Here is a 56724-nt window from a genome sequence, read left to right on the forward strand (position 1 = left end):
CATGTGCGTGAGCAGCGCATAGCTGGCGATGTTGAAGGGCACGCCCAGAAACAAATCGGCGCTGCGCTGATAGAGCTGGCACGAGAGCCGCCCATCGGCCACATAGAACTGGAAGAAGGCATGGCAAGGCATCAGCGCCATCTGGTCCAGCTCGGCCACGTTCCAGGCGCTGACGATGATGCGGCGCGAATCGGGGTTGTGTTTCAGCGTCTCGATCACCTGGGCGATCTGGTCGATGTGGCGGCCATCGGGCGTGGGCCAGCTGCGCCACTGCACGCCATAGACCGGGCCGAGATCGCCCGTTTGCGGATCGGCCCACTCATCCCAAATCGTCACGCCGCGCTCTTGCAGCCAGCGCGCATTGCCATCGCCGCGCAAAAACCACAGCAGCTCGTAGATGATGGATTTGAGGTGGACTTTTTTGGTCGTCACCAGCGGAAAGCCCTGCGACAGATCAAAGCGCATCTGGTAGCCGAACACGCTGCGCGTGCCCGTGCCCGTGCGGTCGGCCTTGGGCGTGCCGTGCTCGAACACGTGGCGCAGCAGGGTTTCGTATTGGTCGGAGGGCGGGGGCGTTGGCATGGCAAGCGGGCAGTGTGCGGCTGGCGGTTGGGCTGGCCTCAGGCGGCCGCATCGGGCAGCAAGGCGTGGGGGTTGAGCAGGTTGAGCGGGTCCAGCGCGGTTTTGATGGCGCGCATCATGCCCAGGGCCACGGGGTCTTTGTAGCGGGCCAGGTCGTGGCGCTTGAGGCGGCCCACGCCGTGCTCGGCGGAGAAGGAGCCGTCAAACGCCGCCACGCAGTCGTAAATGGCGGCTTCGGCCTGGCGCTGGCAGGTATCGACAAACTGGCGCGGATCGGCCCCTTCGGGCGCTTGCACGTTGAAGTGCAGGTTGCCGTCGCCCAGGTGGCCGAAGTTGATGACGCGCGCGCCGGGCAGCGCCTGCTGCAAGGCCTCTTTGGCGCGCTGCACGAAGGCAGGGATGCTGGAGGTGGGCACGGAGATGTCGTGCTTGAGGTGCAGGCCCTCGGCCGCCTGGGCCAGGGTGATGTGCTCGCGGATGTCCCACATGCGCTGGGCTTGCTCCAGGCTTTGCGCCACGGCGCCGTCGGTCAGCAGCTCGGCTTCGAAGGCCGCTTCGAGCAGCCCCTCCAGGCGCGCGCGGGCGCGGTCTTCGCTTTCGTCGTCGGAGTATTCCAGCAGCACGAAGGCCTGGCCTGCGGCCACATCAATGGGCATGCGCATGTGCGGCATGTGTTTTTCCACCAGGCGCAGGGCATCGCTCTCCATGGTTTCAAAGCCGGTCAGGCCCGAGTGCAGATGCTGCTGCGCCAGCGCCAGCAGGCCCACGGCGCTCTGCAGCGAATCCACGGCCAGCCAGGCGCAGCACACGGCGGCGGGTTGGGGGTAGAGCTTCATGGTGGCGGCGGTGATGATGCCCAGCGTGCCCTCGCTGCCGATCATCAAATGGCGCAGGTCGTAGCCGGTGTTGTTCTTGCGCAGGCCCGAGAGGCCGTGCCAGATCTGGCCATCGGCGGTCACCACCTCCAGCCCCAGGCACAGCTCGCGCGTGTTGCCGTAGCGCACCACCTGCGTGCCGCCCGCGTTGGCCGCCAGGTTGCCGCCGATGACGCAGCTGCCCTCGGCCGCCAGGCTCAAGGGGAACAGCAGGCCCTGGGCGGCGGCGGCCTCTTGCACGTTTTGCAGGATGCAGCCGGCATCCACCGTGATGGAGAGGTTGTGCCGGTCGATGGCGCGCACGCTGTTCATGCGGCGCAGGCTGAGCACCACTTGCATGCCGGAGTCGTCGGGCGTGCTGCCCAGCACCAGCCCGGTGTTGCCGCCCTGCGGCACGATGGACACGCCCAGCCCTGCCTTTTTGGCCGCCGCGCAGGCTTGCACGACGGCGGCGACTTGCTCGGTATTGGCGGGCGAGACCACCGCCAGCGCGCGGCCCTGGGCCAGTTGGCGCCAGTCTTGCTCCCAGGCGCTGAGATCGCCGCCCTGCCGGGCATGTTCGGCCCCGACGATGGCCTGAAGTTGCGAAAGCAGGGTGTCGGCAGTAGTGGTCATGGCATCAGAAGGCAAAAACAAAGCCCGCTATTATCCGCGCCCCTTATGCCCTGCGCAGGGCAGCATGCCAGTGCCATTGGGCGCTTGCGGGCCTGTCGCGCCACGAATTTGAGCAGGCGATCAAGACACGCTCAATGGCGTGCTCAGGGCGTGCTCAGTGCCTGCGCCACGGCCTGCATGGCCTCGGCCAGCGCGGCCACGGGGTCGGGGGCGCTTTCGCTGAGCACCACCAGTTGCGCGCCGCTGGCGGCGATGGCCTGGGCCACAGCGTCGTCAGGCGCGGCGTGGGCCAGCACGGCGCGCGGTTTCCCGCGCGCCAGGGCTTCGGCCAAGGCCTTGGGCAGCGCGTCGTCTTTTTCCGGGGCTTGCCAGGGCACGGCCTCCAGTTGCAAGGCGGTGGCCAGGGCCTGCATGCGGGGCGAGAGCAGCAGCACGGAAACGTCGCTGGCCTGGGCCAGGGCGCGGCTGGCCTGGGCTTCGGCCTGTTGCAGGCGTTGCTGGATGGCGGCCAGATTGGCCTGCAGGCGCGGCGCGGCCTCGGGCGCCAGGCGCGCCAGCGCATCGGCCATGAGCGTGGCCATGCGGGCCAGGTTGGCGCTGTCTTGCCAGGGCGGGTTGTGCAGCACGCTGGCGGCGGCATGGCCGGGGGCGTCGCCCTGGTCGCCCTGGCGGGCGGGCAGGGTTACGCCGGGCAGGTCGCCTTCGATGGGGTGGGCCACGTCGATTTCCACGATGCGGATGTTGGCGCGCCGTGCCAGCGGGTAGAGCTGGTCGTCGGGCCAGATGGAGCGCAGCGTGAGCGCGGCGTGAGCCTGCGCGGCGGCGGCCAGGAGTTCGTCTTGCCCGCGCCCGGCCAGGTAAGCGGGCAGGCGGTTGGCGGGCAGGCGCGCGGGGGCCATGCGCAGCAGCTCGATGCCGCTGCCTTGCAGCAGTTGCTGGGCCAGGCCGTGCACCACGGGGTGGGCGGCCAGCACGCGCAGCGGGGCGGCGGCAGGCGCTGTAGCAGGCGTTGTGGCAGGGCTGGCGCTTGGGGCTGTGGCGGATGCGTTGGCGGGGGCGCTGGCTGGAGCGCTGACTGCCGGGCTGGCGGCCGAGTGGGTGGCCAAGGCAGGCGTTGCGAGCAGGGCCGAGGCCAGGGCGGCCAGCGTGGTCAGGGCAAGCAAGCGGGGGCGCGTCTGGGGCATGGCAGGTCTCATGACGGATCTTTCAGGCAGGCGGTGGGGGCGTGGTACAAGAGGCAGCGGGCGATGGGCAGCGGGGCGCTACACGGCCGGCTGCGCCACGCGCAGGCGCAGCAGCACGGCCAGCGCGAACAGCGTGCCGGCGCAGAGGATGATGGCGGCGCCGGAGGGCACGGGGATGTCCAGCGCCACGGGCACGGCAATGCCCACCAGGGTGCAGGCGCTGGCAAAAGCCACGGTCAGCCAGAAGAAGCTGCGCATGGAGTGCGCCAGCAGCCGGGCGGCAGCGGCGGGGATGACCAGCAGCGCGCCCACGAGGATGGCGCCGATGACTTTGACGGCGGCCACGGTGACCAGCGTGACCAGCATCACGAACAGGTAGTCCAGCCACTGCACGGGCAGCTTGCGCGCCTGCGCCAGCGGGGCGTGAAAGCTCGCCAGCATGGCCTGGTTGTAGCTGCGGTGCAGCGCGGCCAGCGTGAGAGCGGTGATGGCCAGCAGCACGCTCAGATCGCGTCCATCGACGGTGAGCACGGAGCCGAACAGCACGTTTTCCAGAATGTGGATGTTGATGCGCGCGGCCAGCAACAGCAGCAGGCTGGAGCCCAGCGCCAGCGAGACGGCCAGGAACACGCCGATCAGCGTGTCGGGCGAGAGGCCGGTGCGCCCGCGCAGGTAGTTCAGCAGCAGGCCGAACAGGATGCAAAAACCGAACAGGCTGCCGTAGGGGTTGGCGGGCGGCTCGCCCAGCATGATGCCGATGGCGATGCCGGTCAGCGCGGCGTGGCCCACGGCTTCGGAGAAGAAGGCAAAGCGTTTGACGACCACCAGCGTGCCCAGGCCGCCCAGCAGCGGCCCCAGCAGCAGGCCGGCCAGCAGCGCGTTGACGACGAAGCCGTATTGCAGCATGGCGGGCAGCCAGCCGGCGGCCACGCCCGATTGCAGGGCCTGGTGCACGGTGTCGAGCAAGTGGGGCGCGTTCATGCGGCCAGCTCCTCGGCGGGGGGATGTGCGGGCGCGCGGGCGGCGCTGTGCGTAGCCGTTTCGGCGTCGGTGTCGGTGTTGCCATCGGCCTGCGCGCTGGCCGGGCCGCGGCGGGCGAACAACTGCAGCACCACTTCGGCATCGTGCAGCGCGGCGGGCGGGCGGCTCCAGAGCAGGCGGCCCTGGCGCAGCGCGGTGACGTGATCGGCCAGGCGGCGCACGGCGCCCAGGTCGTGCTCCACCCACAGCACGGTGGCGCGCGCCTGCCGCCAGGCGGCCAGAAGGCTTTCGAACACGGCAATGCCCGCCTGGTCGAGCGCGGCCATGGGCTCGTCCAGCAGCACCAGTTGCGCCGGCGGCACCAGGCTCTGCGCCAGCAGCACGCGCTGGCGCTCGCCGCCGGAGAGGTCGCCCATGCGGCGGCTGGCCTTGTGCGCCATGCCCACCTGGGCTAGCGCAGCGGCGATGCGCTCGCGCACGCTGCGGCGGATGCCCCAGTACAGCGGGCGCGTTTGCAGCATGCAGGCCATGAAGTCCTGCACCGTCATGGGCAGGGTGCGGTCGCACTCGATGGCCTGCGGCACATAGGCCAGCACGCCGGGCGCGGCGCCGGGCCAGTGCAGGGTGACGCTGCCCTCATGCGGCATCAGGCCCAGCACGGTCTTGATGAGGCTGCTCTTGCCGCAGCCGTTGGGGCCCACCAGCGCGTGCACCTGGCCGGGCTGCACCTGCCAGTCGATGCCTTGCAGGATGCGCGTGGCGCCCAGTTGCAGGCCCACGCCTTGCAGCCGCACGGCCGGGCCGGCGGCTGGGGGCACGGGGGCCGTCATCGGGGCCCTCAAGGGAGCGTTCATGCGCGCGGCCCCCGCGATTCTTGAATGGCGCGCACCACGGTGTTCAGGTTGTGGGCCATGTCCTGCTCAAACTTGCCCGCCGTGTAGGGGCCGTGCGAGATGTGCGTGAGCGGGTAGACGCGCACGCCGGTCTCGCGCACCAGGGTCTGCACGAAGCCGCCGGGGTTGTCCTGCTCGGCAAACAGCACGCGGATGTTTTGCGCGCGCATGCGCTCGACCATGCTTTTGAGCTGGGCGGCGCTGGGCTCCATGCCGTGCGCAGGCTCGACCACGGCGCTGACCTCCAGGCCAAATTCGCGCAGCAGATAGTCGTAGGCGCCGTGCACGGTGGCCACGCGAAAGCTGGCATCGGGCGCCTGCGTGACCTGGGCCAGCGCATCGGCGCGCAGCTTGCGCAGGCGGCGGTTGTAGGCGCGGGCGTTGTCTGAGAAGAAGGCCGCGTGCGCGGGGGCGAGCTTGCCCAGCTCGCGCGCGATGGTGCTGACCTGGATCATCGACGCGCTGATGGAGATGAAGGTGTGCGGGTTCACCGCCCGGCCCTGCGGCGTGCCCAGCGCCATGGTGGACAGCAGCGGCACGTCGGCATTGGCGTTGATGGTGGGCAGTTGGGGCTTGTCGCTGGCGGCGATCATGCGCTTGGCGAAGTCGTCGTGGCCGATGGCGTTGAGCACCACCACGTCCATCTGGCCAATGCGCTTGATGTCCTCGGCGCGCGGCTCGTAGGCGTGCGGGTTGAAGCCCGCGTCGATCAGCGGCAGCACCTGGGCGCGATCGCCCACGATGTGGCTGACGAAGCTGAAATACGGGTGCAGCGTGATGCCCACGCGCATGGGCTGATCCGCACGGGCGGCGCGGGCAGGCAGACAGGCGCTGGCGGCCAGCGCAGCCAGGCTGGCGGCGGCGCGGCGGCGGGTGATGGCAGGCGCACCAGCCCGTGGCGTACGAGCAAGGAGGTGAGGGGGCAAAGCGTTCATGCCTGTATCAGAGCAAGAGGAGTGAAAGGGAAGATCGACGCTGGATTGCCTCTGGGGCGGCGACTCAATGGCCGCGTGCGCTGGACTGCGCCGATTGCGGCTGCCCATGCAAATGCGCGTGCAGGTGCGCGGCCACCTGTTGCCAGCCTTGCTCGATCAGGCTGGCATCGTCCAGCCCGGCGGGGGTGAGCGCAGCAGGCGCTGGATGGGCAGGCAGAGCGTGCAGCCACACATCGACCACGTTGGCGTCAGCTTCGGCCCCGGCTGAGGGCAGGCGCCAAAGCCAGGCGCGCGCCGCCGCGTGGCTGGCCGCACTGGCGTTGTGGGCAGCGACAGGCACGCCCAGATAGGCATAGCGGCCCTGGCTGTGCAGCAGCGCCCACTGGCGCGGGCCGCGCTGCTGGGCCGCCAAATCATTGGCAAAGGGCGCCCAGCCTTCACCCGCCCAATGCGCGGGCTCGGGCGGGGGCAGCGCAGCGCCTGCGGCCAGCCATTCATCCAGTACGGCCTGCAAATCGGTGTAAGCGCCCTGTTCGGCGGCGGAGAGATCCAGCGCCAGATCCACCCGGTGGGCCTGCAAGGCCGTGTGGCCGGGGCCGTGCCGGTGGTGCCACAGCACCACCAGGGCGCTGCACGCCACCACCAAGGCGGCGGTGGCCAGCACCCAGCGCGCCTCCTGGCGCGCATTGGCTGGCGGCACCTGCTGCAAGCAGCCGCCGGGCAGCACCGCGCAGGCCTCAGCGGATGTCATCCTGATCGACTTCCAGCGTATGGCCTTCACCGCCTTCAAAGCGCACATAGAAATCCTGCTTGGGGCGCTCAAAGCGCACGCGCGATTGGGCATCCAGCGCGCCCTTCCACAGCGGCTTGTCCTCGTAGGAGAGCACGGAGATTTCCACACCCTTGGCATCGCTGCCGTCGGAGAAGCCGCCCTCGCACTGCACGTGCGTGCTGCCATCGGGCTGGCACTTCAGGCGCGGCGCATGGGCCAGCGCCGATGCTGAGCCCAGCAGCAAGGCCAGCGAAAGGCCCCAGGCCAATGGGCGCAGCGGGCCTGGATGAAAAGCGGTGGTGAACATGGTGTGAATGTCCTTGAAAGGAAGCAAATGGCCCGCGCCAGCGCAAACCGATGGAATTTTTCAGGCATCATTATGAATGAAATCAATTCTCATCTGCGACTTTGAAAGAAAGGATTCAGCATGATTCGCACCACTTGGCATCGTTTGCCCCTGGCTACACTGGCGCTGGCTGGGGCCGGGCTGCTGGCCGGCACAGCACATGCGCATGGCACCTGGCTGGCCCATATCCATGGCCAGAGCACCATCATGTACGGCCACGACGCGACGGATACCGATGCGTATGACCCGGCCAAGGTGATCGATGCTCGCGCCCACAAAAACGGCAATGCCGTGGAGGCCAAGGTCGTGCCGCACGAGCAGCGCTACGCCACGCTGGAGGCCGACAAGCCCGGCGTGCTGGGCTATACGCTGCGCAGCGGCTTCTGGCACAAGGGGGCGGACGGCAAGTGGCACAACCAGCCGCGCAGCGCCGCCGCCGATCCGGCCAAGGTGGAGAAAGCCATGCTGGGGCTGATGTACTCGGTCAGCTACCAAAACGCGCGCGAGCCAGTCAAGGCCTTGGGCTATGCGCTGGAGATCGTGCCGGCCGTCAACCCTGCCAAGCTGGAGGAGGGCGACAAGCTGAGCGTGCAGGTGCTTTATGAAGGCAAGCCGCTGGCTGGCGCCAAGGTCAGCGTCGATTTCTTCGACCACGATGCCGATGAAGTCACGACCGACGCCGAAGGCCGCGCCGAGCTGAAGGTGGCGCGCGAAGGCTTCAACGTGCTGGCCGTGGAGCACAGCGTGGCGCACACCAACAAGAGCGAGGCCGATACAGTGAGCATGATGTCCTCGCTGACGTTTGAGTCCAAGCACGATCACGACCACTGATCGGGCCTGGCGACAACGCCCGCCCCCCCAAACAACAGGCCCGCCTGCAGCATTGCAGGCGGGCCTGTTGTTTGGGTGATGGCGCTCAGCGCCCGGGCTGCTCAACCAGCGGCAATTGGCGCAGGTAATCGCGGAAGAACGCGCCCACCTGCGGGTGCTGCAAGGCCATTTCCACCGTGGCCTGCAAAAAGCCTTCCTTGCTGCCGCAGTCGTAGCGCTTGCCGTCGTAGGCCAGCGCATGCACGGGCTGGTGTTGCAGCAGCTGCGCGATGGCGTCGGTGAGCTGAATCTCGCCGCCCACGCCCTTGGGCAGCCTGCGGATTTCATCGAAGATCGCGCCCGAGAGGATGTAGCGCCCGGCCACGGCCAAGCGTGACGGGGCCTGCTCGGGCTGGGGCTTTTCGACGATGCGCTCGACGCGGGTGGTCTGCCCATCGAGCGCCGTGCCAGCCACAATGCCGTAGCGCGAGACCTGGTCCTCGGGCACCTGCTGCACCGCCAGGACCGAGGCGCCGCTGCGCTGGTAGGCCTGCACCATCTGCATCAGCACATTGGGGCCGCCGTTGCTGCCGGTCATCAAGTCGTCGGCCAGCAGCACGGCAAAAGGCTCCTGGCCCACCAGCGGTTCAGCGCACAGCACGGCATGGCCCAGGCCCAGCGCGCGGGGCTGGCGCACATAGGTGCACACCATGTCGCTGGGCTGCACGCTGCGCACCAGCTCCAGCAAGGCGGTCTTGCCAGCGGCCTCCAACTCGCTTTCCAGCTCATAGGCGGTATCGAAATGGTCTTCGATGGCGCGCTTGCTGCGGCCGGTGACAAACACCATGTGGCGGATGCCTGCGGCGTAGGCCTCCTCGACCGCGTACTGGATGATGGGCTTGTCCACCACGTTGAGCATTTCCTTGGGGGCGGCCTTGGTGGCAGGCAGAAAGCGCGTGCCCAACCCGGCAACGGGGAAGACGGCCTTGCGGATGGGAGGAAACTGGTTCATGGCAATCACAGAAAACGGGCAGGCTGCTCAGGCCAGCGGCAGCGCGCAGCCGCGGCAAAAGCACAAAGAAACACAAAGAACAAAGACAAAGCCCCCGCAGGGGCTTGTGCACGAAATGGGTTTGGGCTTTCAGTACACGCCCTCAAAACGGCAGCTTGGGCATGCCACCGCCGCCCAGCAAGCCTTTGACGCCGCCGAGCTTTTTCATCATCTTGAGCATGCCGCTGCCCTTCATTTTTTTCATCATACCTTGCATCTGCTCGAACTCCTTGAGCAGGCGGTTGACCTCCTGCACCTGCACGCCAGCGCCTGCGGCGATGCGCTTCTTGCGCTGGGCCTTGATGAGATCAGGGCGGCGGCGCTCTTGCGGCGTCATGCTGCAGATGATGCCTTCCTTGCGGCGCACGTCCTTTTCGACGCGCGCCATGTCCACCTGCCCGGCCTTGTCGGCCAGCTCGCCGGGCAGCTTTTCGATCAGCGAGGACAGGCCGCCCATTTGCTTCATCTGCCGCAGTTGCATCAAAAAGTCGTTCAGGTCAAAGCCATCGCCGCTCTTGACCTTCTCGGCCAGTTTTTGCGCAGCCTGCATGTCCACGCCGGCCGAGACCTGCTCGACCAGCGCCACGATGTCGCCCATGCCGAGGATGCGCCCGGCATGGCGCTGGGCGTCAAACAGCTCGATGCCGTCGATCTTCTCGCTCACGCCAGCGAACTTGATGGGCGCGCCGGTGATGTGCTTGACCGACAGCGCCGCGCCGCCGCGCGAGTCGCCATCGAGTTTGGTCAGCACGATGCCCGTCAGCGGCAACGCCTCGCTGAAGGCCTTGGCGGTATTCACCGCGTCCTGACCCTGCATGGCATCGACGACGAACAGCGTCTCAGCTGGCTGCAGCGCCGCATGCAGGCCTTTGATTTCCTCCATCAACACCTCGTCGATGGCCAGGCGCCCGGCGGTATCGACGATCAGCACATCGAAGTAATGCTTCTTGGCATAGTCCAGCGCAGCTCGGGCGATGTCCAGCGGCTTTTGCTCGGGCGAGCTGGGGAACCATTCAGCCCCCGCCTGGGCCGTGACGGTCTTGAGCTGCTCGATGGCCGCCGGGCGGTACACGTCGCCCGAGACGGTCAGCACCTTTTTCTTCATGCGCTCGCGCAGTAGCCGCGCGATTTTGGCCGTAGTGGTGGTCTTGCCCGCGCCCTGCAAGCCGGCCATCAGGATGACCGCTGGCGGCTGCACGTTCAGCCGCAGCTCGGCCTGGCCCTCGCCCATGGTGGCGGCCAACTCTTGGTTGACGATGCCCACCAGCGCCTGGCCAGGCTTGAGCGAGCCCACGACTTCCTGGCCCAGGGCCTTTTCCTTGACGCGGGCAATGAAGTCGCGCACCACGGGCAGGGCCACGTCCGCCTCCAGCAGCGCCATGCGCACTTCGCGCAGCATGTCCTGCACATTGGCCTCGGTGATGCGGGCCTGGCCGCGCATCTCCTTGACGAGGCGCGAGAGCTTGTCATTCAGGGCAGATGCCATGGTCGAGATTCTCCATAGGAAAAGCCCGGCAGCAGCGACCGGGCTGGGCGGCCAACATGCCGCAGGGCCAAAACGCCCGTGGCGATGCCATGTGCGGATGGCATCGCCACGGGCCGCGCAAGCAGCGCAGTACACTTTGCACATGATTGTACCCAGCGCACCTGCAGGCCCCCCCATGGCCTTGGCCATCGCCGCAGCCACGGCTTATTTGTTGACTGCGGCCTTGGCCTTGCGCGGCAGCCAGGGCCATCCGCCGCGCCTGGCGCTGCTGGCTGCCTGGCTGCTGCATTTGCTGGTCATCGCGCTGGGGTTTCTACAGCACGGCCTGCATTTCGGCTTTGGCCCGGCGCTTTCCGTCACGGGTTGGCTGGTGCTGACGGTGTATGCGATCGAATACCAAGTCCTGCCGCGCCTGCCTGCGCAGCGCTGGCTGATGGTGATGGGTGCGCTGTCGGTGCTGATCGGAGCGCTGTTCCCTGGGCAGGCGCTCAATGAGAAGACCAGCCCTTGGATGGCCGTACACCTGGCCCTGGGCATTGCCTCGTATGGCCTGTTTGCTGCGGCCGTGGCGCATGGCTGGCTGATGCGCCGCGCTGAAAAGCGCATGCGCACGGCCAGCAGCGCCCTGGACGGCCAGCACGACACCGAACTGCCGCTGCTGGCGCTGGAGCGCCTGACCTTTCGCTTCGCCCAGGCGGGGTTTGCGCTGCTGACGGCCACGTTTATCGCCGGATTCTTCTTTGGCGAGCAAGTCAATGGCAGTGCCTGGGCCTGGCGCCACAAGGAAGTCTTCGCCGCGCTGGCCTGGCTGACCTTTGCCGCGCTGCTGTGGGCGCGCTGGCGCCAAGGGCTGCGCGGCAAAAAGGCCGTGCGCCTGCTCAACGCCGGGGCTGTGCTGCTCCTGCTGGCCTACGTGGGCTCGCGCTTCGTGCTGGAAGTGCTGCTGCAGCGCTAGAGCGTGTTATGCACTTTTCGCCCTCCCCCCGCGAGAGCACCCAGCCACACAGGCAACACTGATCGGTTTTCTCATGCTGCAAAAACTCTTTCTCACAAGCCTGGTGCTGGTGGTGGCTGTACTGGTCTGGGCGCGGCTGCGGCGCAGCCGCATGACAGAAGCGCGGGCTCGGCCAGCCCTGCCACCTGAACCAGTCGCCATGGTGCCCTGCCAGATTTGCGGCGCGCAGGTGGATCAGCGCCTGGCCACCCCCAGCGGGCAAGGCCGCCATTTGTGCCGCGAGCACCGCCACCTGGCCCGGCAGTTGCAGCGGGGGAGCTGAGCATGGGTTTCTGGCGCGCAGCCTTGGGGCTGTCCCGCTCTGCCGAGGCCGCACCCGGCCCTTTCCAGCGCCTGTGGCGCGGCTTTCTGACCGCGCGGATGATGCTGGCGCTGGCGCTGCTGTTTCTGCTGGGCACCGAGCGCCTGATTACCAATCAGATCAACAACGCCACGCTGTGGCTGTGCGTCGGCTATTTGCTCTTGGCGGCGCTGACGCGCTGGCTGCTGGGCCCATGCCAGCCACGCCGCGCACCGGCCCTGCACTGGCTGTTCACACTGGCTGTGGACGTAGTGTTCTGCGGCCTGCTGCTGTACTGGCACGGAGGCAACGATGTCAGCCTTCTGCCGCTGCTGGGCCTGCCCGTGCTGATGGCGGCGGCACTGGGCAATTTCGTTGTGCTGATCTCCACCGTACTGGGGGTCTTTGCCGTGCTGGCCTGGCCGCTGCTGTGGCCCGGCGATGCGGCCACCAGCCCACAGCTCATCTTGCAGGCTTTGCTCTCGGGCTTGGGCTTTTTCATGCTGGGCCTGCTGGTTTACCAGATGGCCTCGCGCCTGTTGGGCGAGGAGCAGGAGGGGCGCAAGAGCCGCGAGGCCGCGCTGCGCCAGAGCCAGGTCAACGCGCTGGTCATCAGCAACCTGGAGGATGGCGTACTGGTCATTGACCAGGCCATGGTGGTGCATTCGAGCAACCCGGCCGCGCTGGACATCCTGGGCCTGCCGCCTGACAGCCGCATGCCGCTGGATCTGAATCAGCAGCCCGTCTGGCGCCCGCTGGTGGCCATGGCCAAGGTCACGATGCGGCGCCAGGCGCCACAAGTGGCCGATTTGAGCCTGCTGCCGCCCGGCGCCAGCCCGGTGGGCATCCACGCCCGCTCCTGGATCACCCAAAGCCTGCCGCCCAGGAGGGGCGCACATGCCACACCCAGCGCCCATTGCGTGATGTTCCTGCGCGATCTGCGCAAGGTTGAGGCCCAGGTGCGTACAGAGAAGCTCGCCTCCATGGGGCGCATGTCGGCCGCCGTGGCCCATGAGATCCGCAACCCGCTCAGCGCCATCATCCAAGCCAACACCTTATTGGCCGAGGATCTGCAAGACCCTGGCGCACAGCGCCTGACCGAGATGATTCGCCAAAATGCCGAGCGCCTGCGCCGCATTGCCGAGGACATTCTGGACGTGGCGCGCGTGCAGCGCCAAGCCAGCGCCGCCGACCATGCCGAGGTGTTGGCACTGGACGAATGGGTGCGCGAGTGCGTATACGACTGGCAGCGCCACGAACCGCAGCGCCGTCAGCTGCAGCTTCAACTGGCCGCTGGCGCAGCCCATGTGGCCTTCGGCCGCGACCATTTGCGCCGCATCCTCGTCAACCTGCTGGACAACGCGCTGCGCTACATGGGCCCGCACGCCGACTCATTGCAGGTCTTCACGCAGCTGGGCGCCAACGGCCAGGCCATGCTCACGGTCTGGAGCGACGGCGCGCCGCTGGAAAAATCCGTGCAGCAGCATTTGTTCGAGCCTTTTTTCTCGTCGGAAAGCCGCTCCTCGGGCCTGGGCCTTTTCCTGTGCCAGGAGCTGTGCGAGCGCCACGGCGCCAGCATCGGCTACCAGCGCATCGAGCGCCCCACGGCCGAACGCGGCGAGGTGGCCGGCAACGCCTTTGTCGTGCTGTTCAAGCGTCCGCTCAAGGCCCACAGCGGCAGCACTTCGGCCCTCAACGAGCTGGTTGTTTGAGCGCTGGGCAGCGGGCCATGCGCCAGCAGCCCGGCACTTGGGGCTGCCGGCGCTTTTCTTGTGTAAGCTAGCGCGTTTGGCACGCCAACCTCTTCTGTGCGGCGTGCGCCCTCCCCCTTCTCTCACGCCATTTCCCACACTCAGCGAGATTTGCCATGTTCAAGAAACTGATGCTCGGCTCCACCATCGGCCTGGCTTGCCTGATTGGCCTGAGCCCTGCCGCCGCGCAGGATGCCAAGGCCAGCAGCGCACAAGACTGGCCCAGCAAGCCCATCCGCATGATCGTCCCCTTCCCGCCCGGCGGCGGCACCGACATCCTGGCGCGCCTGGTGTCGAGCAAGCTCACCGAAGCCAAGGGCTGGAACATCGTGGCCGACAACAAGCCCGGCGTGGGCGGCACACTGGGCATTGGCGAGGCGGTCAAGGCCCCGGCCGAAGGCTATGACTTTGTGCTTGGCCAGAAGGACAACCTGGTCATCGGCCCCTGGCTCTACAAAAACTTGGGTTGGAATCCGGTCAAAGATCTCACGCCCATCGCCCACGTGGCCTATTCGCCGGTGCTGATTTCCACCAGCGTGGACTCGCCTTTCAAGAGCCTGGCCGATGTGGTGGCTGCTGCCAAGGCCAAACCGGGCACCGTCACCTACGGCTCGCCCGGCAACGGCACCTCCATCCACCTGGCTGGCCACTTGTTCGAGGGCGCCGCAGGCATTGACCTGGTGCATGTGCCCTACAAGGGCTCCAACCCCGCGCTGGTGGACGTGATCGCCGGCAATGTGCAGCTGCTGGTGTCCTCCGTGCCCTCGGCCATGGCGCAAATCAAGGCCGGCAAGCTGCGTCCGCTGGCCGTGACCTCAGCCGCGCGCAGCTCCTCCCTGCCGGATGTGCCCACCGTGGCCGAATCGGGCATCGAAGGCGTGGCACAGTTCGACGTCAGCACCTGGTATGGCGTGATGGCCCCTGCGGCCGTGCCCGCCCCCGTGGCCGATGCCATGCACGAGGCCGTCAATGCCCTGCTGGATAACGACGAGGTGCGCCAGTCCATCCAGAAGCAAGGGGCAGAACCCAAGACCATGAGCCGCGCCGATTTCGGCGCCTTCCTCAAGCAGGACTACGAGACATGGAAGGGTGTTGTCGAGGATTCGGGCGTCAAGCTCGATTGAGCGCCTTGATTGGACGACGGACATCGAAAGGAGCGCCACAGGCGCTCCTTTTCTTTGGGCACAACACACCACAGCTTGTGTCAGTCAGCGCCCACCAGAGCGGGGGCTCGGAACCTGTTCAAAATCTCAGTGCACGGGCAAGAGATTTCAAACAGGCTTTCAAGCCCGCAGGCGTTCGCCGGCCTTGTCCAGCCACAGCTGCAGGCTCTGGTACAGCTCTCCCTGACTGAAGGAGCAGCTGTCCTCGGTAAACATCGCACTGGCCTCCAGCCGGTTGAGCAAGTCGCGCAGCACGGCGCCAAACTGAGCAGGCAATGCGCCCAGCAAATCAGACTGCGCCAGCGCCCATTGGCTGAAATCCCCCGCCTGCTGCGGCTGCTGGCGCAATTGCTGTAGGCGCTGCTGCATCTGGTTCAGGCATTGCAGCGCTGGCTCAAGGGAAGAAGTCATCGGTGCTCTCTCGGTAAAAGGCAGTTGCTGGCCTGCCTGCGAGCCAGCGCCAGACCGGCGCAGGCCGCCCGATTGTCCGCCCCCGCCAGGCGCTGGGCATCCAGGTTTTCACTGATCTTGGTGCCATCGGGCTGTACAGGCCATGCTTTATCCCTAAAATAGAACGACCGTGCTTTTTTCTACCCAGCCATGACCAGTGTGCGCCCCCGTAGTGCTTCTGCCGCCATCTCCCACAAAGGGCAGCAAACCCGTCAGACGATTCTGGACGCGGCCTTGCGCTTGGTGGCCCAGGTCGGGCTGGAGGGGCTGTCGATCGGCGCGCTGGCCGAGCTGGCTGGCATGAGCAAGTCCGGCGTGTTTGCCCACTTCGGCTCGCGCGAAGAGCTGCAGATTGCCGTCATCGAGCAATACCACCAAGGCTTTGCGCAGGCCGTTTTCCAGCCTGCGCTGGAGCAATCGCATGGCCTGCCACGGCTGCGGCGCATGGTGCAGCTGTGGATGCAGCACACCGTCTCCGGCGTGGATTCGGGGGTGTTCATCAGCGGCGCAGTCGATTTCGACGACCGCCCAGGCCCTGTCTGCCAAGCCCTGCAGCACTCGGTGCGCCGCTGGATGGACGCACTGCAGCGCGCCGTGGCGCAAAGCCAAGCGGCTGGGCATTTGAACCCTGACGCACCGCCCGCCCAACTGGTGTTTGAGATCCATGCGCTGGTGCTGGCGTTGCATTACGAAGTGCGCTTTTTGCGCAACCCCACAGCGCTGGACTATGCCCAGCACGGCTTTGAGCGCCTGATTGCCGCGTATGCACCGGCGCTGCATCAGCCCCCTTGAGGGGGCGCACCCGGCCATTGGCCCAGTCTTCGTTCGCCTTTGTTTTACCCATCCCCCCTCTTGACTGAAGGAGCACCCCATGAGCCTGCGATACACCCCGCCCCTGCGCGACATGCACTTTGTGCTGCACGAAATGTTCGGCGCCATCGACACCCTGAACGCCTTGCCGCGCTACGCCTCGCTGGACAAAGACACCTTCAACGCCGTGCTTGAAGAGGCCGGCAAATTCGCCGCTGAAGTGGTGCTGCCCACCAATGCCCCGGGCGATGCGCAGGGCTGCCAGTTCGACGCCGCCAATCACAGCGTCAAGACGCCCGAAGGCTTTCAAAGCGCCTACCGCCAGTACGTCGAGGCCGGCTGGCCCTCGCTGGCCTGCGAGCCCGAATACGGCGGCCAGGGCCTGCCCTTCGTGCTCAACCAGTGCGTGTACGAAATGCTCAACAGCGCCAACCAGGCCTGGACCATGTATCCCGGTCTGTCGCACGGCGCTTATGAGGCGCTGCTGGCGCACGGCAGCGACACGCTCAAGCAGCGCTTTCTGCCACCGCTGACCAGCGGCCAGTGGACCGGCACCATGTGCCTGACCGAGCCGCACTGCGGCACCGACCTGGGCCTGCTGCGCACCAAGGCCGAGCCCCAGGCCGACGGCAGCTACCTGCTGACCGGCAACAAAATCTTCATCAGCGCCGGCGAACACGACCTGGCCGAGAACATCGTGCACCTGGTGCTGGCGCGCCTGCCCGATGCGCCGCAGGGCAGCAAGGGCATCAGCCTGTTCGTGGTTTCCAAGTACCTGGTCGGCGAGGACGGCCAGCTTGGCGAGCGCAACCGCATCTTCTGCACCGGCATCGAGCACAAGATGGGCATCCACGGCAACGCCACCGCGCAGCTGCAGCTCGACGGCGCCGTGGGCCACCTGGTGGGCGAGCCGCACAAGGGCCTGGCCGCCATGTTCGTGATGATGAACGCCGCCCGCCTGGGCGTGGGCAACCAGTCGCTGGGCCTGACCGAAATCGCCTACCAGAACGCCCTGGCCTACGCCAAGGAGCGCCTGCAAATGCGCAGCCTCAGCGGCCCCAAGGCGCCCGAGCAGCCCGCCGACCCCATCATCGTGCATCCGGACGTGCGCCACCAGCTGCTCACCGCCAAGGCCTATGCCGAAGGCGCGCGCATGCTGGGCAGCTACTGCGGCCTGCTGCTCGATCAGGCCCACCACCACCCCGACGAGCAGCAGCGCGCCTCGGCCAATGCCCAACTGGCGCTGCTGACCCCGGTCGTCAAGGCCTTCATCACCGACAACGGCATGGCCGCCACCATCGGCTGCCAGCAAGTCTTCGGTGGCCACGGCTATATCCGCGAGACCGGCATGGAGCAACTGGTGCGCGATGCGCGCATCAACCTGATCTACGAAGGCACCAACGCCGTGCAGGCGCTGGATCTGCTGGGCCGCAAGGTCATGGGCGACCAGGGCCGCGCGCTGACCGCGCTGGGCAAGCAAATCGCTGCCTGGGCCGCCGAGCACCGCAGCGAGGCCAAGCTGGCCCAGTTCCTGCTGCCGCTGCATGAGCTGGGCGAGCGCCTGACCGAGCTGACCCAGGCCATCGGCGCGCGCGCGCAGCGCAACCCGGACGAAATCGGCGCCGTGGCCGTGGACTACCTGCGCATCGTCGGCCACATGGCCTTCGGCTGGCTGTGGGCGCGCGCCGCCCAGGTCGCGCTGGCCGCCCAGGCGCGCGGCCAGACCGACCCCATCTACGCCGCCAAGCTGGAGACCGCGCGCTTTTACTTCGCACGCCTGATGCCCGAAGTCGAAACCGCACTGCGCCGCGCGCAAAACAATGCGCAAAGCCTGATGCAGACCACGCACGCCCTGGCCTGATATTGACCTGATTGGCCTGATGCGCCAGCCCCCGCAGCCAGTGGCCACCATGGCGCTGGCTGCGGCCACCGCGGCAAGCGCCGCCACCACACAAGGGACATGCCATGCACCCATTCGACCAGGCCATCGCGCTGCAAGCCGGCGCCGATGACAGCTTCACCGGCCACACCAGCGAGGCCTACCGCAACATGATCGGCCCCTTCGGCGGCATCACCGCCGCGGTGCTGCTCAACGCCGCGCTGCAGCACCCCCAATGCCTGGGCCAGCCCACGGCCATGACCATCAACTTCGCTGGCCCCGTGCCCGACGGCCCATTCCGCATTCAGGCCCGGCCCGTGCGCACCAACCGCTCCACCCAACACTGGCAGATCGAGCAATGGGTCGATGACGCCGAATCGGGCCAGCCCATCATTGCCACTACGGCCAGCCTGGTCACCGCCGTGCGCCGCCCCACCTGGTCGGCCAGCGATGTGCCCGCCCCCGTGCAAGGCGGCCCCGATCCGGCGCAAGAGCCCATCGTCGTCACCAGCTTCACCCCCTGGCTGCGTCAGTACGCCCTGGTGCCGCTGCAAGGCCCCATCCCCAGCGAATGGGACGGCAGCGAAAACAACGACAGCCTGACCAGCTTCTGGGTACGCAAAAGCACGCCGCGCGCGCTGGATTTCTGCGCCCTGGCGGCCGTCTGCGACGTGTTCTACCCACGCATCTGGCGCCGCCGCGCCAAGCAAGTGCCCGCCGGCACCGTCTCCATGACCGTGTACTTCCACGCCGACGCCCAGACTTTGGCGCAAAGCGGCGATGATTACGTGCTGGCCCAGGCCACCGGCCAGGAGTTTCGCAACAATTTTGCCGACCAGAGCGGCCACATCTGGAACAGTGCCGGCCAGCTGCTGGCCAGCACCCACCAAATTGCCTACTACAAGGAGTAAGCCCATGTCCGAAGCCATCCTGCGCCACAACGAAAACGGCGTACTGACCCTTACGCTGTCGCGTCTGGAGAAGAAAAACGCCTTCACCCAGGCCATGTACGCCGAGTTGGCCGAGGCGCTGCAAACTGCCGCGCAGGACGATGCCGTGCGCGTGGCGGTCATCCAAGGGCACGAGAGCGTCTTCAGCGCCGGCAACGACATTGAGGACTTCCAGCGCGCAGCCATGCAGCCAGCCTGCGACGACACCGAACGCCCCGTCTTCCGCTTCCTGCGCACACTGGCCACCTTCCCCAAACCGCTGCTGGCGGCCGTCTGCGGCCCGGCCGTAGGCATCGGCACCACCTTGCTGCTGCACTGCGACCTGGTCTACGCCGGCGACAACGCCGCCTTCTCCATGCCCTTCGTCAACCTTGGCATTTGCCCCGAGGCTGGCTCCTCACTGCTGCTGCCACGCCTGATGGGCCACCAGCGCGCCAGTGAAGCCCTGCTGCTGGGCGAGCCCTTCTTCGCCGAGGCCGCGCTCGAAGTGGGCCTGGTCAACCGCATCGTGCCCCCGGGCGAGGCCAACGCCTGCGTGCAGGCCCAGGCCGCCAAGCTCGCCGCCAAACCCTCGCGCTCGCTGCGCGAAACCAAGCGCCTGCTCAAGGCCGCCCAGCAAGAAGAGGTGCTGGCGCGCATCAACGAAGAAGCGCGCATCTTCGGCCAGCTCCTGCAAGCCCCCGCCGCCCGCGAAGCCTTCGCCGCCTTCCTGGAAAAGCGCAAGCCGGATTTCTCCAAGCTCTGAAGCACCCAGTGGCATTTCATCAAGGCCCGCAGGCGCATGTGCCCTGCGGGCCTTTGTGTTGTCAACATGCCGTGTGGCCAACGGCATTTCGCGGCAGCATCGGGCAGGGCCACGCAGGCCTGCCCCCATGCTGAGGCATCACTTGCCGATGCAAAAGCGCGAGAAGATCACGCCCAGCAGGTCGTCGGCGCCGAATTCGCCGGTGATGCGGTTCAGCGCCAGCTGGGCCAGGCGCAGCTCTTCGGCCAACAGGTCCAGCGCCGGGGCGGGGCTGTCGATCTGGGCCTGGGCCTGGTCGAGGTGCTCACCGACTTCGGCCAGCGCCTGCACGTGGCGGGCGCGGGCCATGAAGACGTCTTCGGCCACGGTTTCATGGCCGGCCAGCTGCAGCAGGCGCTGGCGCAGTGCGTCCAGGCCTTGGCCGGTCTTGGCCGAGAGCACCAGCGCATCGGGCTGGGCGGCGCGAAAGCCGCTGGCGGCGTCGCATTTGTTCCAGACGTGGACGATGGGCACGGCGGCCATGCCATCGGGCGCGGGTTCGGGGGTGTCGCTTGCCGAGTCGGCGCTGCGCAGCCTGGCGTGCAGTTGCGCGAGGATGGCCGCGTCGCGCTGCTGGCTGGCCGGATCGTCGGCCTGCAGCGCATCGTGCAGGAACAGCACGACCTGGGCCTGCTCCAGAGCCTGCCAGGCGCGTTGCACGCCGATTTGCTCAACCACGTCGTCGGTCTGGCGCAGACCGGCGGTGTCGATGATGTGCAGGGGCACGCCGTCGATCTGGATGGTTTGCTCGACCTTGTCGCGCGTGGTGCCGGCAATGGGGGTGACGATGGCCAGCTCGGCGCCGGCCAGGGCGTTGAGCAGCGAGCTTTTGCCGGCATTGGGCTGGCCGGCGATGACCACGTGCAGGCCGTCGCGCAGCAGCGCGCCCTGGCGCGCGCGCTGGCCGATGGCGCGCAGCTGCGCCTGCAGCCCGGCGAGCTGGCCGCGCGCGTCGGCGGCTTCGAGGAAGTCCACGTCTTCTTCGGGGAAGTCCAGCGTGGCCTCGACCAGCATGCGCAGGTGGATCAGACGCTCGCGCAACTCGTCAATGGCCTGCGAGAAGGCACCACTGAGCGAGCGACTGGCGCTGCGTGCGGCGCTTTCGGTGCTGGCGTCGATGAGGTCGGCCACGGCCTCGGCCTGGGCCAGGTCCATCTTGTCGTTGAGGAAGGCGCGGCGCGTGAATTCGCCCGGCTCGGCCAGGCGCAGCTGCGCCAGCCAGGGGCGGCCGGTGGCCGGGTTGGGTTCGGCGGCGCTTTGCAGGCAGCGCGCCAACAGCAGTTGCAGCACGATGGGGCCGCCGTGGGCCTGCAGCTCCAGCACGTCCTCGCCGGTGTAGGAGTGCGGCGCGGGGAAGAACAGCGCCAGGCCGTGGTCGATGGCCTGGCCATCCTCGGCGGGAAAGGGTAGGTAGTGGGCGTGGCGCGGCTGCAGCTGCCGGCCCAGCCAGTGCTCGGCCCAGGGGCGCAGGCCGCGGCCGGAGAGGCGCACGATGCCCACGGCGCCGCGCCCGGCGGCGGTGGCGATGGCGGCAATGGGCTGGGTGTCGCTGGCTTGCATGGCGGAGGGCGCGCTGCTTGGCGCTCAGCGCTTGAGGGTTTGCTCCAGCACGTGCAGCTGCTGGTTGAGTTCGGTTTGCTGCTGTCGCTCCAGGCGCACTTTGTTGACGGCGTGCAGCACGGTGGTGTGGTCACGGCCGAACATCTCGCCGATTTCCGGCAGGCTTTTCTGCGTCAGCTCCTTGGCCAGGTACATGGCGATCTGGCGCGGCTTGGCGATGCTGGCCGGGCGCTTCTTGCTGAGCATGTCGGTGACCTTGATCTTGTAGAAATCGGCCACGGTTTTCTGGATGTTCTCGACGCTGATCTGCCGGTTCTGGATCGAGAGCAGATCGCGCAGCGCCTCGCGTACCACGGCGATGGAAATTTCCTTGCCGCTGAAGCGCGCGTAGGCCAGCACCTTGTGCAGCGCGCCTTCGAGCTCGCGCACGTTGGAGCGCACGCTCTTGGCGATGAAGAAGGCCACGTCCTCGGACAGGGCAATGCCCTCGGCGCGGGCCTTGTTGATGAGGATGGCCACGCGCATTTCCAGCTCGGGCGGCTCGATGGCCACGGTCAGGCCCTGGTCAAAGCGCGAGACCAGACGCTCGTGGATGTCCATCAGGCCCTTGGGGTAGGTGTCGCTGGTCATGACGATGTGCGACTTTTTCGACAGCAAAGCCTCGAAGGCGTTGAAGAACTCCTCCTGGGTGCGCTCCTTGCCGGCGATGAACTGCACATCGTCGATCAACAGCAAGTCGAGCGAGTGGTAGCGCTGCTTGAGGGCGTCGAAGGTCTTGCGCTGATACGAACGCACCACGTCGGTGACGAACTGCTCGGCGTGGATGTAGAGCACCTTGGCATCGGGCCGCGCAGCCAGCATCTGGTTGCCCACGGCATGGATCAGGTGGGTCTTGCCCAGGCCCACGCCGCCGTAGATGAACAGCGGGTTGTACATCTGCCCGGGCGCATGGGCCACATGCAGCGCTGCCGCGCGCGCCATGCGGTTGGCCGAGCCTTCGATCAGGTTGTCGAACGTCAATTGCGGCTTGAGGTGCGCCGCGCGCGCGCCACCCACACCGCCTGGTGCATCCGCCACTGGGGCAGCCGCCTCCTCGTCGAATGCGGGCTGCGCCTCATCAGCCTGCGGCAGCAACTGCGCCTCCATGGCGGGCAGCTCCAGCTCTGGCTGGGCCTGGGGCATGGCCTGCTGCAGCGGCGTGGCCTGCACAGGCTGGTCTGGCCGCTGCTGACTGGCCTGGGCCTGCACATGCTGGGCCAAGCCGGCAATGCCTGCCACCGCAGGCGCACTGCGAGCGCGGTGCGGCAAAGCCGTGCCCGCGCTGGCCGCGCCACCATGCCCAGCCCGCGCCGCCAGGCCAATCTGAATGTTCAGCGGCGCGCCGCTGACCTCCTGGGCGACTGCACCAATGGTGCCCAGATAGTTCTTGCGGATGTGCTCCAGCGCCACACGGTTGGAGACTTGCAGGCGCATGCGCGCCTGTTCGGGCTGGTAGTTGGCCTGCAAACCCTTGATCCAACTGGAGAACTGCTGCGGCGGAATCTCCAGCGCCAGACGCTCCAGACAGCGCTGCCAAAAATCGGCCTGGGCTGGCTGCGTGGGGCCATCCTCCTCTTGAGGGCCTAGCTGCGTACTGGGCGGCACCTGGAACTGAGAGATTTTTTTCATTGCTTGCACCATGCCCGTCTGCCTCACCTGCCCGATTGACCCCATTTGCCCAGTGATGCCCGCGCCGTCACCGCACTTCCCGGCAGTCCTAGAAAGGGTCTGCACGAATCCAGTGCGCTGCGGCCCAGGATGCGATGCACGGCGCAAAACCGCATCGATACCAAGCGGTATCGCAAGGGTCCGCGAGCGAAGCAGACCACCCGAATCAGCAGAGGCACACAGCGCTGCGATTCGCGCAGACCTTCCCTGGGCCATCGGCGCATCATCCGAGCGAAAAGGGCCAGATTATAAGCAGCGCGCCCCTGCCGAGAGACAGTTATCCACAGGCCCAGAGCATCCCTCGGCCTGAGAGCCCGCCCTCGCCTTCCCCCCTTCCCCCCCATTTCCACACTTCCACACTTCCACACTTCCACACTTCCACACTTCCACACTTCCACACTTCCATGGCCCAGGCTTTCCAACGACCAGTTTGGAACAAAAAGCAAAGCCATGAGATAATCTGCGGTTTGCTTTGATCTGGCAGCAGGCGCTGACTGCGCACCGAGTGCCGATCGTGCGCGGTCTGCGCCCTGCCTTTTGCCCTGGCTGGAGGCATACACGGCTTGGCCCTGCGCCTGCCCGGCAGGCATTGCTGCACGGCCTTTTGGTCATCGATTTCCTCCTCAATAGGTGAGTCTCATGAAACGTACATACCAACCTTCCAAAATCCGTCGCGCCCGCACCCATGGCTTTCTGGTGCGCATGAAAACCCGCGGCGGCCGCGCCGTGATCAACGCACGCCGCGCCAAAGGCCGCAAGCGCCTGGGCCTGTCCTGAGCCTCCGCGCTGGCTAGCAGCACAGTCCATGCCAGAGGCCTCTGCCGCTGCTGGGGCCTTATGCAGTCCAGCGGCGGCGCTGGCGCACAGGCTGCGCGAAAAACAAAGGTTTGGGGCTCTGGATCGCCAGCCTCAATGCGCCTGTGCCTCGACCGCCTGGGCGCATCGCTTGGAAGGCCGCTGCATAGCGGCCCTTTGATCGTGGCTGCTGCGCATGCGTATCCGACATCTGAAAACCCGCCAACAGTTTCAGGCCATGCTGGCGCAAGCGCCCATTGCCCGAACGACGCATTTTTGTCTGCACCGTCTGCCTGTGGCTGCCCTGCCCGGCCCATTGGACGGCGCTGCGTCATTGGCGGGCGGAATCATGTCTGCTCATGTCGGCGCTTGGGTAGGGGCGCTGGTGCCCAAACGCTGGGCCAAACGAGCAGTGACGCGCAATTTGATCCGCCGCCAGGTGTATGCCGTGGCGCTGGAGCATCTGCGCGCTGCCTCTGACAGCGCCGTCGAAGGAGTTGGCATGGCTGCATCGCCTGCTCAGGTAGGCTTTGCCTGGCTGGTTCGACTTCGGGCCGGCTTTCATGCTCCAGCCAGCTCTGGACGCGGCAAAGCCAAGAAGACTGCGCCCAAGCAGCCTGCCATGGGCCAGCAGGCCCATGCGAGTGCGCCCGTGTTGCGCAGCGCCGCTTCTCCCCAATTGCGCCAGCAAGTGCGTGAGCAGTTGCAGTTGCTGTTTGCTCGCGCCGCAGCGCATGGTGTTGCCTCGGGCTCCACAGGGCTTGAGGCGAAGGCCCAACCATGATCCGCGCTGCACTGGTCGGGCTGATCAAGCTGTACCGCCTGCTGCTCAGCCCATGGCTGGGCAGCGCTTGCCGTTTCGAGCCCACCTGTTCGCTATACGCAATCACCGCCTTGCAGCGCCATGGCGCTGCGCGCGGCAGTTGGCTGACTGCCTGCCGCCTGGCGCGTTGTCACCCCTGGTGCGCAGGCGGCCATGACCCGGTGCCTGAAGCCCCGGCACAAGGGTTGTTCAGCCGCCTGATTTCTTCCTCCTCTTCGTCCAAGAAGTCCCCATGAACGATATTCGCCGCTCCATTCTGTGGGTGATCTTTGCGTTCTCGCTGATTCTGCTGTGGGATCGCTGGCAGCTGCACAATGGCCGCTCCGCATTCTTCTTCCCGCAGCCGGCCGCTACCACGGCGTCGGCGCCAGTCGCAGCCAGCGATGCCGTGCCCGACACCACCCCCGGCGCGCAGACCCCGCAAGCCAGTACAGCGCTGATCCAGACTGGGCAGCCGCCCATCGAAGCACCGTCTGCCGCGCCTGCAGCAGCGGCCGAACGCATCGAAGTCTCCACCGACGTCTTGCGCCTGAGCTTCAGCACCGAGGGCGGCTCGCTCAACCGCGTCGAGCTGCTGGACTATGAGAACGACGCCCGCGACGGCCAGGTCGTACTGCTCGATGAGAGCAACACCCGCGCCTACGTGGCGCAGACCGGCCTGATCGGCGGCGATTTTCCGAACCACAAAACCATCATGCGCCTGGCCGATGGCCCTCGCAGCCTGGCCGATGGTCAGGACAGCCTGCAGCTGCGCTTCGAGTCGCCCGTGCAAGGCGGCGTGCAGCTGGTCAAGACCTGGACGCTGCAGCGCGGCCAATACGCCATTGCCGTGCGCCACGAAGTGCTCAACCACGGTCAGGCCGCCGTGGCGCCGCAGCTGTATGAACAACTGGTGCGCGATGGCGGCACCATCGACGGCGGCGTGATGTTCACTGGCACCTACACCGGGCCGGCCATCTACACCGACGAGGAAAAATTCCAGAAAGTCGAGTTCAAGGACATCGACAAAGGCAACACCAAATTCCAGAAAACCAGCGCCAGTGGCTATGCCGCCATGGTGCAGCACTACTTTGCCGCCGCCTGGATCCCACCTGCGGGGCTGCAGCGCGAATACTTCGTGCGCAAGCCAGGCAATGGCCTGTACGCCGTTGGCGCCATCGCCCCTTTCTCCAGCATCGCCCCAGGGGCCTCGCAAACGCTGGACAGCACCTTCTACGCCGGCCCACAGATCGAGCGCGAGCTGCAGGAGATCAGCCCGGGCCTGGAGCTGGTCAAGGACTACGGCATGGTCAAGGCCCTGGCCAAGCCGCTGTACTGGCTGCTCGATCGGCTGCACGACCTGCTGGGCAACTGGGGCTGGGCCATCGTCGCGCTGGTGTTCCTGCTGAAGATTGCTTTCTACTGGCTCAACGCCCGCGCTTACGCCAGCATGGCCAAGATGAAGGCCATCAACCCGCGCATCATGCAAATGCGCGAGCGCTACAAGGACAGTCCGCAGCAAATGCAGCAGGAGATGATCCGCATCTACCGCGAGGAAAAAGTCAACCCGCTGGGCGGCTGCCTGCCGATCCTGATCCAGATGCCTTTCTTCATCGCGCTGTATTGGGTGCTGCTGTCCAGCGTGGAAATGCGCCACGCCCCATGGATCGGCTGGATTCATGACCTTTCCGCGCCCGACCCCTATTTCATCCTGCCGCTGCTGATGATGCTCTCCTCGCTGCTGCAAGTGGCGCTCAACCCGCAACCGCCGGACCCCATGCAGGCCAAGATGATGTGGATCATGCCGCTGGTGTTCAGCGTGATGTTCTTCTTCTTCCCCGCTGGCCTGGTGCTGTACTGGTTGACCAACAACATCCTGTCCATCGCCCAGCAGTGGATCATCAACACCCGCATGGGCGTACCACCGCAGTTCAACCTGCCCAAGTTCAAGTAAGCGCCCCATCAGCCGCCCTGCTCACCACAGGGCGGCTTTTTCATGCTCAAGCAGCGCATATGCCATCCAGCACGTACATCGCCCACTCCTCCCCCGATCTGGCCATCGCCGCGCACCAGCCGCTGGCCGAGCATGCGCACAACACGGGCGCGCTGGCTGCCAGCTTCGCGGCGCATTTCGGCGCGGCGCAGCTGGCGCGCGCCATAGGGCTGTTGCACGATCTGGGCAAATACTGCGCGCCCTTCCAGCAGCGCGTGCTGGGCGCGGCCATCCGCGTCAACCACTCCACCTGGGGGGCCAAGGTGGCGCTGGAGCAATACCGACAACTGGGCTGGCTGCTGGCCTACGGCATTGCCGGGCACCATGCAGGGCTGGCCAATGGCGGCCTGTCGCAAGGGGGGCAGCGCCTGTCGCTGGCCGAGCGCCTGGCCGACCCGGCCCTGCCAGCGCTGGACGCGGCCTGGCAGCGCGAGATCACGCTGCCCGCGCTGCAAGAGCTGCTGGCCGAAGCCGCGCGCAAGCTGCCGCGCGACGCGCCGCACGGCCTGGGCTTCAGCGCCGCCTTTCTGGCGCGCATGCTGTTTTCCGCCCTGGTCGATGCCGACTATCTGGACACCGAGCGTTACTACGACCAGTTCCTGCCCCCCAGCCAGCGCAAGGCCGCCGCGCGCGCCCAGCCCGCCCCCAGCCTGCAGGCGCTGCGCGCGCAGCTGGACGAGCACCTGCGCGGCTTTCAGGCCGACAGCGAAGTCAACCGCATCCGCGCGCGCATCCTGGCCTACGCGCGCCAGCAGGCCACGCTGGCGCCGGGGCTGTTTTCGCTCACCGTGCCCACCGGCGGCGGCAAGACGCTGGCCTCGCTCGCCTTCGCGCTGGATCACGCCATCGCCCACGGCCAGCGGCGCGTGATCTTCGTCATCCCGTTCACCAGCATCGTCGAGCAAAACGCCGCCGTGTTCCGCCGCGCGCTCGGCCCGCATGGCGCGCAAGCCGTGCTGGAGCACCACAGCGCCTTCACCCCGCCCGCGCCGGATGCCAGCCGGCCCGACTGGCACCAGTCGCAGGCCAAGCTGCGCCTGGCCATGGAAAACTGGGACGCGCCCATCGTCGTCACCACCGCCGTGCAGTTCTTCGAGAGCCTGTTCGCCGCGCGCACCGGCGCCTGCCGCAAGCTGCACCACATCGCCAACAGCGTCGTCGTGCTGGACGAGGCGCAAACTCTGCCGCTGCACCTGCTGCGCCCAGCCGTGGCCGCCATCGACGAGCTGGCGCGTCACTACAAAAGCAGCATCGTGCTGTGCACCGCCACCCAGCCCGCGCTGCAAGCGCCGCGCTTCAAAGGCGGCCTGCGCGACGTGCGCCCGCTGGTGCAGGAAGAGCACGCCCTGGCGCGCCAGCTCCAGCGCGTGCGCGTACGCCACATAGGAGCCCTGAGCGATGCTGCCCTGGCCGCCGAGCTGCGCGCGCGCGAGCAGGTGCTGTGCATCGTCAACAACCGCTTGCACGCGCGCGCCGTGTTCCGCGCCATTGCCGACCTGCCCGGCGCCACGCACCTGAGCACGCTGATGTGCGCGCGCCACCGCAGCCAGGTGCTGGCCCAGGCGCGCCAGCGCCTGCAAGACGGGCTGGCCTGCCGCATCGTCTCCACCAGCCTGATCGAAGCGGGCGTGGACATCTCCCTGCCCGCCGTGCTGCGCGCCGAGGCGGGCCTGGACGCCATCGTCCAGGCCGCCGGCCGCTGCAACCGCCACAAGGAGTGGCCGGTGGAGCGCAGCGAGGTGCTGGTCTTCGCCACCGACGAGGCGCAATGGCCGCCGCCGCCCGAGCTGCGCGTTTTCGCCCAGGCCGCGCAGGAAGTGCTGCGCCAGCCCCGGCACCAGGCCGACCCGCTGTCGCCCGCCGCCATTGAGGCCTATTTCGAGGCGCTGTACTGGCAAAAAGGCGAGCAGGCGCTGGACGCCCAGGACCTGCTCGGCCAACTCAGGCAAAGCCGCCTGGACAACCTGCCGTTCGAGCACATCGCCCACCAGTTCCAGATGATCCAGAGCGCGCAGCAGCCCGTCGTCATCGCCTGGGACGACACGGCGCGCCAAGCCATCGAGGCGCTGCGCCACAGCGACACCGCGGGCAGCCTGGCGCGCCAGTTGCAGCCCTACCTGGTGCAAGTGCCCCGCCAGGCATTCGCCGCGCTGCGCCAGGCCGGCGCCATCCAGCCCATCGCCCCCGAACGCTGGGGCGAGCAGTTCATGGCCCTGGTCAACATGGACATCTACAGCCCGCAGTACGGGCTGTGGTGGGATGAGCCGACGTTTGTGGATGCCGCCCAGCTCATTGTCTGACGCATCGCTCTGGCCACTATCACAGAGCTTTGGGAAGAGGCTCATCCGTAAAAACCATTGTATTTATTTGTTTCAAAAGTAACCTAGACCACATAGAATACGCAGCCATTCAGGATGCTCGGCAGGTATTGAACACGGCGTGGGTCTGTGCTGCACCATGTTCTCTACACCGCACCGATGGCTATGCCAGGGTTTGGCACGCAGACGACGTTTCGTTACAAAACCAGGCCCAACGGAAGTTGAACCGGCGGTCAGGCCGATCGCGCCAGGCATCCCTTGCTACTGCTTTGGAGGAGGTCGCACGCCATGTCTTACGGAATCCGCCTGCACGTCTGGGGTGAGCGGGCCTGCTTCACCCGGCCGGAGATGAAGGGCGAGCGCGTGTCGTACGACGTCATCACGCCTTCGGCCGCGCGCGGCATCCTCAGCGCCATCCACTGGAAGCCAGCCATCGCCTGGCGCGTGGACCGCATCCACGTGCTGCGCCCCATCCGCTTCGAATCGCTGCGCCGCAACGAAGTGGGCAGCAAGGTGCCGGCGGGCCTGGTCGGCAAGGCCATGAAGGCGGGCAGCACGGCCTCGCTGCTGCATTGCGTGGAAGAAGACCGCCAGCAGCGCGCCACCACCTTGCTGCGCGACGTGGCCTATGTCATCGAAGCGCATTTCGAACTCAGCGCCCGCGCCGGCCCGGACGACAGCGCCGGCAAGCACCTGGACATCTTCACGCGCCGCGCGCGCAAGGGCCAGTATTTCCACGCGCCCTGCCTGGGCGTGCGCGAGTTTCCGGCCTTCTTCCGCCTGCTGGAAGAAGGCGAGGCGCTGCCCGCCTCCACCCTGCCCGAGGCCGAGCGCCAGCGCGACCTGGGTTGGATGCTGCACGACATCGACTTCGACCACGGGCACACGCCGCGCTTTTTCCGCGCACGCCTGGTCGATGGCGCCATCGACGTGCCCGCCTGGCACAGCGAGGAGGTCAAGGCATGATCCTGCAAGCCCTGGTGCGGCTCTACCACCGGCTGGCCGCGCAGCCCGGCAGCGGCCTGGCGCCCTACGGTTACAGCCCCGAGAAGATCAGCTACGTGATCAAGCTGCGCCCCGATGGCAGCGTGGCCGCCGCGCAGGCGCGCATGGACACCTCGGGCAAGAAGCCCAAGCCCCAGCTCATCACCGTGCCGCAGCCGGTCAAGCGCACGGTGGGCATCCAGCCCAATGTGCTGTGGGACAAGAGCAGCTACGTGCTGGGCGTGAGCGCCAGCAGCAAGCGCGCAGACCAGGAGCACGAAGCCTTCAAGGCGCTGCACCTGCCCCTGCTGGCGCAGGCCACGGACGAGGGCCTGCTGGCGCTGCGGCGCTTTTTGCTGCAGTGGCGGCCCGAGCACTTTCAGCCGCCGCTGTTCACCGAGGAGATGAAGGACGCCAACCTGGTGTTCAGCCTCGACGGTGAAAACGCCTACCTGCACGACAGGCCGGCCGCGCAGGCGCTGCGCATGCAACTGCTGCAAGCGCAAGAGGCGGGCGGCAACGCTGGCCCCGCCCCTGGCGCCCAGGCCCGCCCGCCCGCCATGACCTGCCTGGCCACGGGCGAGCCAGCCGCCCCGGCCCGCCTGCACCCGGCCATCAAAGGCGTGCATGGCGCGCAAAGCTCTGGCGCCTCCATCGTCTCCTTCAACCAGGACGCCTTCAGCTCCTTCGGCAAGGAGCAGGGCGACAACGCCCCCGTCTCGGCGCAGGCGGCCTTTGCCTACACCACGGCGCTCAACCACCTGCTGCGCAGCGGCGCGGACAACCGCCAGCGCATCCAGATTGGCGACACCAGCGTCGTGTTCTGGGCCGAGGCGCCCGAGCCCGCCCAGGCCCAGGCCGCCGAAGACCTGCTGGCCACGCTCTTCGACCCAATCGACGACGGCAGCGAAGCCATGCGCCTGCGGGGCCTGCTGCAAGCCGTGCAAAAAGGCCGCCCGCTGAACGCCGCGCAACTGGACGCGGGCCTGCACCCCGACACGCGCATCTTCGTGCTCGGCCTGGCGCCCAATGCCTCGCGCCTGTCGGTGCGCCTGTGGCTGACCGATTCGCTGCAGCACTTTGTGGAAAAACTGGCCCAGCACGAGGCCGACCTGCGCATCGAGCCCTGCCCCTGGCAGACCGCGCCGGCCATGCGCCGCCTGGTGCTGGCCACCGTGCCCCAGCGCGAAGGGGCCATGCCCAAGGCCGACGACGCCCCCGCGCACCTGGTGGGCGAAACGCTGCGCGCCATCCTGACCGGCGGCCTCTACCCGCGCAGCCTGCTGGCCAATACCGTCATGCGCATCCGCGCCGACGGCCACCTCTGCGGCCTGCGCGCCGCCATCTGCAAGGGCGTGCTCACGCGCCAGCGCCGCCTGCTTCAACCATCATCGACAGAGGAGATCCCGGTGAGCCTTGACCCCCAATCAACCCAGCCCGCCTACCTGCTGGGGCGGCTGTTCGCCGTGCTGGAGCACGTGCAGCGCAGCGCCCTGGGCGCGCAGCTCAACGCCACCATCCGCGACCGCTACTACGGCGCGGCCTCGGCCACGCCCGCCAGCATCTTCCCCGTGCTGCTGCGCAACGCGCAGAACCACCTGTCCAAGCTGCGCAAGGAGCGCACCGGCCAGGCCATCCATCTGGAAAAGCTGATGGGCGACGTGATGGACAGCCTGCCCCAGCAATTTCCGCGCACGCTCAACATCGAGCACCAGGGGCGCTTTGCCATCGGCTACTACCACCAGAACCGCGCGCTGTTCACCAAGAACGAAGGCGCAGGCGACAAGAACACCACCGACACCGATTCCACCGCCACGCAGCAGGAGATTTTTGAATGAGCCAGCCCATCGCCCACCGTTATGAGTTCGTGTACCTGTTCGACGTGACCAACGGCAACCCCAACGGCGACCCCGACGCGGGCAACCTGCCGCGGCTGGACCCGGAAACCAGCCGCGGCCTGGTCACCGACGTCAGCCTCAAGCGCAAGATCCGCAACTACGTGGCGCTGGACAAGGACGGCGCGCCCGGCTTTGCCATCTACATGCAGGAAAAAGCCGTGCTCAACCAGCAGCACCAGAAGGCCTGGCAGGCGCTGGGCATCCCGCCCGACGCCAAGGACGCCTTCAAGAAACTGCCCAAGGATGAAGCCAAGGCGCGCGAAATCACCGCCTGGATGTGCCAGAACTTCTTCGACGTGCGCACCTTCGGCGCCGTGATGACCACCGGCGTCAACGCCGGCCAGGTGCGCGGCCCGGTGCAGCTGGCCTTTGCCAGCTCCGTCGAACCCGTGCTGCCGCTGGAGATCGCCATCACCCGCATGGCCGTCACCACCGAGAAAGAGGCCGAGGCCCAAAGCGGCGACAACCGCACCATGGGCCGCAAGCACATCCTGCCCTATGGCCTGTACCGCGCGCACGGCTTCGTCTCGGCCAAGCTGGCCGAGCGCACCGGCTTTGGCGAGGACGACCTGCAACTGCTGTGGCAGGCGCTGATGAACATGTTCGAGCACGACCGCTCCGCCGCACGCGGCGAAATGGCCGCGCGCAAGCTCATCGTCTTCAAGCACGACAGCGCCATGGGCAACGCCCCGGCGCACCTGCTGTTTGACGCCGTCCAGGTCACGCGCAAGGACGACAGCGACAACCGCCCGCCCGCGCGCAGCTTTGCCGACTACCAGGTCCACATCGGCGCCGTGCCCGATGGCGTGACGGTGGAAGAAAAGCTGTAATGCCCGCGCGCGCCGCGCGGAGCGTATGGCGTGGCGCCATCGCCCCGCCCAGCCAAGAACGCCAGGCATGAGTGCCGCCAAGCCAAGCGCTGACCAAGCTCAGGAAGAAGACCCCATCCCGCTCTCGGCCCTGCAGCACTACCTGTACTGCCCGCGCCAGTGCGCGCTGATTCACCTGGAGCAGCTGTGGTCGGAAAACGCCCTCACGGCCGAAGGCCGGCTACTGCACCAGCGCGCCGACAGCCCAGGCGCCGAACAGCGCCATGGCGTGCGCACCGTCACCGCCATGCCGTTGCGCCACACGGCCCTGGGCATTGCCGGCGTGGCCGACGTGGTCGAGTTCCACCCCCGCGCCGCCGGCCCGCCGCAGGCCCTGCCTGTCGAATACAAGCGCGGCCGGCCCAAGGCGCATCGCGCCGATGAAGTGCAACTGTGCGCGCAAGCCCTGTGTCTGGAAGACATGCTGGGTCAGCCCGTGTCCGAGGGCGCCCTGTTCTACGGCCAGACCCGCCGCCGCCGCAACGTGGTGTTCGACGCCGACCTGCGCGCCCTGACCCTGAACACCATCGCCAGCACCCGCGCCCTGCTGGCCGCCGGCCGCACCCCGCCGCCCGTGGACGATGCCAGGCGCTGCAGCACCTGCTCGCTCATTGACGATTGCCAGCCCCAATGGGCCCGCGCCGCTCGCCGCGTGGCGCCCTGGCTGCAAACCCAGCTGCAAGCGCCGGACTGAGCCCGCCGCCCGCGCCTGCACACCTTGCCCCCATGCGCCCCCTGCTCAACACCTTGTACATCACCACCGAAGGCGCCTGGCTGCGCAAGGACGGCGAAAACCTCGTCGTCGAAGTCGAAGGCCAGACGCGCGCCCGCCTGCCCGTGCACATGCTGCAAGGCCTGGTCTGCATCGGCCACGTGCTCGTCTCCCCCGCGCTCATGGGGCACTGCGCCCAGCGCGGCATCTGCATCAGTCACCTCAGCCCCAGCGGCCGGTTTCTGGCCCGCGTGGAAGGCCCCGTCTCCGGCAACGTGCTGCTGCGGCGCGCGCAATACCGCTGCAGCGACCAGAACCAGGGCGCAGCCATCGCCCGCCACATCGTCGCCGGCAAAGTCTTCAACCAACGCGCCGTGCTGGCCCGCGCGCTGCGCGACCACGCCAGCGGCATGGCGCCCGCCGCCGCCCAGGCCCTGCAACACGCCACGCTGCGCCTCAAACGCATCAGCCAGCAAGCGCGCACCTGCGCCGACACCGGCGCCCTGCGCGGCCTGGAAGGCGAAGCCGCGCAGCTGTACTTCAGCGTCTTCGACCACCTGATCCGCGTGGACGAGCCCGCGCTGCGCTTTACCGGCCGCAGCCGCCGCCCGCCGCGCGACGCCATCAACGCCCTGCTCTCGCTGCTCTACACCCTGCTCACCCACGACTGCCGCAGCGCACTTGAAACCGTGGGCCTGGATCCTGCCGTCGGCTTTCTGCACCGCGACCGCCCCGGCCGCCCCAGCCTGGCGCTGGACCTGATGGAAGAATTCCGCCCCGTGCTCGCCGACCGCCTGGCCCTTTCGCTCATCAACCGCCGGCAAATCGGCCCGCGCGACTTCCAAACACTGGACAACGGCGCCGTGCTCCTCAAAGACGACGCGCGCAAAACCGTGCTCACCGCCTGGCAGGAGCGCAAGCGCGAGCAGCTGCAACACAGCTTCACCGGCGAAAGCGCCCCCATCGGCCTGTTCCCATTCGTGCAGGCCCAGCTGCTGGCACGCCACCTGCGCGGCGATCTGGACGCCTATCCGCCCTTCATCTGGAAATAAGCCCCCGGGGCCAAACACCCGCCATGTTGATCCTGGTCAGCTACGACGTCAGCACCCGCACCCCGGAAGGCGAACGCCGCCTGCGCCGCATCGCCCGCGCCTGCCAAGACCATGGCCAGCGCGTGCAATACTCCGTCTTCGAAATCGAAGTCAGCACCGCGCAATGGGTGCCGCTGAAACACAAGCTGAGCGAGCTGATCGACCCGCAAACCGACAGCCTGCGCTTTTACTACCTGGGCCAGAACTGGAAACACAAAGTCGAGCACATCGGCGCCAAGCCCGCACTCGACCTGCAAGGCCCGCTGGTGTTCTGAACAGCACGGCCGCCCCGCCCCATCCCCGGCATCCGCGAACCCCAAGCGCCCTACGCATTGCAAGACAGGTTCGCACACAGCGCAAGGCATTGATTAGCAAAGATATTCCCGCGAGAGCCACCAAGCGGCCATGCACCCAAGCCCGCCCCAACCGTAGATTCGCGCCATCAAACTCAAAAAACGCTGTCCATCAACGCGTTATAAAGATGCTGTCGCGCCCCTCGCGGGCGCGTGAGTTGAAACCCTACAATCAAATAGGGCAAAAATGTGATAGGAAAGTCGCGCCCCTCGCGGGCGCGTGAGTTGAAACCAAAGTGTCAGAGTGATAAATCTAGGCCGGCCGGCGTCGCGCCCCTCGCGGGCGCGTGAGTTGAAACCCCGCCAGGGTCGCTCGGATGATTGACGTAGCCGTCGCGCCCCTCGCGGGCGCGTGAGTTGAAACCCGGCCCTGGGCGGACATGTGGGCGTGGCCCAGGTCGCGCCCCTCGCGGGCGCGTGAGTTGAAACAGCGCCGATGCTGCAGAGGCACTCAACCCCGACCGGTCGCGCCCCTCGCGGGCGCGTGAGTTGAAACCCTTGAAGAAATCGAACACGAACTCATAGAGCGGGTCGCGCCCCTCGCGGGCGCGTGAGTTGAAACGTATTCAGCAATATGTCGCTTGATCAGCGACAGCGTCGCGCCCCTCGCGGGCGCGTGAGTTGAAACGGTGAGGGTGTTGGGCATGGGGTGCTTCCTTTCGTCGCGCCCCTCGCGGGCGCGTGAGTTGAAACGCGGCACGAACAGCAACGCGCGAGCGCCGACGCGGTCGCGCCCCTCGCGGGCGCGTGAGTTGAAACGCTGTGTGAGGCGTCATTGCGGCAGGCCAAAGGGTCGCGCCCCTCGCGGGCGCGTGAGTTGAAACCCGCCGCTGGGCGGGCATGTGGGCGTGGCCCAGCGTCGCGCCCCTCGCGGGCGCGTGAGTTGAAACTTTGGCGTTGATGATGATCTGGATGGGCTTGAATGCGTCGCGCCCCTCGCGGGCGCGTGAGTTGAAACCCCGCGAGCGGCCCCACCACATGGGACGTGGGGTCGCGCCCCTCGCGGGCGCGTGAGTTGAAACTTTTGCCGTTGCCATTTTTGGGCTTTTCGTTGGGGTCGCGCCCCTCGCGGGCGCGTGAGTTGAAACTGGGAGTCGTTCTTGGAATCCCCTGAACCTCAATAGTCGCGCCCCTCGCGGGCGCGTGAGTTGAAACACGCCCAGGCCGCGCGGCGGCGCGCCGCGCACTGTGTCGCGCCCCTCGCGGGCGCGTGAGTTGAAACGACAAAGCGCGCCGGGAACGACCATGCGGCATGACCTAGTCGCGCCCCTCGCGGGCGCGTGAGTTGAAACCAGGTCAATACCTCGACGGAGGGAGAGGCGCCCAGTCGCGCCCCTCGGGGGCGCGTGAGTTGAAACTGCTCGGTATTATGAAAATGGGCAGTGGACTACTCGTCGCGCCCCTCGCGGGCGCGTGAGTTGAAACCTGCCGCTTGATCAGCGCGTCCAGGTCGGCTTGGTCGCGCCCCTCGCGGGCGCGTGAGTTGAAACGTCACTGTGGCGCAGCTGGTGTTGGCTCTGGGCGTCGCGCCCCTCGCGGGCGCGTGAGTTGAAACTTGATGAAGAAATCGGCGTGCTGCTCTGCCACCGTCGCGCCCCTCGCGGGCGCGTGAGTTGAAACTGGCGCGCAGACGCACCCCGTGCAGGATGCGATCGTCGCGCCCCTCGCGGGCGCGTGAGTTGAAACATGATCGAATTGATGATGTGCCCATGCTCAAAGGTCGCGCCCCTCGCGGGCGCGTGAGTTGAAACGCTCATCGCCCACCCCGGCGGGCACACCGAGCCGCTGTCGCGCCCCTCGCGGGCGCGTGAGTTGAAACTGCGGCAAGAACAGCAGCACGCGCTCCCCGGTGCGTCGCGCCCCTCGCGGGCGCGTGAGTTGAAACGTCTCACTCTCCGTGGCATGAACACTGCTTCGGGGTCGCGCCCCTCGCGGGCGCGTGAGTTGAAACAGGGCGGCAGCGCAGGCATGGGTGATTTGATCCTGTCGCGCCCCTCGCGGGCGCGTGAGTTGAAACTAAATGCCCTGACGGCTACACGAAATCCGGCAATCTCGTCGTGCCCCTCGCGGGCGCGTGAGTTGAAACAGCGCAGTGGCCAGCTCGTTGAGGGTGTCCAGCGGTCGCGCCCCTCGCGGGCGCGTGAGTTGAAACGTCGGCCAGGCGTTTGAGCTTGGCCAGGTGCTCGGGTCGCGCCCCTCGCGGGCGCGTGAGTTGAAACGCTATGGGCTGCAATTGCGCGTCCACGCATCGCGTCGCGCCCCTCGCGGGCGCGTGAGTTGAAACTCATAGACGAATGCCACAATGATATGCCAGTGCGTGTCGCGCCCCTCGCGGGCGCGTGGGTTGAATGCGTATTGCACGTTTTACAAGCAGTGAAATTGCCTTGCTTGTTGCTCTCTGGCATCACGGCAAAAAAGCGAGGCGGCGCTGGGCGGCGCGACCTTGCTGGCTGTTGTGGCGCTGGGTTGAGCGCGTTTATTGTTGCGTCCAGCCAGGCTGCAGCAGTTCGGCCACGACGCGTGCCACGCCCTGTTGCCAGGGCGGCATGGTTAGGCCGAAGGTGTGCTCGAAGTGCGTGGTGTCCAGGCGCGAGTTCAGCGGCCTGGCAGCAGGTGTGGGGTATTCGCTGCTGGGGATGGGCACCAGCTGGGCGCGGGCGGTGGCCGGGTCGATGCGGCGCGCCTGTTCGAAGATGTATTGCGCGTAGTCGAACCAGCTGGTGGCGCCGCTGGCCGTGAGGTGGTAGATGCCGCCAAAGGCCGGGCTGCCCTGCATGGCTTGCAGCAGGGCCTGCGCGGTGGCGTCGGCCAGCAGTTCGGCGCCGGTGGGCGCACCGATCTGGTCGGCCACGATGCGCAGTTCCGGGCGCTGGGCGCCCAGGCGCAGCATGGTTTTGAGGAAGTTGTTGCCGTGCGCGCCATAGACCCAGCTGGTGCGCAGGATGAGGTGTTTGGCGCCGCTTTGGGCAATGGCCTGTTCGCCGGCGAGCTTGCTCTGGCCGTAGACGGACAGCGGGGCTGGGGCATCGTTCTCGCGCCAGGGGGTGTGGCCGCTGCCGTCAAAGACGTAGTCCGTGCTGTAGTGCACCAGCCAGGCGTCGAGGGCGCTGGCCTCTTGGGCGAGCACCTGCGGCGCCACGGTGTTGATGGCGTGGGCTTGCTCAGCTTCGCTTTGCGCCCGATCGACGGCGGTGTAGGCCGCGGCGTTGACGATGGCCTGTGGCGCGATGCGGCGAATGGCCTCGCGCAGCGCCTCGGGCTGGGTCAGGTCGCCGCCCTGCTGGGCATCGCTGCGCTCGGGCGCGATGACCTCACCAAGCACGGCCAGGCTGCGCTGCAGCTCCCAGCCGACCTGGCCGTTTTTTCCCAATAGCAAGATTTTCATGGTTGGATGCCCTCCTGTACGTGGCCCGGCAAGGCCTTGCCAGCGCTGCGGGCTGCCCCAATCCGCTAATTGCCCGCCGTGCAGAGATTTTGAACAGGCGCTCGCGTTCAGGCCGCGGCGTATTGCTTGGCCAGCCAGTCGCGATAGGCGCCGGTTTGCACGTTGCGCACCCAGTCGGCATTGTCCAGATACCACTGGACGGTTTTTTCGATGCCGCTGTCGAAGGTTTCGGCTGGGGCCCAGCCCAGTTCCTGTTGCATTTTGCGCGCGTCGATGGCGTAGCGGCGGTCGTGGCCGGGGCGGTCGGCGACAAAACGGATTTGCTCGGCGTAGCTGAGGCCATCGGCGCGCGGGCGCAGCCGGTCGAGCAGCGCGCAGATGCGGCGCACGATGTCGATGTTGGCCATTTCGTTGTGCCCGCCGATGTTGTAGGTCTGGCCGGGCGTGCCCGCTTCAAGCACGCGGCGAATGCCGCTGCAGTGGTCCTTGACGTAGAGCCAATCGCGGATCTGCTGGCCATCGCCATAGATGGGCAAGGGCTTGCCGGCCAGGGCGTTGGTGATGACCAGCGGGATGAGCTTTTCCGGAAAGTGCAGCGGCCCGTAGTTGTTGCTGCAGTTGGTGGTCAGCACCGGCAGGCCGTAGGTGTGGAACCAGGCGCGCACCAGATGGTCGCTGGCGGCCTTGGTGGCGCTGTAGGGGCTGTTGGGCTCGTAGGGGTGTTGCTCGGTGAAGGCCGGCGCATCGGGCGCGAGCGTGCCGTACACCTCGTCGGTGGAGACGTGCAGGAAGCGAAACGCTGCCTTCTCGGCCCCGTCCAGCGCGCCCCAGTGCGCGCGGGCAGCCTCCAGCAGGCGGAAGGTGCCCAGCACGTTGGTGTGCAAGAAGTCCTCCGGGCCGTGGATGGAGCGATCCACATGGCTTTCGGCGGCAAAGTGCACGATGGCGCGCGGCCGGTGCTCGGCCAGCAGGTTGGCTACCAGCTCGGCATCGGCAATGTCGCCTTGCACGAACTGGTGCCGCGCATCGCCTTGCAGCGGCGCCAGGTTCTGCAGATTGCCTGCGTAGGTGAGCTTGTCCAGTGTGACTACGGGCTCACCGACGCGCTCGATCCAGTCGAGCACGAAATTGGCGCCGATGAAACCAGCGCCGCCAGTGACAAGAATCATGTCAGTACACCTCCGCCTCGGGGTTGGTGCGCTCAAGCTCGTAGCTGGCCGCCAGCATGGCCAGGCGCCCGATGACGCCATACATGTAGAAGCGGTTGGGCAAGGCCTCGCCGGGCTTGCCCTTGGCATCGAGCACGTGGCCAGGCTCAAAGCTCAGTGGCAGAAAGGTCGCGCCCGGCGCGTTCAGGTTTTCCTCAGCGCCCTTGCTGGCGTGGGTGCGGTAAAAGCCGCCCACCACGTAGCGATCGAGCATGTACACCACCGGCTCGGCCGTGGCGCCGTCGATGCTTTCGATGGTGGCCACGCCCTCCTGGATCAGCAGATCGCTGACCTGCTGGCCGTCCTTGATGACCGACATCTTGTTCTTGGTGCGGCGGTTGATGCTGTCCAGTTCGGCTGCGTCCTGCACCATCATCACGCCCATGCCGTAGGTGCCGTTATCGGCCTTGATGGCCACGTAGGGCTTCTCGGTGATGCCGTATTCCTTGTATTTGCGCCGGATCTTGGCGAGCACGGCGTTGACGTTTTCTTGCAGGGCCTCAATGCCCTGGCCCTGTGCAAAATCCACCCCCGTGGCCTGAGCAAACACCGGGTTGATCAGCCAGGGGTCGATGCCCAGCATCTTGCCGAAGCTCTTGGCCACGTCGTCGTAGGCCTTGAAATGCTGGCTCTTGCGGCGCACGCTCCAGCCAGCATGCAGCGGCGGCAGCAGGAACTGCTCGTGCAGGTCTTCCAAAATGCCCGGCGTGCCTGCCGACAAATCGTTGTTGAGCAAGATCGTGCAGGGGTCGAACTGCTTGACCTGCAGGCGGTGCTTGGTGCGGTTGACTGGTTCGAGCAGCAGCTCTTCGCCATTGGCCAGCGTCACCGTCGTGTCCTCGGTGATCTCCGGGCTGATCGAGCCGATGCGCACATTCAGGCCGGCGGCGCGGAAAATGCGCTGCAACTGCGCCACGTTGGCCAGGTAGTAGGGGTTGCGCGTGTGGTTCTCGGGGATCAGCAGCAGATTGCGCGCCTCCGGGCAAATCTTCTCGATCGCCGCCATCGTGGCCTGCACCGCCAGCGGCAGCATCTCTGCCGTGAGGTTGTTCCAGCCGCCAGGGAACAGGTTGGTATCCACCGGCGCAACCTTGAACTGCGCATTGCGCACATCCACCGAGCAGTAAAACGGCGGCGTGCGCTCCATCCACTCCAGGCGGAACCAGCGCTCAATGGCGGGCATGGACTCAAGAATGCGCTGCTCCAGCTCGCTGATCGGGCCAGTCAATGCGGTGACGAGGTGGGGAACCATGGGTCTATGTCCTTCATGCATCAAAACCCGGCCATTGTAGTCAGCCCATGCCATGCGCCACGGGCCGGCAGCGTGCCCATTGGGTAACGCGGCCAATGCCTGCCAACGCCTCAGCGACTGAAAGCCTGTCCAAAGTCTCCGCGCGCGCGGGCAAGCAGTGGGTTGGGAGGGGTGGCACGGCACAAAGCCGCAGGCCGCACAAATCCACTTTCTTGCCAGCCGTGCAGAGCTTTTGAACAGGCTTCAATAGCAAAAAGGAGGGGCACGGCCCAAGATGCGCGGGCCAGCCCCTCTTTTTTCACCTGCACCGATCGCCCGGCGCCTGCGCTGGCGGCAGCCGACGGGCGCGGGCAACGCACTCAGTCAATCGTAGCTGCGCGCGTCCTCGATGACTTTGCCGTCGTTGGGCAGGCTGCCCGGCGGCACCAACTGCACCTCGCCGCGCAGTTTGGTGACTTCGCGGATGGTGTCGGCAATCTGCCCGGCCAGGCCGCCGGAGGTTTCGGTGGTCTCCACCAGCAGCTGCATCTGATCGCTGGCCATGGCGCCGCTGACGACCAAGCGCGCCTTTTGCACCTGCGGGTAGCGCCGCGCGATTTCGGCCACCTGGGCCGGATGCACGAACATGCCGCGCACCTTGGTGGTCTGGTCGGCGCGGCCCATCCAGCCCTTGATGCGGGTGTTGGTGCGGCCGGTGGGGCATTGGCCGGGCAGCACGGCAGAGAGGTCGCCGGTGCCAAAGCGGATCAGCGGGTAGTCCGGGTTCAGCGTGGTGACCACCACCTCGCCCACTTCGCCTTCGGGCACGGGCTCGCCGGTGCCGGGGCGCACGATTTCGACGATCACGCCTTCGTCGAGCACCAGGCCCTCACGGGCTTCGGTTTCATAGGCGATCAACCCCAGGTCGGCCGTGGCATAGCACTGGTAGCCTTCGATGCCGTGTTGCTGCAGCCATTCGCGCAGCGAGGGCGGGAAGGCTTCGCCCGAGACCAGGGCTTTTTTCAGGCTGCCGATGTCCAGCCCCATAGCCTGGGCTTTTTCCACCAACAGTTTGAGGAAGCTGGGCGTGCCGGCATAGGCGGCCGGGCGCAGTTCGGCAATGGCCTGGGCCTGTTGCTCAGTCTGGCCGGTGCCGGCGGGGAAGACGGTGCAACCCAGCGCATGGGCGCCGGTTTCCATCATCGAGCCTGCGGGCGTGAAGTGGTAGCTGAAGCTGTTGTGCACCAGCTCTCCCGTTTGCAGGCCGGCCGCGCGCAGCGCGCGCGACATGCGCCAGTAATCGACGGCCACGCCCTCGGGCTCGTAGATCGGGCCTGGGCTGGCGAACACGCGCCGCATGGCCGGGCCGAAGCCGATGGCGCTGAAGCCGCCGAACAAGTCCTGCGCGCGCTGGGCCTTCTGGCGTTCGAGCAGTTCGTACTTGCGCGTCACCGGCAGCTGTGCCAAGGCTTGACGGCTGGTGATGGCGCTGGCGTCCACGCCCTGCAAAATGTCCGCAAAGGCGGCGCTGCGGCGCTGGGCGTTGGCCACCTGGGCGGCCAGGGCGGCCAGCAGCGCTTGCTCGCGCTCTTGTGGCGCGCGGGTTTCCAGGGAATCCAGGTTGGGGCTGGTCATGCAGTCTCCTCCAATCAAACGAGTCGGTCAGGGCGCTGGTGCATCAGGCCAGCCAGCGCTTGCGTCGCTTGTAGCTCTTGATGTCGCGGAAGCTCTTGCGGCCTTCGCCGCCGATGCCCAGGTAGAACTCCTTGACGTCGGCGTTGTTGGCCAGCTCCTGCGCTGGGCCGTCCATGACGATGCGGCCCGATTCCATGATGTAGCCGTAGTCGGCGTACTTCAGGGCCATGTTGGTGTTCTGCTCCGCAAGCAGGAAGGTGACTTTTTCTTTGGTGTTGAGGTCTTTGACGATGTGGAAGACCTCTTCGACGATCTGCGGCGCCAAGCCCATGCTGGGCTCGTCGAGCAGCACGATGGAGGGGTTGGCCATCAGTGCGCGGCCAATGGCGCACATCTGCTGTTCGCCGCCGGAGGTGTAGGCGGCCTGGCTGGTGCGGCGCGTTTTCAGGCGCGGGAAGTAGGTGTAAACCTTCTCCAGGTTGCGCGCGATCTCGGCCTTGTCGGTGCGGGTATAGCTGCCCGTCATCAGGTTTTCCTCGATGGTCAGGTGGGCAAAGCAGTGCCGCCCTTCCATGACCTGCACCACGCCGCGCTTGACCAGATCGGATGGCGAGAGGTTTTCGATGCGCTCGCCGCGCAGCTCGATGCTGCCTTTGGTGACTTCGCCGCGCTCGGCCTTGAGCAGGTTGGAGATGGCGCGCAGCGTGGTGGTCTTGCCCGCGCCGTTGCCGCCCATCAGGGCGACGATGCTGCTCTCGGGCAAGGCCAGCGAGACGCCCTTGAGCACCAGGATCACGTGGTTGTAGATGACCTCGATGCCATTGACATTGAGCACGATGGGGGCGGTGGTGGATGCGGCGTTGTTCATGTGAGAAAACCTCGTCGTCGAAATGGCCCCGCCTGCACGGCGGGGCAATGCGTGCCAACGGCTGGCAGGCGGCGCTGCTGCGCGGCAGCCGCCTGCCCAGCCATCAGGCCCGCTCAGCTGCAGTCGGATTCAGGGCGCACAGGCACCTTCTTCTCGTCGGCGTAGCGCTTGGCGGTGGCGTCCACCAGCGGCTTGATGCGGGCTTCGTCAGCCTGGATCCAGTCGGTGGTGTAGCTCCAGGCCTTGCCATCCCAGGTGTGGATGCGCGCCTGCATGTTGCCCATGTGGTCTTTGCAGCTGGTCTTGATCGGGCTGAGCACGCCTTTGAAGCCCAGCGCGTCGAGCTTGTCCTGCGTCAGGTCCAGGTTCTCCAGGCCCCAGCGCACTTGATCGCCAGTCATGACCTTGCCTGTGCCGAATTTTTCCTGCGCAGCGCGGATGCCTTCCACGCCGATCATGGCGCTGAAGACGCCGCGCAGGTACAGCACGTCGCCCACTTCCTCTTTCGGGCCAGTGCCCTGGCCCTTGTCGTGCAGCGTGGCCAGGATCTCCTTGACGATGGGCGAGCTCTTGTCGGCCGAGTGCATCAGCGTCACGGCGTTGTAGCCCTTGGCGCCTGCGCCCACGTCCTTCACATCAGGCTCGGCGCCAGCCCACCACACGCCGTACATCTTCTCGCGCGAATAGCCAGTGGCCTGGGCTTCTTTCAGCGCGGTGGAGTTCATCACGCCCCAGCCCCACAGCAGCACGTAATCGGGGCGATCACGGCGCACCTGCAGCCAAGTGGACTTCTGCTCCACGCCCGGCGCGGTCACAGGCAGCAGCTGCAGCGTGAAGCCCTGCTGCTTGGCCATTTCCTGCAGCAGCGGGATGGGCTCCTTGCCGAACGGGCTGTCGTGGTAGACCAGCGCGATCTTCTTGCCCTTGAGCTTGTCCATGCCGCCTTCCTTGTCGGCAATGGCCTTCATGATGACGTCAGCGGCCACCCAATAGGTGCCGCCCAGCGGGAAGTTCCACTTGAACACCATGCCGTCCTGGCTTTCGCTGCGGCCATAACCGGTGGTGATCAGCGGCACCTGGTCAACAGGGGCCTTCTCGGTCAGCGCGAAGGTCGCGCCGGTGGACCAGGGATGCACCAGCGCCGCGCCGCCGCCCTTGGTCTTGAGGCGCTCATAGCACTCCACGCTGCGCGCCGTGTCGTAGCCGGTTTCGCACTCTTCGAAGGCGATCTTCACGCCATTGACGCCGCCCTTGGCGTTGATGTACTTGTAGTAATCGACCATGCCGTTAGCGATCGGCGTGCCGTTGGCGGCGTAAGCGCCAGTGCGGTAGGTCAGCACCGGAATGAACTGCTCCTGCGCCATGGCGGCAGGCGCTGCCAGCGACGCGGCCACGGCAACCGCAGCGGTGATCAGGTTCAGGGAACGTTTCATGGTTGTCTCCTTTGAGGGGGGTGAAAAGAGTCGGGCGCGGCGCTGACAGCGCCCGCCCAGGCAGCGCCGGGCATCAGTGCGGGAAGGGCCAGACGCGCAGCTTTTGCTTGGCCGTGGACCAGAGCTTGGCCAGGCCGTGCGGCTCAACGATCAGGAACCACACAATCAGTGCGCCGAAAATCATCAGTTCAGCGTGCGAGACCGCAGTGGTGGAGAACTCCACCCCCACCAGGCTCGCCAGCACCGGCAGGATGCGCGTGAGCGCAATGGGCAGCACCACGATGAAGGCCGCGCCAAAGAAACTGCCCATGATGGAGCCCATGCCGCCGATGATGACCATGAACAGCAGCTTGAGCGACATGGCCTCCAGCGAGAACGCGGCGGGCTCCCACGCGCCCAGGTAGATGAAGGCCCACAGCGCGCCGGCCATGCCGACGATGAAGCTGCTGACGGCAAAGGCGCTGAGCTTGGCGTACAGCGGGCGGATGCCGATCACGGCGGCGGCCACGTCCATGTCGCGGATGGCCATCCACTCGCGCCCGGTGGCGCTGCGCACCAGGTTCTTGGCCAGCAAGGCGATGATGACCAGCACCGTCAGGCAGAACAGGTACTTGGCCACAGGCGAATCCAACGGCATGCCAAACACCTTCAGGTTGGACACCGACACCGAGCCCGAGGGCGAATCCATGGTGAACCAGGTCACGCGCAGGAACATCCAGTCGGCAAAGAACTGCGCCGCCAGCGTGGCCACAGCCAGATACAGCCCCTTGACGCGCAGGCTGGGCAGGCCAAACAGCACGCCAAACACCATGGCAGCAATGCCGCCGATGATCAGCGCCACCACCAGCGGCATGCCGGGAATGCGCATATAGGCGTTGTAGGCCGCATAAGCGCCCATGGCCATGAAGGCGCCCGAGCCCAACGAGATCTGGCCGCAGTAACCCACCAGGATGTTCACCCCCAGCGCTGCCAGCGACATGATGACGAAGGGCAGCAGGATGGACAGGAACAGGTAGTCACTGGCCAGCAGCGGCACGCCGATGAAGGCAAAGGCCAGGATCAGGCCGATGGCGATGCGATCCTGCCGGATCGGGAAGATCTGCTGATCGGCCCGGTAGCTGGTCTTGAACTGACCGTTTTCTCTATAGAACATGCTTTATGACTCCTTGGATCCTGTGTGTCACACACGGTCGATGATCTTCTCGCCGAACAAGCCTTGTGGCCTGAAGAGCAGGAACACCAGCGCCAGCACGTAGGCAAACCAGATTTCGATGCCGCCGCCCACGTAGGGGCCCAGGTAGACCTCGGAGAGCTTCTCGCCCACGCCGATGATCAGCCCGCCGATGATGGCGCCGGGCACCGAGGTCAGCCCGCCCAGGATCACCACCGGCAACGCGCGCAGCGCCACCGTGGCCAGCGAGAACTGCACGCCCAGCTTGCTGCCCCAGATCATGCCGGCCACCAGGGCCACCATGCCGGCCACCGTCCAGACGATGACCCAGATGCGCGAGAGCGGGATGCCGATGGATTGCGCCGCCTGGTGATCGTCGGCCACGGCGCGCAGCGCGCGGCCCGTGCCGGTTTTCTGGAAAAACAGTGTCAGCAGCGCCACCAGCGCGGCAGCGATCAGCGCGGCGATCAGGTCTTCCTTGTTGACCAGCACGCCGCCTTCGAACATGGACTCCAGCACGAACACCGGGTCCTTGGGCATGCCGATGTGGATGGAGTAGATCTCGCTGCCGAAGATGGTCTGGCCCACGCCCTCGAGGAAGTAGGTGATGCCCAGCGTGGCCATCAGCAGCGTGGCGCCTTCCTGGTTGACCAGGTGGCGCAGCACCAGTCGCTCGATGAACCAGGCCACCACGAACATGATCAGCGCGGCGATCACAAAGGCGCCGATGTTGGCAAACCACGGGTTGTCGATGCCCGTCCACTTGGGCAGCCATTCGGAAAAGCGCGCCATCGCCAGCGCGGCGAACAGCACCATCGCGCCCTGCGCGAAGTTGAACACGCCGCTGGCCTTGAAGATGAGCACGAAGCCCAGCGCCACCAGCGAATACAGCATGCCCGTCATCAGGCCGCCAAACAGGGTCTCAAGAAAAAATGCCATGATGGGTCTCCTTCGATTTCTTGCAGCCCCTGCTCAGTGCGACGTGCCCAGGTAGGCGCGGATCACGTCTTCGTTGTGCACGACTTCCGAAGGCGGGCCATCGCCGATCTTCTTGCCGTAATCGAGCACCACCACGCGGTCGGAGATGTCCATCACCACGCCCATGTCGTGCTCGATCAGCACGATGGTGGTGCCGAACTCCTCGTTCACGTCGATGATGAAGCGGCTCATGTCCTGCTTCTCTTCCAGGTTCATGCCGGCCATGGGCTCGTCGAGCAGCAGCACCTGCGGCTCCATGGCCAGCGCGCGGCCCAGGTCGACGCGCTTTTGCAGGCCGTAGGGCAGCTGGCCCACGGGCGTCTTGCGGTAGGCCTGGATTTCCAGAAAGTCGATGATGTGCTCGACGAACTCGCGGTGGCGAATTTCCTCGCGCTCGGCCGGGCCCCAGCGCAGCGCCTGCAGGAAGATGTTGCTTTTGATCTTCAGATTGCGGCCGGACATGATGTTGTCGATCACGCTCATGCCCTTGAACAGCGCCAGGTTCTGGAAGGTGCGCGCCACCCCCATCTCCGCCACCTGACGGCTGTTCATGTGGCTGAAGGTCTGGCCGCGGAAGGTGATGGAGCCCTCGCTGGGCGTGTACACGCCGTTGATGCAGTTGAGCATCGAGCTCTTGCCCGCGCCGTTGGGGCCGATGATGGAGCGGATCTCGTGCTCGCGCACGTTGAAGCTGATGTCGGTCAGCGCCTTCACGCCGCCAAAGCGCAGGCTGATGTTCTTGATGTCCAGAATGACATCGCCGATTTTTCTGCTGCTCATGCTCAGGCCGCCTTTCTTGCCGCAGGGTAGGTTTTCGCGTCGAGGATTTGCAGCGTCGCGCTGACGCTGCCGGTGCGCCCGTCCTCGAACTTCACCTGGGTTTCAATGAACTGTTCCTTCTTGCCGCCGTACAGCGCGTCGATCAGCACGGCGTACTTCTCGGCCACGAAGTTGCGGCGAATCTTGCGCGTGCGCGTGAGCTCGTCGTCGTCCGGGTCCAGCTCCTTGTGCAGCACCAGAAAGCGCGTGACCTGAGTGGCCTCCATGCCCTCCTCGCTGGCCAGCTCCTGGTTCACCTTGGCCACGCACTCGGCAATCATCTCCAGCACCGGCGGCTTGCCGGCCAGATCCACATAGCCGCCGTAGGGCAGGTTGCGTTTTTCAGCCCAGTTGCCCACGGCCTCGTAGTCGATGTTGATGAAGGCGCAGACCTCATCGCGGTTGTGGCCAAAGCACACGGCTTCTTTGATTTGGGGGAAGAACTTGAGCTTGTTCTCGATGTAATTGGGCGCAAACATCGCGCCGCCGTTGAGCTTGCCCACGTCCTTGGCGCGGTCGATGATGCGCAGATGCCCCTCGGAGTCGAGCACGCCGGCGTCGCCGGTGAGGAAGTAACCATCCTCGTTGATGACCTCGGCCGTGGCGTCCGGGCGCTTGTAGTACTCCTTGAGCACCGATACGCCCTTGACCAGCACCTCGCCGTTGTCGGCGATCTTCAACTCGATGCCTGGCGCCGCCTGGCCCACGCTGTTGAGCTTGACGTGGCCGTTCTTCTGGATGCAAACATAGGCGCAGGTCTCGGTCTGGCCGTAGAGCTGCTTGAGGTTCACGCCGATGGAGCGGAAGAACTTGAACAGCTCAGGCCCAATGGCCGCGCCGGCCGTGTAGGCCACGCGAATGCGCGAGAAACCCATCACATTGCGCAGCGGCCCATAGACGAAGAAGTTGCCCAGCGCGTACTTCAGGCGATCGAGCCCGCCCACGCTCTTGCCGTCCAGGATGTCGGCGCCCACGCGCTGGGCCACGTCCATGGCCTTGGCGTACATCCAGCGCTTGAGCGGCGAAGCATCCTCCATGCGGATCGAGACATTGGTCAGCAGCCCCTCGAACACGCGCGGCGGCGCAAAGTAATACGTCGGGCCGATCTCCTGCAGGTCGATCTGCACCGTCGCCGAGGACTCGGGGCAGTTGATCGTGAAGCCTGCCACCAGCCACTGCGCGATCGAGAACAGGTGATCGCCTACCCAGGCCGGCGGCAGGTAGGAGATCACGTTGTCGTCCTTGTTCAGCCCATCGACCTGCACCCCGCCCTGCGCCGCAGTGGCAAAGGAGCGGTGCGTCTGGCACACGCCCTTGGGCTTGCCCGTCGTGCCCGAGGTGTAGAGGATCACCGAAACATCATCGGGATGGCCGGCCTGCACCTGCTGCTCGAACGCGCCTGGATGCTGCTGATCCCACTGGCGGCCCATTTCCAGCAATTGCTCGACGCTGACCAGGCAATCTTGCTGGTAGCTGCGCATGCCGCGCGGATCGTCATACACGATGTACTGCAATTGCGGGAAGGTCTCGCGGATCTCCAACAGCTTGTCCACCTGCTCCTGATCCTCGGCAAAGACCACGTGCACCTCGGCATCGGCCACGACATAGGCCATCTCCGAAGCCACCGCATCCTGGTACATCGGCACCGGCACGGCGCGCAAGCACTGCGCGGCCAGAAAGCTCATGTACGCATAGGGGCGGTTGCCCGACACCAGCGCCAGATTGCGCCCTTCGCTCAAGCCCAGCGCCGCAAACCCACAGGCCAGGTGACGCACATCACGCGCCACCTCGCGCCAGTTCCAAGTCTGCCAAATACCGTATTCCTTCTCCCGGATTGCTGGATCCTCGGGCCGTTGCTGGGCATGCTGAAGCAGCAGCCGGGGAAATGTCGTCTCCATGTCCTGTGCCTTTCTCTGCAAGAACGGGTCTTTCAAGCGCCTGCACCACCCGGGCCGATCGTGACTGCACGCTGCCAAGCAACGCCCGCCACCCGTGTCATCCGAGGGGAATGCAGGGCGGCATGATAGCCATCAGTTTGACGTTTTTCTGTCCTTGCAACGACAATCTTGGGTAAACCCTAGGCAGGTATTTCCCTGGTTTTTCCAGACTGAAACTGCCCCTATGTTTCGCAGCATGAGAAGCCCTATTCCAGAACGCCGCTTGCCCGCCATCGTGCAGCAGCGCCGCGCGCCCACCGAGGACGAGCTCGCCGCCATCCCCTGGCTGGCGCGCCTCAAGCCCCAGGATCGGCGCTTTGCCGAAAAAGCCATCGAAGTGGGCCAGATCCCGCAGGGCGACTTCATCTGCATTGCCGGCAAGCCCGTGCGCTACTGGCTGGGCGTGGTCGATGGCCTGTTCAAGATGAGCAACAACCGCGTTGATGGCACCACCATCAGCTACGCGGGCATTCCCAAAAGCTGCTGGTTCGGCGAGGGCACGGCCCTCAAGCGCGAGCCCTATCGCTACAACATCCAGGCGCTGCGCAAAAGCACCATCGCCGCGCTGCCGCTGGAGGCCTTCCACACCCTGCTGGATCGCTCCATCGAGTTCAACCGCGTCATCATGGGCCAGCTCAACGAGCGCGTGGGCCAGTTCATCGCCGGGCGCGAGATGGATCGCCTCTCCAACCCCGATGCGCGCGTGGCGCGCTCACTGGCCGCGCTGGTCAACCCCGTGCTGGCCCCCAACGCCGACCGCAGCCTGCGCATCACCCAGCAAGAGCTGGCCTACCTGATCGGCCTGTCGCGCCAGCGCGTGAACATGGCGCTGGTGCGACTGCAGGCCCAGGGCCTGGTACAGCTCGAATACGGCGGCCTGCAAGTGCTCGAGCCCGCCACGCTGGCGCAGTACGAATAGCTCCGGCACTGGCGCGCCCATGCCATGATGGCGCGCGCCGCTGATGTCGGCCATCACCCATCCAACAAACCGAGGAGACACCCTATGCGCATTTCACGCCGCCACTTCAACCGCCGCTTGCGCCACTATTGCACCGCTGCCGCCATCGCCCTGGGCCTGGGCAGCAGCGCGCTGGCGCAGTCGGACTACCCCAGCAAGCCGGTGCGCATCCTGGTGCCGTTTGCCGCCGGCGGCACGACCGACATCATCGCCCGCACCATTGCCGAGCCGCTGGGCAAGGAGCTCGGGCAAGCCGTGGTGGTCGAGAACAAAGGCGGCGGCGGCGGCACCATCGGCGCGACCGAGGCGGCGCGCGCACCGGCCGATGGCTATTTGTTGAGCATTGCCACGGTCTCCACCACCGCATCCAATCCGGCCATCAACCCAAAGGTGGCATACAAGCCGCTGACCGACTTCACCCCGATCATCAACATTGCCGCCACGCCCAACATCATCGCAGTGCATCCCTCATTCCCGGCCAAGAGTTATGAGGAGTTCGTCAAGGCCGTGCAAGCAAAGCCCGATGGCTATGCCTATGCCTCGTCGGGCACGGGCGGCATCGCCCACTTGCAGATGGAGCTGTTCAAGACTTTGACCGGCCTGTCCATGCAGCACATTCCTTACCGCGGCTCGGGCCCGGCGCTGGCCGATGTGGTGGCCGGCCAGGTGCCGATCCTGTTCGACAACCTGCCTTCCTCGATGCCCTTCATCGCCAGCGAGCGGCTGCGCCCGCTGGCCATTGCCGCGCCCGAGCGCATTGCAGCGCTGCCGCAGGTGCCCACCTTCAAGGAGCTGGGCCTGGAGCCGGCCAACCGCATGGCCTACTACGGCATCGTCGGCCCCAAGGGCCTGCCCGAGCCCATCGTGCAAAAAGTCCACGCAGCCACCGCCAAGGTGCTGCAGGATCCTGCCGTGCGCAAACGCATCGAGGACACGGGCGCGCAAATCGTCGCGGGCAGCCCTGCGGAGTTTGCCGCGCAGATCAAGGCCGAGTACGAGGTCTATGCCGACGTGGTCAAGAAACAGAAACTGACGCTGGAGTGAGCGACCACTGCAGCCGCATTGGCCGCACGCACCGCTGCCGCCCGCGCAGCAGCGGCTGCGCTGCGGCAAAGCTGGGTATATTCGGGCGCGGCGCGCGCACCGCATGAGTGCACGCAATATCTTCTTGCTCGCCCCTGCCGGTATGGCGCGGGGCGTGACCGCCTTCTTCCACCGGAACCAACAGGAAACGATCTTCATGACGCTGTCCCGCCGCTGCTTCACACGCCAACTTGCCTCTGCGCTGGCCTGCTGCACCCTCAGCCTGGGCGCAGGCCAAGCCATGGCCGAGCAGACCGAATACCCCGAGCAGCCCATCGAGCTGCTGGTGCCCTTTGCCGCTGGCGGCACAACCGACATCATCGCCCGCGCCATTGCCGAGCCGCTGGGCAAGGAGCTGGGCCAGCCGGTGCTGGTGGTTAACATCGATGGCGAAGGCGGCATCGCAGGCGCGCAGCAGATCGCGCGCTCAGCCGCCGACGGGTATCGGCTGGGCATCGCCACAGTCTCCAGCATGGCCTCCAACCCGGCCATCCACCCCGATGTGGGCTACCACCCGCTGAACGATTTCAGCCCCATCATCCACATCGCCTCGACACCCAATCTGCTGTCGGTGCACTCCTCGTTCCCGGCCAAGAGCTACGCCGAATTCGTCAAGGCCGTGCAGGCCAAACCCGATGGCTATCGCTATGCCTCATCGGGCACGGGCGGCATCGGCCATTTGCAGATGGAATTGCTGCAATCGCTCAGCGGCCTGGCGATGCAACACGCCGCTTACGGCGGTGCCGGGCCGGCGCTCAACAGCGTGGTGACGGGCGAGGTGCCGATCCTGTTCGATAACCTGCCCTCCTCGCTGTTCTCCGTCACCAGCGGCAAGCTGCGCCCCATCGCCATTGCCGCGCCCGAGCGCATTGCCGCGCTGCCCCAGGTGCCCACTTTCAAGGAGTTGGGCCTGGAGCCGGCCAATCGCATGGCCTATTACGGCATCGTCGGCCCTAAGGATCTGCCCAGGCCCATCGTCTACAAAATCCACGCCGCCACTGCCAAGGTGCTGGGCATGGCCAACGTGCGCCAGCGCATTGAGGACACCGGCGCACAAGTCATTTCGGGCAGCCCCGAGGAGTTTGCCGCGCAGATCAAGGCGGAATACGAGGTCTATGAGGAGCTGGTCAAGCAGCGCAAGCTGACCCTGGAGTGAGCGCCGTGTCGCACGGCACAGCAGCGCCCGATGACCAGGCGCTGATTGAGCGTTTTGCCGACAGCCTGTGGCTGCACGATGGCCTGTCGCGCAACACGCTGTACGCCTACCGCAAGGACCTGGAGCTGTTTGCCGCCTGGCTGGCGCAGCAGCGCCCGCCCGTGGCGCTGCAGGCCGCCGGCGAGGCGCACATCCAAGCCTACTTCGGCGCCCAACACGCCAACACCCGGCCCAGCACGGCCAACCGCCGGCTCACGGTCTTCAAGCGATTTTTCCGTTGGCTGCTGCGTGAGGGCCTGCGCAGCGACGACCCCACGGCGCGCGTGCTTGCTGCGCGCCAGAGCCTGCGCATCCCCAAAAGCATGAGCGAGGCCCAGGTCGATGCCCTGCTGGCCGCGCCCGACACCAGCACGCCGCTGGGCCTGCGCGACAAGGCCATGCTGGAGCTGATGTACGCCAGCGGCCTGCGCGTGAGCGAGCTGGTGGCGCTCAAAACCCACCAGCTGCGCATGGCCGAAGGCATCGTGCACATCAGCGGCAAGGGCGGCAAAGAGCGCCTGGTGCCCTTTGGCGCCGTGGCCCAGCAATGGCTGCAGCGCTACGCACAGCAGGCGCGCGCAGCCATTCTGGGCGGCCAGCTCAGCGACGATTTCTTCGTCACCGCGCGCGGCCAAGGCATGGGCCGCGCCATGTTCTGGGCGCTGGTGAAGAAGTACGCGCAGCAGGCCCAGATCACGCAGCCGCTGTCCCCCCACACGCTGCGCCACGCCTTCGCCACGCACCTGCTCAACCACGGCGCCGACCTGCGCGCCGTGCAAATGCTGCTGGGCCACAGCGACATCTCCACCACCACCATCTACACCCATGTGGCGCGCGAGCGCCTCAAGCAACTGCACGCCAAGCACCACCCGCGTGGGTGATGTCACTGGCTGGGCGGCGGCGCATCTGCGCCGGCTGCTGGGGCATTGGTGGCGATCTCGGCCCGCAGGGCGCGCAGCTTGGCCTTGACCAGACGCGCATGTTCCGGGCCGATGCGCACCAGGATTTTCTGCCCAGCCGACAGGGCTTCGAGCTGCGGATCCTCGAACTCATAGCGCACCCAGGGCTGCAGCGAGGGCACCTGGCCGCGCACCGGCATCAGGCGCACGCGCGGCGCTTGCGGTTCTGGGGCCTGCAGCAAGTGGTCGATGACGGCCACCAACCGGTCATTGAAGTACGCCTGCGGATAGCCCAGCTCCTCATAGGCCTGTTGGAACAGCGGGTAGTGCTGGCGGTAGCTGCGCGCCAACTCGGCCGCATCCAGCCCTTGCAGCAGCGCTACGGCGGCAGCATAGCGGGCGCTGTTGGCCTGGGCGATGGCCGCGCCGCCTTCGGTGGCCAACTCCTGCACGGTGAAGCGCTCTCCCGTAGGGTGTACCGGCCAGAGCATGGCCGAGGCGCGCGGCCGGCTGAGGTTATCCACCGTGGCCACGAAGCGGCGCACGAAGCGGTCGCTGCGCACCAGCGCCTGCATGGGCTGCGGCCCAGCCAGGGACGCCAGCACGCCAGCCATGGCCGCGTCCGAGGCGTCCAGCGCAGGCAGCGCAGCGCGGGCCTGGGCGAGGGCCTGGGCGTCTGCGCCTTCCTGCCCTGGCGCCGACCAAGGCGCAATGGGATGGCGCGGCGCGGCATCCAATGCCTGACCCAGCGCAGCGGCGCCATCGGCCCCGCCCGCCTGTGGCGCGCTGGCCTGGGCATCGCCCGGACTGTCGGGGGGCGCTGACGAAGGCTGGGCCGGCTCAGCCGGGCGCTCGTCATCGCGCAGCTGCTGCGCCCATTGCCGGGCCTGCTGCGCGCCCTGCTCCAGGCCATGGCGCACCGTCTCGGGCAGTGCCCCTGGCGTGCGCCAGGCCCACCACAGCGCCGCAGCGGCCAGCAGCAACAGCGCCAGCGTGGCCCAGCCCCATGGGAAGCGGCGTCGCGCCGCATGGATGCGGTCAGCGCCCGCGCGAACTCGTTGGCTCATGGCAAAAATCTCCCAGAGTAAGCAAGCGCCTGTTCACGGGCTCGTGAGCAAGCTTCGGAACGTTTTTATGAGCTTCGCGAACCCGCGAAGTTCATCGCCACTCACATGGGCGCTGCGGCCGCATCGGCCTGTTCGCCTGCTGCGCCCTCTGCATCGTCGCCCCCAGCCGGGGCGGGCTCATGCTGGCGCGCCAGCACGTAGATGGGAGCAAAGGCCTCGGCCTGTACGACTTCGATCAGGGTTTCCTTGGCCAGCTCCAGCAGTGCGATGAAGGTCACCACCAGCACGGGCACGCCCAGCTCGGGGCGGAACAAAGCCTCGAACGGCACGTAGGGCTTGCCCTGCAGATCGCGCAGCACATGGCTCATGTATTCGCGCACGCTGAGTTTTTCACGCGTGATGGTGTGGTGCGCCACCAGCTTGCTGCGCCGCACGATGGCCAGCCAGGCGCGGCGCAGGTCTTCGGGCTCGACATGCGGCAGCACGGGCGCGAGCTCCAGGTCGAAATGCGCCTGCGTGGGCCAGAAGTCGCGCCCCGGCTGCGGCAGGGCATCGAGCGCGCGCGCAGCCAGCTTGGTTTTCTCGTATTCGAGCAGGCGCTGCACCAGCTTGGCGCGCGGGTCGGGCTCGTCCTCCTCCTCGGCGGCGGGCGGGCGCGGCAGCAGCATGCGCGACTTGATCTCGATCAGCATGGCCGCCATCAGCAGGTATTCGGCCGCCAGCTCCAGGTTGCGGTTGCGGATTTCCTGCACATAGCCCATGTACTGCTGGGTCAGCGGCCCCATGGGGATGTCCAGGATGTTGAAGTTCTGCCGCCGGATCAGGTACAGCAACAAATCCAGCGGCCCTTCAAAGGCTTCGAGGAAGATTTCCAGCGCATCGGGCGGGATGTAAAGGTCGGCGGGCAGCTCGAACAGCGGCTCGCCGTAAAGGCGCGCCAGCGCCTCTCCTTGAGGCGGCGGGGGCAAAGGCCCGTCTGGCGCGGGCGCATCAGCGGCGGGCTGCTCCGCAGCCGCACCCATCATCGGCTCGGGGTCGCCGTGCACGTGGACTCAAAAACCAGCGGGCGCGCAGCCTGCCCGCTTCAGCCCTGGCTGCCGGGGCCTGGCTGCTCGTCGGCAGCGGCCGGCTCGGCGTGATCGGAATTGGTCTGGTAGACGTAGGGCTTTTGCGCCACCTGGCCAGCTCGGAACTGGGCCCACAGGCGCGGGTTGACATCCTTGTCCCACAGCAAATCGCGCCCGGCCTGCTGCTGCGCATCCAGATAGGGGCGCTCGGCCTTGAGCTGGTCGATAAAACGGGTGGCGTCGGACTCGTAGTGGGGGCGTTGGAAGATTGACATAGACTTGGCTCGGCGGGGCAGACACAAGCCGCCGATTCTACGCCGCCCACCTTTGTCTTTCCCTTTCACTCTTTAGCCATGGCCCATTCCTTGCGCATCTTCCCCAAGCTGCGGCGCACGCTGCTGCTGGCCGCCCTGCTGCCGCTGCTGCAGGCCTGCGACCCCATCGCCCTGGACAAGCTCTCCATCGGCCAATCCACCGAAGCCGACGTGCGCGATGCCATGGGCGCGCCACACCAAATCTGGCCCGAAGCCGACGGCAGCCGCACGCTGGAGTACAACCGCCAGCCGGCTGGCCACGTCAATTACATGCTGGTGATCGGCCCGAATGGGCGGCTGCAGGCCATCCGCCAAGTGCTCACCGCGCAGGAGTTCGCCAAAGTCCGCCCCGGCATGCACTACGACCAGGTGCGCCGCTTGCTGGGCAAGCCCGCCAAGGACGTTTGGTACCCGCTGCAGCAAGAGCACCACGTGGACTGGCGCTATCTGCAGGACGCCACCACCAAAGGCATGTTCACCGTCGTGCTCGATGCCCAGCGCGTGGTGCGACGCGCCTACACCGGGCCGGATATGGATGAGGAATACCGTTCGGGCGGGCGGCGCTGAGCGCAGCCGCACAGCCTTGCCCACACCCCGAAAGGCGCGCCAACTGTTTGATTTACATAGCGTTTACCTGGTAGTCCACAAAATCTGTGGATAACTTTGTGGAAAAGCCCTGGGCAGCCGCAACCAATGCTTGTCATTGCGTGCGCAGCGGTAGATCGCACAAAATTTCAGCAAGCGCCAAAAAATCAAAAAGTCTTTCTTTATCAATAGGTTGC

At 66.5% G+C, this 56724-nt stretch carries 51 protein-coding genes and 1 CRISPR repeat array (1 of these 52 only partly in view); of the genes, 25 read left to right on the forward strand and 26 right to left on the reverse strand.

The window, feature by feature from the left end; translation table 11 throughout:
• The 8 genes from CK620_RS08015 to CK620_RS08050 form a co-directional block, all read right to left on the reverse strand.
• Positions 1–582: the 5' portion of a thymidylate synthase gene (locus tag CK620_RS08015; protein ID WP_095549850.1), read on the reverse strand. The gene continues 234 nt to the left of window position 1, outside the view; the window shows 582 of its 816 coding nt (coding positions 1–582); it begins with the start codon at positions 580–582; its stop codon lies off the left edge, out of view.
• A gap of 38 nt (positions 583–620) precedes the next feature.
• Entirely contained in the window at positions 621–2072 is a 1452-nt protein-coding gene (locus CK620_RS08020; protein WP_095549851.1) for an FAD-binding oxidoreductase, read from the reverse strand.
• Between the two features lie 143 nt (positions 2073–2215).
• Complete coding sequence (locus tag CK620_RS08025; RefSeq protein WP_143326013.1) at positions 2216–3256, reverse strand: metal ABC transporter solute-binding protein, Zn/Mn family; 1041 nt, start codon at positions 3254–3256, stop codon at positions 2216–2218.
• A 78-nt stretch (positions 3257–3334) separates the two neighbouring features.
• Entirely contained in the window at positions 3335–4237 is a 903-nt protein-coding gene (locus tag CK620_RS08030) for a metal ABC transporter permease (protein WP_095549853.1), read from the reverse strand.
• Positions 4234–5067, reverse strand: a complete 834-nt coding sequence (locus CK620_RS08035) for a metal ABC transporter ATP-binding protein (RefSeq protein WP_095549854.1) — start codon at positions 5065–5067, stop codon at positions 4234–4236. The genes CK620_RS08030 and CK620_RS08035 overlap by 4 nt, the downstream gene beginning before the upstream one ends.
• A gap of 20 nt (positions 5068–5087) precedes the next feature.
• On the reverse strand, positions 5088–6065 hold the full coding sequence (locus CK620_RS08040) for a metal ABC transporter solute-binding protein, Zn/Mn family (protein ID WP_095549855.1): 978 nt from the start codon (positions 6063–6065) through the stop codon (positions 5088–5090).
• A gap of 64 nt (positions 6066–6129) precedes the next feature.
• Entirely contained in the window at positions 6130–6816 is a 687-nt protein-coding gene (locus CK620_RS08045; protein ID WP_095549856.1) for a DUF6162 family protein, read from the reverse strand.
• Entirely contained in the window at positions 6803–7144 is a 342-nt protein-coding gene (locus CK620_RS08050) for a hypothetical protein (RefSeq protein WP_095549857.1), read from the reverse strand. Before CK620_RS08050 ends, CK620_RS08045 begins: the two co-directional genes overlap by 14 nt.
• A 120-nt stretch (positions 7145–7264) precedes the next feature.
• On the opposite strand from CK620_RS08050, the gene CK620_RS08055 reads away from it, so the two are divergent.
• Entirely contained in the window at positions 7265–8014 is a 750-nt protein-coding gene (locus CK620_RS08055; RefSeq protein WP_095549858.1) for a DUF4198 domain-containing protein, read from the forward strand.
• 85 nt (positions 8015–8099) lie between these two features.
• Here the strand turns inward: CK620_RS08055 and galU are convergent, their stop codons facing one another.
• Positions 8100–9005, reverse strand: a complete 906-nt coding sequence (gene galU, locus CK620_RS08060) for a UTP--glucose-1-phosphate uridylyltransferase GalU (RefSeq protein ID WP_095549859.1) — start codon at positions 9003–9005, stop codon at positions 8100–8102.
• Positions 9006–9147: 142 nt separating this feature from the next.
• On the reverse strand, positions 9148–10530 hold the full coding sequence (gene ffh / locus CK620_RS08065) for a signal recognition particle protein (protein WP_095549860.1): 1383 nt from the start codon (positions 10528–10530) through the stop codon (positions 9148–9150).
• 142 nt (positions 10531–10672) lie between these two features.
• On the opposite strand from ffh, the gene CK620_RS08070 reads away from it, so the two are divergent.
• From CK620_RS08070 to CK620_RS08085, 4 genes are all read left to right on the forward strand, one after another.
• On the forward strand, positions 10673–11485 hold the full coding sequence (locus CK620_RS08070; RefSeq protein ID WP_095549861.1) for a cytochrome C assembly family protein: 813 nt from the start codon (positions 10673–10675) through the stop codon (positions 11483–11485).
• A 73-nt stretch (positions 11486–11558) separates the two neighbouring features.
• Positions 11559–11807 carry a hypothetical protein gene (locus CK620_RS08075; protein WP_095549862.1) on the forward strand — a complete coding sequence of 83 codons (249 nt, stop codon included), beginning with the start codon at positions 11559–11561 and terminating at the stop codon, positions 11805–11807.
• A gap of 2 nt (positions 11808–11809) precedes the next feature.
• Positions 11810–13537 (forward strand): sensor histidine kinase, encoded by a 1728-nt coding sequence (locus CK620_RS08080; protein WP_095549863.1) that lies wholly within the window; start codon positions 11810–11812, stop codon positions 13535–13537.
• 155 nt (positions 13538–13692) lie between these two features.
• Complete coding sequence (locus CK620_RS08085) at positions 13693–14700, forward strand: Bug family tripartite tricarboxylate transporter substrate binding protein (protein WP_095549864.1); 1008 nt, start codon at positions 13693–13695, stop codon at positions 14698–14700.
• Between the two features lie 159 nt (positions 14701–14859).
• On the opposite strand, the gene CK620_RS08090 is transcribed toward CK620_RS08085, so the two are convergent.
• Positions 14860–15150 (reverse strand): hypothetical protein, encoded by a 291-nt coding sequence (locus CK620_RS08090; protein WP_095541587.1) that lies wholly within the window; start codon positions 15148–15150, stop codon positions 14860–14862.
• 189 nt (positions 15151–15339) lie between these two features.
• Here CK620_RS08090 and CK620_RS08095 point away from each other — a divergent pair, with 189 nt between their 5' ends.
• From CK620_RS08095 to CK620_RS08110, 4 genes are all read left to right on the forward strand, one after another.
• Positions 15340–15981 (forward strand): TetR/AcrR family transcriptional regulator, encoded by a 642-nt coding sequence (locus tag CK620_RS08095; protein ID WP_095541588.1) that lies wholly within the window; start codon positions 15340–15342, stop codon positions 15979–15981.
• A gap of 79 nt (positions 15982–16060) precedes the next feature.
• Positions 16061–17860, forward strand: coding sequence for an acyl-CoA dehydrogenase C-terminal domain-containing protein (locus CK620_RS08100; RefSeq protein WP_095549865.1), 1800 nt, complete (start codon positions 16061–16063; stop codon positions 17858–17860).
• A 104-nt stretch (positions 17861–17964) separates the two neighbouring features.
• Positions 17965–18789, forward strand: a complete 825-nt coding sequence (locus tag CK620_RS08105) for an acyl-CoA thioesterase (protein WP_095549866.1) — start codon at positions 17965–17967, stop codon at positions 18787–18789.
• 4 nt (positions 18790–18793) lie between these two features.
• Positions 18794–19573 (forward strand): enoyl-CoA hydratase, encoded by a 780-nt coding sequence (locus tag CK620_RS08110; RefSeq protein WP_095549867.1) that lies wholly within the window; start codon positions 18794–18796, stop codon positions 19571–19573.
• Between the two features lie 138 nt (positions 19574–19711).
• Here the strand turns inward: CK620_RS08110 and mnmE are convergent, their stop codons facing one another.
• Positions 19712–21172, reverse strand: a complete 1461-nt coding sequence (gene mnmE / locus CK620_RS08115) for a tRNA uridine-5-carboxymethylaminomethyl(34) synthesis GTPase MnmE (protein ID WP_095549868.1) — start codon at positions 21170–21172, stop codon at positions 19712–19714.
• A 24-nt stretch (positions 21173–21196) separates the two neighbouring features.
• Positions 21197–22840 carry a chromosomal replication initiator protein DnaA gene (gene dnaA, locus CK620_RS08120; protein WP_095549869.1) on the reverse strand — a complete coding sequence of 548 codons (1644 nt, stop codon included), beginning with the start codon at positions 22838–22840 and terminating at the stop codon, positions 21197–21199.
• Between the two features lie 678 nt (positions 22841–23518).
• On the opposite strand from dnaA, the gene rpmH reads away from it, so the two are divergent.
• The 11 genes from rpmH (at position 23519) to cas2 (ending at position 34616) form a co-directional block, all read left to right on the forward strand.
• On the forward strand, positions 23519–23656 hold the full coding sequence (rpmH, locus tag CK620_RS08125; RefSeq protein ID WP_046740565.1) for a 50S ribosomal protein L34: 138 nt from the start codon (positions 23519–23521) through the stop codon (positions 23654–23656).
• A gap of 256 nt (positions 23657–23912) precedes the next feature.
• Positions 23913–24458 (forward strand): hypothetical protein, encoded by a 546-nt coding sequence (locus CK620_RS08130; RefSeq protein ID WP_238946072.1) that lies wholly within the window; start codon positions 23913–23915, stop codon positions 24456–24458.
• Entirely contained in the window at positions 24455–24733 is a 279-nt protein-coding gene (gene yidD / locus CK620_RS08135; RefSeq protein WP_095549870.1) for a membrane protein insertion efficiency factor YidD, read from the forward strand. The genes CK620_RS08130 and yidD overlap by 4 nt, the downstream gene beginning before the upstream one ends.
• The gene (gene yidC / locus CK620_RS08140; RefSeq protein ID WP_095549871.1) at positions 24730–26430 is read left to right on the forward strand and encodes a membrane protein insertase YidC; all 1701 of its coding nucleotides are present in this window, start codon (positions 24730–24732) and stop codon (positions 26428–26430) included. Before yidD ends, yidC begins: the two co-directional genes overlap by 4 nt.
• A 59-nt stretch (positions 26431–26489) precedes the next feature.
• A complete protein-coding gene (locus CK620_RS08145; protein WP_095549872.1) occupies positions 26490–28769 on the forward strand; it encodes a CRISPR-associated endonuclease Cas3'' in 2280 nt (759 codons plus the stop codon).
• A gap of 306 nt (positions 28770–29075) precedes the next feature.
• Positions 29076–29753: a type I-C CRISPR-associated protein Cas5c gene (gene cas5c, locus CK620_RS08150; RefSeq protein WP_095549873.1), complete on the forward strand. Its 678-nt coding sequence runs from the start codon at positions 29076–29078 to the stop codon at positions 29751–29753.
• Positions 29750–31609: a type I-C CRISPR-associated protein Cas8c/Csd1 gene (cas8c, locus tag CK620_RS08155; RefSeq protein ID WP_095549874.1), complete on the forward strand. Its 1860-nt coding sequence runs from the start codon at positions 29750–29752 to the stop codon at positions 31607–31609. Before cas5c ends, cas8c begins: the two co-directional genes overlap by 4 nt.
• Positions 31606–32499, forward strand: coding sequence for a type I-C CRISPR-associated protein Cas7/Csd2 (gene cas7c / locus CK620_RS08160; protein WP_095541599.1), 894 nt, complete (start codon positions 31606–31608; stop codon positions 32497–32499). The genes cas8c and cas7c overlap by 4 nt, the downstream gene beginning before the upstream one ends.
• A 67-nt stretch (positions 32500–32566) precedes the next feature.
• A complete protein-coding gene (gene cas4 / locus CK620_RS08165) occupies positions 32567–33232 on the forward strand; it encodes a CRISPR-associated protein Cas4 (RefSeq protein WP_095549875.1) in 666 nt (221 codons plus the stop codon).
• Positions 33233–33264: 32 nt separating this feature from the next.
• Entirely contained in the window at positions 33265–34302 is a 1038-nt protein-coding gene (cas1c, locus tag CK620_RS08170; protein ID WP_095549876.1) for a type I-C CRISPR-associated endonuclease Cas1c, read from the forward strand.
• Positions 34303–34325: 23 nt separating this feature from the next.
• Positions 34326–34616 carry a CRISPR-associated endonuclease Cas2 gene (gene cas2, locus CK620_RS08175; RefSeq protein ID WP_095541601.1) on the forward strand — a complete coding sequence of 97 codons (291 nt, stop codon included), beginning with the start codon at positions 34326–34328 and terminating at the stop codon, positions 34614–34616.
• 211 nt (positions 34617–34827) lie between these two features.
• A CRISPR array of direct repeats spans positions 34828–37045; the repeat unit is 32 nt; unit sequence GTCGCGCCCCTCGCGGGCGCGTGAGTTGAAAC.
• 125 nt (positions 37046–37170) lie between these two features.
• On the opposite strand, the gene rfbD is transcribed toward cas2, so the two are convergent.
• The 10 genes from rfbD to CK620_RS08225 form a co-directional block, all read right to left on the reverse strand.
• Entirely contained in the window at positions 37171–38079 is a 909-nt protein-coding gene (gene rfbD / locus CK620_RS08180) for a dTDP-4-dehydrorhamnose reductase (protein ID WP_095549877.1), read from the reverse strand.
• A gap of 107 nt (positions 38080–38186) precedes the next feature.
• A complete protein-coding gene (rfbB, locus tag CK620_RS08185) occupies positions 38187–39248 on the reverse strand; it encodes a dTDP-glucose 4,6-dehydratase (RefSeq protein ID WP_095549878.1) in 1062 nt (353 codons plus the stop codon).
• Between the two features lies 1 nt (position 39249).
• Positions 39250–40539 carry a glutamate--cysteine ligase gene (gene gshA, locus CK620_RS08190; protein ID WP_095549879.1) on the reverse strand — a complete coding sequence of 430 codons (1290 nt, stop codon included), beginning with the start codon at positions 40537–40539 and terminating at the stop codon, positions 39250–39252.
• A 363-nt stretch (positions 40540–40902) separates the two neighbouring features.
• Positions 40903–42153, reverse strand: coding sequence for a phenylacetate--CoA ligase family protein (locus CK620_RS08195; RefSeq protein WP_095549880.1), 1251 nt, complete (start codon positions 42151–42153; stop codon positions 40903–40905).
• Between the two features lie 43 nt (positions 42154–42196).
• Positions 42197–43021 carry an ABC transporter ATP-binding protein gene (locus CK620_RS08200; RefSeq protein WP_095539643.1) on the reverse strand — a complete coding sequence of 275 codons (825 nt, stop codon included), beginning with the start codon at positions 43019–43021 and terminating at the stop codon, positions 42197–42199.
• Positions 43022–43134: 113 nt separating this feature from the next.
• Positions 43135–44454, reverse strand: coding sequence for an ABC transporter substrate-binding protein (locus tag CK620_RS08205; RefSeq protein ID WP_095549881.1), 1320 nt, complete (start codon positions 44452–44454; stop codon positions 43135–43137).
• Between the two features lie 73 nt (positions 44455–44527).
• The gene (locus CK620_RS08210) at positions 44528–45607 is read right to left on the reverse strand and encodes a branched-chain amino acid ABC transporter permease (RefSeq protein ID WP_095541610.1); all 1080 of its coding nucleotides are present in this window, start codon (positions 45605–45607) and stop codon (positions 44528–44530) included.
• Positions 45608–45634: 27 nt separating this feature from the next.
• Entirely contained in the window at positions 45635–46564 is a 930-nt protein-coding gene (locus tag CK620_RS08215; protein ID WP_095539646.1) for a branched-chain amino acid ABC transporter permease, read from the reverse strand.
• A 33-nt stretch (positions 46565–46597) separates the two neighbouring features.
• Positions 46598–47383 (reverse strand): ABC transporter ATP-binding protein, encoded by a 786-nt coding sequence (locus tag CK620_RS08220; RefSeq protein ID WP_095541611.1) that lies wholly within the window; start codon positions 47381–47383, stop codon positions 46598–46600.
• A 2-nt stretch (positions 47384–47385) separates the two neighbouring features.
• Positions 47386–49320, reverse strand: a complete 1935-nt coding sequence (locus CK620_RS08225; protein ID WP_095549882.1) for an AMP-dependent synthetase/ligase — start codon at positions 49318–49320, stop codon at positions 47386–47388.
• A 235-nt stretch (positions 49321–49555) separates the two neighbouring features.
• Between CK620_RS08225 and CK620_RS08230 the strand changes: the two genes are divergently transcribed.
• The 4 genes from CK620_RS08230 (at position 49556) to xerD (ending at position 53476) form a co-directional block, all read left to right on the forward strand.
• A complete protein-coding gene (locus tag CK620_RS08230; RefSeq protein WP_095541653.1) occupies positions 49556–50278 on the forward strand; it encodes a Crp/Fnr family transcriptional regulator in 723 nt (240 codons plus the stop codon).
• Between the two features lie 84 nt (positions 50279–50362).
• On the forward strand, positions 50363–51361 hold the full coding sequence (locus tag CK620_RS08235) for a Bug family tripartite tricarboxylate transporter substrate binding protein (RefSeq protein ID WP_095541613.1): 999 nt from the start codon (positions 50363–50365) through the stop codon (positions 51359–51361).
• A gap of 196 nt (positions 51362–51557) precedes the next feature.
• Complete coding sequence (locus CK620_RS08240) at positions 51558–52556, forward strand: Bug family tripartite tricarboxylate transporter substrate binding protein (RefSeq protein ID WP_095541654.1); 999 nt, start codon at positions 51558–51560, stop codon at positions 52554–52556.
• 5 nt (positions 52557–52561) lie between these two features.
• Entirely contained in the window at positions 52562–53476 is a 915-nt protein-coding gene (gene xerD, locus CK620_RS08245) for a site-specific tyrosine recombinase XerD (RefSeq protein ID WP_095541655.1), read from the forward strand.
• A 2-nt stretch (positions 53477–53478) separates the two neighbouring features.
• Here the strand turns inward: xerD and CK620_RS08250 are convergent, their stop codons facing one another.
• From CK620_RS08250 to CK620_RS08260, 3 genes are all read right to left on the reverse strand, one after another.
• Positions 53479–54561, reverse strand: a complete 1083-nt coding sequence (locus tag CK620_RS08250; protein WP_095549883.1) for a DUF3014 domain-containing protein — start codon at positions 54559–54561, stop codon at positions 53479–53481.
• A 101-nt stretch (positions 54562–54662) separates the two neighbouring features.
• Positions 54663–55583 (reverse strand): segregation and condensation protein A, encoded by a 921-nt coding sequence (locus CK620_RS08255; RefSeq protein WP_420894217.1) that lies wholly within the window; start codon positions 55581–55583, stop codon positions 54663–54665.
• 62 nt (positions 55584–55645) lie between these two features.
• Complete coding sequence (locus CK620_RS08260; protein ID WP_095549885.1) at positions 55646–55903, reverse strand: DUF3460 family protein; 258 nt, start codon at positions 55901–55903, stop codon at positions 55646–55648.
• Between the two features lie 78 nt (positions 55904–55981).
• Here CK620_RS08260 and CK620_RS08265 point away from each other — a divergent pair, with 78 nt between their 5' ends.
• A complete protein-coding gene (locus CK620_RS08265; protein ID WP_095549886.1) occupies positions 55982–56509 on the forward strand; it encodes an outer membrane protein assembly factor BamE in 528 nt (175 codons plus the stop codon).
• Positions 56510–56724 lie beyond the last annotated feature (215 nt).

This window comes from Vandammella animalimorsus (assembly GCF_002285285.1).
GTDB lineage: Bacteria > Pseudomonadota > Gammaproteobacteria > Burkholderiales > Burkholderiaceae_C > Lampropedia > Lampropedia animalimorsus.

Coding starts and splice junctions, on each gene's coding strand:
- galU (WP_095549859.1), bottom strand. CDS start 9,005: ATGAACCAGTTTCCTCCCATCCGCAAGGCCGTCTTCCCCGTTGCCGGG.
- CK620_RS08250 (WP_095549883.1), bottom strand. CDS start 54,561: ATGAGCCAACGAGTTCGCGCGGGCGCTGACCGCATCCATGCGGCGCGA.
- CK620_RS08085 (WP_095549864.1), top strand. CDS start 13,693: ATGTTCAAGAAACTGATGCTCGGCTCCACCATCGGCCTGGCTTGCCTG.
- CK620_RS08205 (WP_095549881.1), bottom strand. CDS start 44,454: ATGAAACGTTCCCTGAACCTGATCACCGCTGCGGTTGCCGTGGCCGCG.
- CK620_RS08265 (WP_095549886.1), top strand. CDS start 55,982: ATGGCCCATTCCTTGCGCATCTTCCCCAAGCTGCGGCGCACGCTGCTG.
- CK620_RS08075 (WP_095549862.1), top strand. CDS start 11,559: ATGCTGCAAAAACTCTTTCTCACAAGCCTGGTGCTGGTGGTGGCTGTA.
- CK620_RS08090 (WP_095541587.1), bottom strand. CDS start 15,150: ATGACTTCTTCCCTTGAGCCAGCGCTGCAATGCCTGAACCAGATGCAG.
- cas4 (WP_095549875.1), top strand. CDS start 32,567: ATGAGTGCCGCCAAGCCAAGCGCTGACCAAGCTCAGGAAGAAGACCCC.
- CK620_RS08040 (WP_095549855.1), bottom strand. CDS start 6,065: ATGAACGCTTTGCCCCCTCACCTCCTTGCTCGTACGCCACGGGCTGGT.
- cas2 (WP_095541601.1), top strand. CDS start 34,326: ATGTTGATCCTGGTCAGCTACGACGTCAGCACCCGCACCCCGGAAGGC.
- CK620_RS08025 (WP_143326013.1), bottom strand. CDS start 3,256: ATGCCCCAGACGCGCCCCCGCTTGCTTGCCCTGACCACGCTGGCCGCC.
- yidD (WP_095549870.1), top strand. CDS start 24,455: ATGATCCGCGCTGCACTGGTCGGGCTGATCAAGCTGTACCGCCTGCTG.
- CK620_RS08110 (WP_095549867.1), top strand. CDS start 18,794: ATGTCCGAAGCCATCCTGCGCCACAACGAAAACGGCGTACTGACCCTT.
- CK620_RS08235 (WP_095541613.1), top strand. CDS start 50,363: ATGCGCATTTCACGCCGCCACTTCAACCGCCGCTTGCGCCACTATTGC.
- CK620_RS08020 (WP_095549851.1), bottom strand. CDS start 2,072: ATGACCACTACTGCCGACACCCTGCTTTCGCAACTTCAGGCCATCGTC.
- CK620_RS08100 (WP_095549865.1), top strand. CDS start 16,061: ATGAGCCTGCGATACACCCCGCCCCTGCGCGACATGCACTTTGTGCTG.
- CK620_RS08240 (WP_095541654.1), top strand. CDS start 51,558: ATGACGCTGTCCCGCCGCTGCTTCACACGCCAACTTGCCTCTGCGCTG.
- rfbD (WP_095549877.1), bottom strand. CDS start 38,079: ATGAAAATCTTGCTATTGGGAAAAAACGGCCAGGTCGGCTGGGAGCTG.
- dnaA (WP_095549869.1), bottom strand. CDS start 22,840: ATGAAAAAAATCTCTCAGTTCCAGGTGCCGCCCAGTACGCAGCTAGGC.
- CK620_RS08255 (WP_420894217.1), bottom strand. CDS start 55,583: ATGGGTGCGGCTGCGGAGCAGCCCGCCGCTGATGCGCCCGCGCCAGAC.
- CK620_RS08130 (WP_238946072.1), top strand. CDS start 23,913: ATGCTGGCGCAAGCGCCCATTGCCCGAACGACGCATTTTTGTCTGCAC.
- cas8c (WP_095549874.1), top strand. CDS start 29,750: ATGATCCTGCAAGCCCTGGTGCGGCTCTACCACCGGCTGGCCGCGCAG.
- rfbB (WP_095549878.1), bottom strand. CDS start 39,248: ATGATTCTTGTCACTGGCGGCGCTGGTTTCATCGGCGCCAATTTCGTG.
- mnmE (WP_095549868.1), bottom strand. CDS start 21,172: ATGCAAGCCAGCGACACCCAGCCCATTGCCGCCATCGCCACCGCCGCC.
- CK620_RS08050 (WP_095549857.1), bottom strand. CDS start 7,144: ATGTTCACCACCGCTTTTCATCCAGGCCCGCTGCGCCCATTGGCCTGG.
- cas5c (WP_095549873.1), top strand. CDS start 29,076: ATGTCTTACGGAATCCGCCTGCACGTCTGGGGTGAGCGGGCCTGCTTC.
- CK620_RS08195 (WP_095549880.1), bottom strand. CDS start 42,153: ATGACCAGCCCCAACCTGGATTCCCTGGAAACCCGCGCGCCACAAGAG.
- CK620_RS08035 (WP_095549854.1), bottom strand. CDS start 5,067: ATGACGGCCCCCGTGCCCCCAGCCGCCGGCCCGGCCGTGCGGCTGCAA.
- CK620_RS08260 (WP_095549885.1), bottom strand. CDS start 55,903: ATGTCAATCTTCCAACGCCCCCACTACGAGTCCGACGCCACCCGTTTT.
- CK620_RS08215 (WP_095539646.1), bottom strand. CDS start 46,564: ATGGCATTTTTTCTTGAGACCCTGTTTGGCGGCCTGATGACGGGCATG.
- CK620_RS08225 (WP_095549882.1), bottom strand. CDS start 49,320: ATGGAGACGACATTTCCCCGGCTGCTGCTTCAGCATGCCCAGCAACGG.
- CK620_RS08030 (WP_095549853.1), bottom strand. CDS start 4,237: ATGAACGCGCCCCACTTGCTCGACACCGTGCACCAGGCCCTGCAATCG.
- CK620_RS08230 (WP_095541653.1), top strand. CDS start 49,556: ATGAGAAGCCCTATTCCAGAACGCCGCTTGCCCGCCATCGTGCAGCAG.
- CK620_RS08080 (WP_095549863.1), top strand. CDS start 11,810: ATGGGTTTCTGGCGCGCAGCCTTGGGGCTGTCCCGCTCTGCCGAGGCC.
- CK620_RS08220 (WP_095541611.1), bottom strand. CDS start 47,383: ATGAGCAGCAGAAAAATCGGCGATGTCATTCTGGACATCAAGAACATC.
- cas7c (WP_095541599.1), top strand. CDS start 31,606: ATGAGCCAGCCCATCGCCCACCGTTATGAGTTCGTGTACCTGTTCGAC.
- CK620_RS08210 (WP_095541610.1), bottom strand. CDS start 45,607: ATGTTCTATAGAGAAAACGGTCAGTTCAAGACCAGCTACCGGGCCGAT.
- CK620_RS08105 (WP_095549866.1), top strand. CDS start 17,965: ATGCACCCATTCGACCAGGCCATCGCGCTGCAAGCCGGCGCCGATGAC.
- CK620_RS08095 (WP_095541588.1), top strand. CDS start 15,340: ATGACCAGTGTGCGCCCCCGTAGTGCTTCTGCCGCCATCTCCCACAAA.
- cas1c (WP_095549876.1), top strand. CDS start 33,265: ATGCGCCCCCTGCTCAACACCTTGTACATCACCACCGAAGGCGCCTGG.
- CK620_RS08070 (WP_095549861.1), top strand. CDS start 10,673: ATGATTGTACCCAGCGCACCTGCAGGCCCCCCCATGGCCTTGGCCATC.
- CK620_RS08145 (WP_095549872.1), top strand. CDS start 26,490: ATGCCATCCAGCACGTACATCGCCCACTCCTCCCCCGATCTGGCCATC.
- ffh (WP_095549860.1), bottom strand. CDS start 10,530: ATGGCATCTGCCCTGAATGACAAGCTCTCGCGCCTCGTCAAGGAGATG.
- yidC (WP_095549871.1), top strand. CDS start 24,730: ATGAACGATATTCGCCGCTCCATTCTGTGGGTGATCTTTGCGTTCTCG.
- gshA (WP_095549879.1), bottom strand. CDS start 40,539: ATGGTTCCCCACCTCGTCACCGCATTGACTGGCCCGATCAGCGAGCTG.
- CK620_RS08045 (WP_095549856.1), bottom strand. CDS start 6,816: ATGACATCCGCTGAGGCCTGCGCGGTGCTGCCCGGCGGCTGCTTGCAG.
- CK620_RS08200 (WP_095539643.1), bottom strand. CDS start 43,021: ATGAACAACGCCGCATCCACCACCGCCCCCATCGTGCTCAATGTCAAT.
- CK620_RS08055 (WP_095549858.1), top strand. CDS start 7,265: ATGATTCGCACCACTTGGCATCGTTTGCCCCTGGCTACACTGGCGCTG.
- rpmH (WP_046740565.1), top strand. CDS start 23,519: ATGAAACGTACATACCAACCTTCCAAAATCCGTCGCGCCCGCACCCAT.